The 55,574-nt window shown below is 71.3% G+C and carries 63 protein-coding genes and 1 pseudogene (1 of these 64 running past the window's edge); 15 read left to right on the forward strand and 49 right to left on the reverse strand.

All coding sequences use genetic code 11. The features are described 5' to 3' along the window. Positions 1 to 462 precede the first annotated feature (462 nt). The 3 genes from H504_RS37720 to H504_RS0129955 are packed head-to-tail and all read left to right on the forward strand — an operon-like array spanning position 463 to position 3,250. Positions 463 to 1,578, forward strand: a complete 1,116-nt coding sequence (locus tag H504_RS37720; RefSeq protein WP_035306846.1) for an FAD-dependent monooxygenase — start codon at positions 463 to 465, stop codon at positions 1,576 to 1,578. A gap of 12 nt (positions 1,579 to 1,590) precedes the next feature. Beyond that, on the forward strand, positions 1,591 to 2,331 hold the full coding sequence (locus H504_RS0129950; RefSeq protein ID WP_026425803.1) for a hypothetical protein: 741 nt from the start codon (positions 1,591 to 1,593) through the stop codon (positions 2,329 to 2,331). 46 nt (positions 2,332 to 2,377) lie between these two features. After that, positions 2,378 to 3,250: a 1,4-dihydroxy-2-naphthoate polyprenyltransferase gene (locus H504_RS0129955; protein ID WP_026425804.1), complete on the forward strand. Its 873-nt coding sequence runs from the start codon at positions 2,378 to 2,380 to the stop codon at positions 3,248 to 3,250. Here H504_RS0129955 and cds1 read toward each other — a convergent pair. From cds1 to H504_RS0129970, 3 genes are read right to left on the reverse strand one after another with little or no spacing between them, the layout of a single operon-like run. Continuing rightward, positions 3,247 to 4,338 carry an L-cysteine desulfhydrase Cds1 gene (cds1, locus tag H504_RS0129960; protein WP_026425805.1) on the reverse strand — a complete coding sequence of 364 codons (1,092 nt, stop codon included), beginning with the start codon at positions 4,336 to 4,338 and terminating at the stop codon, positions 3,247 to 3,249. The two genes, H504_RS0129955 and cds1, sit on opposite strands and share 4 nt — an antisense overlap. A 49-nt stretch (positions 4,339 to 4,387) precedes the next feature. Beyond that, entirely contained in the window at positions 4,388 to 4,690 is a 303-nt protein-coding gene (locus H504_RS0129965; RefSeq protein WP_026425806.1) for a DUF4229 domain-containing protein, read from the reverse strand. Between the two features lie 9 nt (positions 4,691 to 4,699). Next, positions 4,700 to 5,161 carry an Lrp/AsnC family transcriptional regulator gene (locus H504_RS0129970; RefSeq protein ID WP_026425807.1) on the reverse strand — a complete coding sequence of 154 codons (462 nt, stop codon included), beginning with the start codon at positions 5,159 to 5,161 and terminating at the stop codon, positions 4,700 to 4,702. Positions 5,162 to 5,318: 157 nt separating this feature from the next. Between H504_RS0129970 and H504_RS0129975 the strand changes: the two genes are divergently transcribed. Together H504_RS0129975 and H504_RS0129980 are read left to right on the forward strand one after the other, a co-directional pair. Further along, a complete protein-coding gene (locus H504_RS0129975) occupies positions 5,319 to 5,525 on the forward strand; it encodes a BldC family transcriptional regulator (protein ID WP_026425808.1) in 207 nt (68 codons plus the stop codon). A gap of 189 nt (positions 5,526 to 5,714) precedes the next feature. Beyond that, positions 5,715 to 5,906 (forward strand): hypothetical protein, encoded by a 192-nt coding sequence (locus tag H504_RS0129980; RefSeq protein ID WP_026425809.1) that lies wholly within the window; start codon positions 5,715 to 5,717, stop codon positions 5,904 to 5,906. A gap of 50 nt (positions 5,907 to 5,956) precedes the next feature. Here H504_RS0129980 and H504_RS37725 read toward each other — a convergent pair whose 3' ends face one another. From H504_RS37725 to H504_RS37745, 22 genes and pseudogenes are all read right to left on the reverse strand, one after another. After that, positions 5,957 to 7,330 carry a MinD/ParA family ATP-binding protein gene (locus H504_RS37725; RefSeq protein ID WP_425394092.1) on the reverse strand — a complete coding sequence of 458 codons (1,374 nt, stop codon included), beginning with the start codon at positions 7,328 to 7,330 and terminating at the stop codon, positions 5,957 to 5,959. A 355-nt stretch (positions 7,331 to 7,685) separates the two neighbouring features. Continuing rightward, the gene (gene ccsB / locus H504_RS0129995; protein WP_026425810.1) at positions 7,686 to 8,648 is read right to left on the reverse strand and encodes a c-type cytochrome biogenesis protein CcsB; all 963 of its coding nucleotides are present in this window, start codon (positions 8,646 to 8,648) and stop codon (positions 7,686 to 7,688) included. Beyond that, positions 8,649 to 10,142, reverse strand: a complete 1,494-nt coding sequence (gene resB, locus H504_RS0130000) for a cytochrome c biogenesis protein ResB (RefSeq protein ID WP_084468411.1) — start codon at positions 10,140 to 10,142, stop codon at positions 8,649 to 8,651. Positions 10,143 to 10,189: 47 nt separating this feature from the next. Further along, a complete protein-coding gene (locus tag H504_RS0130005) occupies positions 10,190 to 10,960 on the reverse strand; it encodes a cytochrome c biogenesis CcdA family protein (protein ID WP_026425812.1) in 771 nt (256 codons plus the stop codon). 81 nt (positions 10,961 to 11,041) lie between these two features. Next, complete coding sequence (locus H504_RS0130010; RefSeq protein WP_026425813.1) at positions 11,042 to 11,611, reverse strand: TlpA family protein disulfide reductase; 570 nt, start codon at positions 11,609 to 11,611, stop codon at positions 11,042 to 11,044. Further along, positions 11,608 to 12,237 carry a histidine phosphatase family protein gene (locus H504_RS0130015; protein ID WP_026425814.1) on the reverse strand — a complete coding sequence of 210 codons (630 nt, stop codon included), beginning with the start codon at positions 12,235 to 12,237 and terminating at the stop codon, positions 11,608 to 11,610. The genes H504_RS0130010 and H504_RS0130015 overlap by 4 nt, the downstream gene beginning before the upstream one ends. After that, a complete protein-coding gene (gene hemL / locus H504_RS0130020) occupies positions 12,234 to 13,541 on the reverse strand; it encodes a glutamate-1-semialdehyde 2,1-aminomutase (protein WP_035306856.1) in 1,308 nt (435 codons plus the stop codon). Before hemL ends, H504_RS0130015 begins: the two co-directional genes overlap by 4 nt. Positions 13,542 to 13,587: 46 nt before the next feature. After that, complete coding sequence (locus H504_RS37730; RefSeq protein ID WP_026425816.1) at positions 13,588 to 13,965, reverse strand: hypothetical protein; 378 nt, start codon at positions 13,963 to 13,965, stop codon at positions 13,588 to 13,590. A gap of 12 nt (positions 13,966 to 13,977) precedes the next feature. Next, a complete protein-coding gene (locus H504_RS0130030) occupies positions 13,978 to 14,373 on the reverse strand; it encodes a hypothetical protein (RefSeq protein WP_157440722.1) in 396 nt (131 codons plus the stop codon). Between the two features lie 85 nt (positions 14,374 to 14,458). Next, positions 14,459 to 14,992 (reverse strand): hypothetical protein, encoded by a 534-nt coding sequence (locus H504_RS0130035; protein ID WP_026425818.1) that lies wholly within the window; start codon positions 14,990 to 14,992, stop codon positions 14,459 to 14,461. 129 nt (positions 14,993 to 15,121) lie between these two features. Next, positions 15,122 to 15,655, reverse strand: coding sequence for a hypothetical protein (locus H504_RS37735; protein ID WP_157440723.1), 534 nt, complete (start codon positions 15,653 to 15,655; stop codon positions 15,122 to 15,124). A 9-nt stretch (positions 15,656 to 15,664) separates the two neighbouring features. Further along, the gene (locus tag H504_RS37740) at positions 15,665 to 16,144 is read right to left on the reverse strand and encodes a hypothetical protein (protein WP_051386404.1); all 480 of its coding nucleotides are present in this window, start codon (positions 16,142 to 16,144) and stop codon (positions 15,665 to 15,667) included. Continuing rightward, positions 16,141 to 16,629, reverse strand: coding sequence for a hypothetical protein (locus H504_RS0130050; RefSeq protein ID WP_157440724.1), 489 nt, complete (start codon positions 16,627 to 16,629; stop codon positions 16,141 to 16,143). Before H504_RS0130050 ends, H504_RS37740 begins: the two co-directional genes overlap by 4 nt. A 25-nt stretch (positions 16,630 to 16,654) precedes the next feature. Then, a complete protein-coding gene (gene hemB / locus H504_RS0130055) occupies positions 16,655 to 17,632 on the reverse strand; it encodes a porphobilinogen synthase (RefSeq protein WP_026425820.1) in 978 nt (325 codons plus the stop codon). 57 nt (positions 17,633 to 17,689) lie between these two features. Further along, a complete protein-coding gene (locus tag H504_RS0130060; RefSeq protein WP_026425821.1) occupies positions 17,690 to 19,222 on the reverse strand; it encodes a bifunctional uroporphyrinogen-III C-methyltransferase/uroporphyrinogen-III synthase in 1,533 nt (510 codons plus the stop codon). 20 nt (positions 19,223 to 19,242) lie between these two features. After that, complete coding sequence (gene hemC / locus H504_RS0130065; RefSeq protein ID WP_026425822.1) at positions 19,243 to 20,199, reverse strand: hydroxymethylbilane synthase; 957 nt, start codon at positions 20,197 to 20,199, stop codon at positions 19,243 to 19,245. Next, the gene (locus tag H504_RS0130070; protein WP_084468389.1) at positions 20,187 to 21,533 is read right to left on the reverse strand and encodes a glutamyl-tRNA reductase; all 1,347 of its coding nucleotides are present in this window, start codon (positions 21,531 to 21,533) and stop codon (positions 20,187 to 20,189) included. The genes hemC and H504_RS0130070 overlap by 13 nt, the downstream gene beginning before the upstream one ends. Continuing rightward, entirely contained in the window at positions 21,530 to 22,339 is an 810-nt protein-coding gene (locus H504_RS0130075) for a redox-sensing transcriptional repressor Rex (RefSeq protein WP_026425824.1), read from the reverse strand. Before H504_RS0130075 ends, H504_RS0130070 begins: the two co-directional genes overlap by 4 nt. A gap of 192 nt (positions 22,340 to 22,531) precedes the next feature. Further along, positions 22,532 to 23,200: a fasciclin domain-containing protein gene (locus tag H504_RS0130080; RefSeq protein WP_026425825.1), complete on the reverse strand. Its 669-nt coding sequence runs from the start codon at positions 23,198 to 23,200 to the stop codon at positions 22,532 to 22,534. Positions 23,201 to 23,305: 105 nt separating this feature from the next. Next, complete coding sequence (locus tag H504_RS0130085; protein WP_084468392.1) at positions 23,306 to 24,859, reverse strand: molybdopterin-dependent oxidoreductase; 1,554 nt, start codon at positions 24,857 to 24,859, stop codon at positions 23,306 to 23,308. Positions 24,860 to 24,902: 43 nt separating this feature from the next. After that, positions 24,903 to 25,151, reverse strand: a complete 249-nt coding sequence (locus H504_RS0130090; RefSeq protein ID WP_026425827.1) for a glutaredoxin family protein — start codon at positions 25,149 to 25,151, stop codon at positions 24,903 to 24,905. Then, positions 25,148 to 26,688, reverse strand: a pseudogene (locus tag H504_RS37745) (class I adenylate-forming enzyme family protein). The gene H504_RS0130090 and the pseudogene H504_RS37745 overlap by 4 nt, the downstream one beginning before the upstream one ends. 210 nt (positions 26,689 to 26,898) lie before the next feature. Between H504_RS37745 and H504_RS0130105 the strand changes: the two are divergent. The 3 genes from H504_RS0130105 to H504_RS0130115 all read left to right on the forward strand — a co-directional run bounded on the left by H504_RS0130105 (position 26,899) and on the right by H504_RS0130115 (position 30,037). After that, positions 26,899 to 27,543 (forward strand): sigma-70 family RNA polymerase sigma factor, encoded by a 645-nt coding sequence (locus H504_RS0130105; RefSeq protein WP_026425830.1) that lies wholly within the window; start codon positions 26,899 to 26,901, stop codon positions 27,541 to 27,543. Between the two features lie 148 nt (positions 27,544 to 27,691). Next, positions 27,692 to 29,071: a DUF5667 domain-containing protein gene (locus H504_RS37750; protein ID WP_157440725.1), complete on the forward strand. Its 1,380-nt coding sequence runs from the start codon at positions 27,692 to 27,694 to the stop codon at positions 29,069 to 29,071. A gap of 162 nt (positions 29,072 to 29,233) precedes the next feature. Further along, positions 29,234 to 30,037 carry an HAD family hydrolase gene (locus tag H504_RS0130115; RefSeq protein WP_342668814.1) on the forward strand — a complete coding sequence of 268 codons (804 nt, stop codon included), beginning with the start codon at positions 29,234 to 29,236 and terminating at the stop codon, positions 30,035 to 30,037. Between the two features lie 148 nt (positions 30,038 to 30,185). On the opposite strand, the gene H504_RS40630 is transcribed toward H504_RS0130115, so the two are convergent. The 16 genes from H504_RS40630 to H504_RS0130195 all read right to left on the reverse strand — a co-directional run bounded on the left by H504_RS40630 (position 30,186) and on the right by H504_RS0130195 (position 45,190). Then, positions 30,186 to 30,287 carry a 30S ribosomal protein bS22 gene (locus tag H504_RS40630; RefSeq protein WP_018684825.1) on the reverse strand — a complete coding sequence of 34 codons (102 nt, stop codon included), beginning with the start codon at positions 30,285 to 30,287 and terminating at the stop codon, positions 30,186 to 30,188. A 137-nt stretch (positions 30,288 to 30,424) separates the two neighbouring features. After that, entirely contained in the window at positions 30,425 to 30,643 is a 219-nt protein-coding gene (locus H504_RS0130125; protein ID WP_026425832.1) for a helix-turn-helix domain-containing protein, read from the reverse strand. A gap of 120 nt (positions 30,644 to 30,763) precedes the next feature. Beyond that, positions 30,764 to 31,594: a pyrroline-5-carboxylate reductase gene (gene proC / locus H504_RS0130130; RefSeq protein WP_026425833.1), complete on the reverse strand. Its 831-nt coding sequence runs from the start codon at positions 31,592 to 31,594 to the stop codon at positions 30,764 to 30,766. A 63-nt stretch (positions 31,595 to 31,657) separates the two neighbouring features. Continuing rightward, complete coding sequence (locus tag H504_RS37755; protein ID WP_051386406.1) at positions 31,658 to 32,503, reverse strand: thioesterase family protein; 846 nt, start codon at positions 32,501 to 32,503, stop codon at positions 31,658 to 31,660. A 61-nt stretch (positions 32,504 to 32,564) separates the two neighbouring features. Beyond that, entirely contained in the window at positions 32,565 to 33,491 is a 927-nt protein-coding gene (locus H504_RS0130140) for a proline dehydrogenase family protein (protein ID WP_026425834.1), read from the reverse strand. Between the two features lie 73 nt (positions 33,492 to 33,564). Continuing rightward, positions 33,565 to 34,344 (reverse strand): sugar phosphate isomerase/epimerase family protein, encoded by a 780-nt coding sequence (locus H504_RS0130145; protein ID WP_026425835.1) that lies wholly within the window; start codon positions 34,342 to 34,344, stop codon positions 33,565 to 33,567. Then, positions 34,341 to 35,741 carry a GlsB/YeaQ/YmgE family stress response membrane protein gene (locus tag H504_RS41725; RefSeq protein ID WP_051386407.1) on the reverse strand — a complete coding sequence of 467 codons (1,401 nt, stop codon included), beginning with the start codon at positions 35,739 to 35,741 and terminating at the stop codon, positions 34,341 to 34,343. The genes H504_RS0130145 and H504_RS41725 overlap by 4 nt, the downstream gene beginning before the upstream one ends. Positions 35,742 to 35,837: 96 nt before the next feature. Continuing rightward, complete coding sequence (locus H504_RS0130155; RefSeq protein WP_026425836.1) at positions 35,838 to 36,791, reverse strand: Ppx/GppA family phosphatase; 954 nt, start codon at positions 36,789 to 36,791, stop codon at positions 35,838 to 35,840. 24 nt (positions 36,792 to 36,815) lie between these two features. Then, positions 36,816 to 37,505, reverse strand: coding sequence for a response regulator transcription factor (locus H504_RS0130160; RefSeq protein WP_026425837.1), 690 nt, complete (start codon positions 37,503 to 37,505; stop codon positions 36,816 to 36,818). After that, a complete protein-coding gene (locus H504_RS0130165; protein WP_026425838.1) occupies positions 37,502 to 38,725 on the reverse strand; it encodes a sensor histidine kinase in 1,224 nt (407 codons plus the stop codon). Before H504_RS0130165 ends, H504_RS0130160 begins: the two co-directional genes overlap by 4 nt. 335 nt (positions 38,726 to 39,060) lie before the next feature. Beyond that, positions 39,061 to 39,807 carry a phosphoglyceromutase gene (locus H504_RS0130170; RefSeq protein WP_026425839.1) on the reverse strand — a complete coding sequence of 249 codons (747 nt, stop codon included), beginning with the start codon at positions 39,805 to 39,807 and terminating at the stop codon, positions 39,061 to 39,063. Between the two features lie 458 nt (positions 39,808 to 40,265). Beyond that, the gene (locus tag H504_RS37765; protein ID WP_051386408.1) at positions 40,266 to 41,204 is read right to left on the reverse strand and encodes a DUF4349 domain-containing protein; all 939 of its coding nucleotides are present in this window, start codon (positions 41,202 to 41,204) and stop codon (positions 40,266 to 40,268) included. Positions 41,205 to 41,291: 87 nt separating this feature from the next. Further along, positions 41,292 to 41,822 carry a type III secretion system chaperone family protein gene (locus H504_RS0130180; protein ID WP_026425840.1) on the reverse strand — a complete coding sequence of 177 codons (531 nt, stop codon included), beginning with the start codon at positions 41,820 to 41,822 and terminating at the stop codon, positions 41,292 to 41,294. Then, the gene (gene mshA / locus H504_RS0130185) at positions 41,819 to 43,111 is read right to left on the reverse strand and encodes a D-inositol-3-phosphate glycosyltransferase (protein WP_035306865.1); all 1,293 of its coding nucleotides are present in this window, start codon (positions 43,109 to 43,111) and stop codon (positions 41,819 to 41,821) included. The genes H504_RS0130180 and mshA overlap by 4 nt, the downstream gene beginning before the upstream one ends. A 6-nt stretch (positions 43,112 to 43,117) precedes the next feature. Further along, on the reverse strand, positions 43,118 to 43,942 hold the full coding sequence (locus H504_RS0130190; RefSeq protein WP_035306868.1) for an alpha/beta fold hydrolase: 825 nt from the start codon (positions 43,940 to 43,942) through the stop codon (positions 43,118 to 43,120). Between the two features lie 36 nt (positions 43,943 to 43,978). Beyond that, positions 43,979 to 45,190: a L,D-transpeptidase gene (locus tag H504_RS0130195; RefSeq protein ID WP_026425843.1), complete on the reverse strand. Its 1,212-nt coding sequence runs from the start codon at positions 45,188 to 45,190 to the stop codon at positions 43,979 to 43,981. Positions 45,191 to 45,328: 138 nt separating this feature from the next. Between H504_RS0130195 and H504_RS0130200 the strand changes: the two genes are divergently transcribed. After that, entirely contained in the window at positions 45,329 to 46,063 is a 735-nt protein-coding gene (locus tag H504_RS0130200) for an SDR family NAD(P)-dependent oxidoreductase (RefSeq protein WP_026425844.1), read from the forward strand. Between the two features lie 20 nt (positions 46,064 to 46,083). On the opposite strand, the gene H504_RS0130205 is transcribed toward H504_RS0130200, so the two are convergent. Beyond that, positions 46,084 to 47,172, reverse strand: coding sequence for a UDP-N-acetylmuramate dehydrogenase (locus tag H504_RS0130205; RefSeq protein WP_026425845.1), 1,089 nt, complete (start codon positions 47,170 to 47,172; stop codon positions 46,084 to 46,086). Between the two features lie 25 nt (positions 47,173 to 47,197). Between H504_RS0130205 and H504_RS0130210 the strand changes: the two genes are divergently transcribed. The 4 genes from H504_RS0130210 to H504_RS41730 all read left to right on the forward strand — a co-directional run bounded on the left by H504_RS0130210 (position 47,198) and on the right by H504_RS41730 (position 50,521). Then, positions 47,198 to 47,692, forward strand: a complete 495-nt coding sequence (locus H504_RS0130210; RefSeq protein WP_026425846.1) for a DUF2505 domain-containing protein — start codon at positions 47,198 to 47,200, stop codon at positions 47,690 to 47,692. Then, a complete protein-coding gene (locus tag H504_RS0130215; RefSeq protein WP_026425847.1) occupies positions 47,692 to 48,510 on the forward strand; it encodes a methylase in 819 nt (272 codons plus the stop codon). The genes H504_RS0130210 and H504_RS0130215 overlap by 1 nt, the downstream gene beginning before the upstream one ends. A gap of 778 nt (positions 48,511 to 49,288) precedes the next feature. After that, complete coding sequence (gene purU / locus H504_RS0130220) at positions 49,289 to 50,161, forward strand: formyltetrahydrofolate deformylase (RefSeq protein ID WP_425394091.1); 873 nt, start codon at positions 49,289 to 49,291, stop codon at positions 50,159 to 50,161. Between the two features lie 192 nt (positions 50,162 to 50,353). Continuing rightward, the gene (locus tag H504_RS41730; RefSeq protein ID WP_157440726.1) at positions 50,354 to 50,521 is read left to right on the forward strand and encodes a hypothetical protein; all 168 of its coding nucleotides are present in this window, start codon (positions 50,354 to 50,356) and stop codon (positions 50,519 to 50,521) included. A 158-nt stretch (positions 50,522 to 50,679) separates the two neighbouring features. On the opposite strand, the gene H504_RS0130235 is transcribed toward H504_RS41730, so the two are convergent. Then, positions 50,680 to 51,120: an SRPBCC family protein gene (locus H504_RS0130235; protein ID WP_026425849.1), complete on the reverse strand. Its 441-nt coding sequence runs from the start codon at positions 51,118 to 51,120 to the stop codon at positions 50,680 to 50,682. A gap of 44 nt (positions 51,121 to 51,164) precedes the next feature. On the opposite strand from H504_RS0130235, the gene H504_RS0130240 reads away from it, so the two are divergent. Continuing rightward, positions 51,165 to 52,286 (forward strand): LOG family protein, encoded by a 1,122-nt coding sequence (locus tag H504_RS0130240; RefSeq protein WP_026425850.1) that lies wholly within the window; start codon positions 51,165 to 51,167, stop codon positions 52,284 to 52,286. 63 nt (positions 52,287 to 52,349) lie between these two features. On the opposite strand, the gene H504_RS0130245 is transcribed toward H504_RS0130240, so the two are convergent. The 3 genes from H504_RS0130245 to H504_RS43430 all read right to left on the reverse strand — a co-directional run bounded on the left by H504_RS0130245 (position 52,350) and on the right by H504_RS43430 (position 53,831). Further along, positions 52,350 to 53,042, reverse strand: coding sequence for a response regulator (locus H504_RS0130245; RefSeq protein WP_245614508.1), 693 nt, complete (start codon positions 53,040 to 53,042; stop codon positions 52,350 to 52,352). Positions 53,043 to 53,154: 112 nt separating this feature from the next. Continuing rightward, positions 53,155 to 53,694 carry a YbaK/EbsC family protein gene (locus H504_RS0130250; protein WP_026425852.1) on the reverse strand — a complete coding sequence of 180 codons (540 nt, stop codon included), beginning with the start codon at positions 53,692 to 53,694 and terminating at the stop codon, positions 53,155 to 53,157. Beyond that, on the reverse strand, positions 53,691 to 53,831 hold the full coding sequence (locus H504_RS43430) for a hypothetical protein (protein WP_245614509.1): 141 nt from the start codon (positions 53,829 to 53,831) through the stop codon (positions 53,691 to 53,693). The genes H504_RS0130250 and H504_RS43430 overlap by 4 nt, the downstream gene beginning before the upstream one ends. A gap of 3 nt (positions 53,832 to 53,834) precedes the next feature. Between H504_RS43430 and H504_RS43745 the strand changes: the two genes are divergently transcribed. After that, positions 53,835 to 53,957 (forward strand): hypothetical protein, encoded by a 123-nt coding sequence (locus H504_RS43745; protein WP_281173679.1) that lies wholly within the window; start codon positions 53,835 to 53,837, stop codon positions 53,955 to 53,957. A 464-nt stretch (positions 53,958 to 54,421) separates the two neighbouring features. Here the strand turns inward: H504_RS43745 and H504_RS0130265 are convergent, their stop codons facing one another. The 3 genes from H504_RS0130265 to H504_RS0130275 all read right to left on the reverse strand — a co-directional run. Further along, the gene (locus H504_RS0130265) at positions 54,422 to 54,718 is read right to left on the reverse strand and encodes a DUF2516 family protein (RefSeq protein WP_026425853.1); all 297 of its coding nucleotides are present in this window, start codon (positions 54,716 to 54,718) and stop codon (positions 54,422 to 54,424) included. Positions 54,719 to 54,806: 88 nt separating this feature from the next. Then, complete coding sequence (locus H504_RS37775; RefSeq protein ID WP_035306875.1) at positions 54,807 to 55,385, reverse strand: hypothetical protein; 579 nt, start codon at positions 55,383 to 55,385, stop codon at positions 54,807 to 54,809. Next, positions 55,363 to 55,574, reverse strand: partial view of a helix-turn-helix domain-containing protein gene (locus H504_RS0130275; protein ID WP_051386418.1) — the end only. Its footprint extends 214 nt past the window's final position; the window shows 212 of its 426 coding nt (coding positions 215-426); the start codon falls outside the window, past its right edge — the gene reads right to left on this strand; its stop codon occupies positions 55,363 to 55,365. Before H504_RS0130275 ends, H504_RS37775 begins: the two co-directional genes overlap by 23 nt.

Consider the following 55,574-nt stretch of genomic DNA (forward strand, 5'->3'; position numbering starts at 1 on the left):
GGCTAAAAGGCGGGGCCACTGGAAAGCGTGGCCTTACCCGCCGGCCGGCTTAGGCCACCGCTCCCCCCAAACAAAACAACTTCACCACAACGGGCGGTTGGGATCGGCGGGTTTCGAGGCGCGTGGGGTGGGCTGGCGGCCTTCGTCGATAAGGCGTTGGGTTTGAGGGGTGCGGTGCAGGAGTGGCGCTTCGTCGATGAGGGGTGAGTTCTGTTTTTTTTGGGGGGGCGCTGTGTGAGTTGGTCGTGGTGGGTGTTCTCGTGTGGGTGGGGGTGATGTGAGGGGAGGTGACCCCGGGGTGGAGGAGGTCGTCGCGGGCGAGGGGGCTGACAGGGGTGGCGTTGGGGGTGGGGATCGGGGGAGAAGTCAACCGGGGTCCGGATCTTGCCCTTGCCACGGGGCGGGCGGCGCGCTACGTTGGCGTTACTGCGTAGGGGATAAACAGAGCAGGGGGAGTATCTGATGCGGTCCGTTTTGATCTCGGGGGCCAGTGTCGCGGGGCCTGCGTTGGCGTACTGGTTGGGGAGGCACGGGTTTGCGGTGACCGTCGTCGAGCGGGCGGAGGGGCCTCGGCGGGGTGGGCAGGCGATTGATGTGCGGGGGGCGGCGCTGAGTGTCGTCGAGTGGATGGGGGTGCGGGACGCGGTCGCGGCGCGGAGTACCGACATGCGGGGGATGTCCTTTGTCGACAGTGAGGGCACCGAGCTGCACCGCTCGACCGAGGAGACGTTGACCGGGGGGCGGATCGACAGCCCGGACATCGAGATCCTGCGCGACGACCTGGCCGAGATCCTGCTGGGCATCGCGCCCGCCGAGTACGTCTACGGCGACACGATCACCGCCATCGAAGACCGCGGGGACGACGTGCTGGTCACCTTCGAAAACGCGGAGCCGCGCGGGTTCGACCTGGTGGTGGGGGCCGATGGGCTGCACTCCCGGGTGCGGGCGCTGGCCTTCGGCGACGAGGGCGACTACATCCACCACCTCGGGGTCTACCTGGCCGTGTTCACCATGGACAACATCCTCGGTCTGGACCACTGGCAGACCTACTACCGGACCGAGACCGTGATGGCGGGCATCTACAGCGCCCGCGCCAACACCGAGGCGCGCGGTCTGCTCGGGTTCGAGGGGACCGACCTCGGCATCGACCACCGCGACCTGCGGGCCCAGCGGGACGAGCTGACCAAGCGGTTCGACGGGGCGGGGTGGAAGGTCCAGGAGATGCTCGACGCGATGCTGGTCGCGCCGGACTTCTACTTCGACTCGATGGCGCAGATCAAGATGGACCGGTGGTCGTCCGGTCGGGTCGCGCTGGTCGGGGACGCGGGCTACTGCGGGTCGCCGATGTCCGGGCAGGGCACGAGCATGGCACTGGTCGGGGCGTACGTGCTGGCGGGTGAGCTGTCCCGCACCGACGACCACGCGGCCGCGTTCGCCGCGTACGAGGCCAAGATGCGCCCGTTCGTGGAGTTGAATCAGACCCTCGTCGAGCGGATGTCGGAGCAGGAGCCCAACCACGAGGCGCTCCAGGAGGCGGCGAACGGAATCTCGCTGGAGCGCTACCCGACGACCCGCTAACGTCCGACAACCATGGACCTCGCCATCACGACGCTCGCGCGGCGGCCGGACCTGGAGTCCAAGCTCGACGACTTCGACGGTGGCTGGCCGGAGTTCATGAAGCACGACCCGGTGGCCGGGGTGTACTTCTGGCTCGCCCCGCTGCACTACCCGGAGTACGTCCTGCTCGCCTACGACCGCGACCACCCGGACGAGTTGGTCGCGAAGGGGTTCAGCGTGCCGTTCCACTGGACCGGGGACGCGCTGCCGGTCGACGGGTGGGACTGGGTGCTGCGGCGGTCGGCCATCGGGCGCGCGTTGGGCGAGGAACCGAACCTGGTGTCCGCCGTGGAGATCAACGTGCGGACGGACCTGCGTGGGGCGGGTTTGTCGTCGGTCATGCTGGCCGCGCTGCGGGACAACACCCGCGCGCTCGGGTTCGACGCGCTGGTCGCCCCGGTCCGGCCGAACGGCAAACCCGACCACCCCGGGGTCCCGATGGCCGACTACGTGACGTGGACCCGCGACGACGGGTTGCCGGTCGACCCGTGGCTGCGGGTCCACGTGCGCGCGGGCGGGGTGGTCGAGTCGGTCGCCACCCGGTCGATGGCGATCGCGGGGACGCTCGCCGAGTGGCGGGAGTGGACCGGGCTGCCGTTCGACCGGACCGGATCCGTGCTGGTCCCCGGGGCCTTGGTGCCGGTGCACTGCGACGTCGAGCACGACCACGCCGTCTACGTGGAGCCGAACGTGTGGATTCGCCACAAGACGTGACGATCCCCTCACCGCCCGCCCGGTCCGGATCGGTGAAGATGGACCGATGGCGACAGTCGCGGAGTGGATCGAGGGCGCCCGGGTGCGCACCCTGCCGAACTCGGTGGCCCCGGTGTTGGTCGGCGCGGGCACGGCCGCCGCGGTCGGCGCGTTCTCCTGGGTCCGCTCGCTGCTCGCCCTGGTGGTGTCGCTGGCCCTGCAGGTCGGGGTGAACTACGCCAACGACTACTCCGACGGGGTGCGCGGCACCGACGCCGTCCGGGTCGGACCGTTGCGGCTGGTCGGTTCCGGCGCCGCCGCTCCGGGCACGGTGAAGGCGGCCGCGTTCGCCTGCTTCGGTCTCGGCGCGGTGGCCGGGCTGCTGCTGGTGTCGCTGTCCGGGCACTGGTGGCTGGTGGCGATCGGCGCGGCCTGCATCGCGGGCGCCTGGTTCTACACCGGCGGCGAACGCCCCTACGGCTACTCGGGGTGGGGCGAGGCGGCCGTGTTCCTGTTCTTCGGCCTCGTCGCCGTGCTCGGCACCGAGTACGTGCAGGCCGACAAGGTCACCTGGCTGGGTGTCGCGGGCGCTGTCGCGATGGGGTCGTTCTCGGCGGCCGTGCTCGTGGCGAACAACCTGCGCGACGTGCCGACCGACCGGGTCGCGGGCAAGAACACGATGGCGGTGCGGCTCGGCGAGGCCCGAACCCGTGTCCTGTACCAGGTTCTGGTGTCCGTCCCCTTCGTCGTGACGGTGGTCGCCGCCGTGCACACGCCGGTCGCGCTGGTCGGTCTGCTCGCCGCCGTCTTCATCGGCCCGTCGTCGCGGCGGGTGGCGCGCGGTGACGTGGGCCTGGCGTTGATCCCCGTGCTGAAGGAAACCGGCCTGGCGATGCTGACCTGGGCCGTGGCCACCGCCGTCGCGGTCGGGCTCGGCTAGCCGTTCCAAGTACCGGTGGCCAGGAACTCGTCCAGCACCGCGTGGTATGGGGTCGTATCGATCCCTTGCGCGGCAAGCCATTCGTCGTCGTAGTAGGTGTGCGAGTACCGCTCGCCACCGTCGCACAGCAGCGTGACGACGCTACCGGTGGTCCCGGCCGCCTTCAGCTCCGCGACGATCTCGAAGGCGCCCCACAGGTTCGTCCCGGTCGACCCGCCGACCCGGCGGCCGAGCACCCGCTCCACCCGGCGGATCACCGCGATCGACGCCGCGTCCGGCACCTTGATCATCCGATCGATGACCTGGCCGAGGAACGACGGCTCCACCCGCGGCCGCCCGATGCCCTCGATCCGCGACCCGCGGCACCCGGTCAACCCGGGTTCGGTGTCCCGCCAGGCGTCGAAGAACACCGAGTTCTCCGGGTCGACCACGGCCAGCCGGGTGGTCAGCCTGCGGTACCGGGTGTAGCGGCCGATGGTCGCGCTCGTCCCGCCGGTGCCCGCGCCGACCACCACCCACGCCGGTTCCGGGTCCGGTTCGAGCGCCATCTGGTCGAAGATCGACTGGGCGATGTTGTTGTTGCCCCGCCAGTCGGTGGCCCGCTCGGCGTGGGTGAACTGGTCGATGAAGTGCCCGCCCAACTCGGCCGCCAGGTCCCGGGACGCCGCGTAGATCCGGGTGGGCTCGTCCACGAAGTGACATCGGCCACCCTGCCGCTCGATCAGGGCGATCTTCTCCGGGCTGGTGGTGCGCGGCATGACGGCGATAAAAGGCAGACCCAACATCCGGGCGAAGTACGCCTCGGACACGGCCGTCGACCCGGACGACGCCTCGATCACCGGGGTGCCTTCCACGATCCAGCCGTTGCACAACGCGTACAGGAACAGCGACCTGGCCAACCGGTGCTTGAGCGAGCCAGTGGGGTGGGTTGACTCGTCCTTGAGGTAGAGCCGCACGCCCCACTCGGCGGGAAGCGGGAACGGGAGCAGGTGGGTGTCGGCGCTGCGGTTCGCGTCGGCCTCGATCACGCGCACGGCCTCGCACACCCACGCCCGGGTCTTGTCGCTGCACCGATCCACGGCAGTCATGTACCAACATTAACGCCGAGCTGCGACTACGCCACCCGTCGATCGGGTGCTACAGCTCACCGCGCAACTGCGCGCGCAACCGGTCGCGCTCGGCATTGCGGGTCGCGTGCCGGGCGGCCAATCCGGCGGTGATCCGGCTGTTCAGGCCGCGGAACAGCAACACCCCCAGCGGGAACCCGGCCACCAGGCCGACGGCCACCGCGACCAGCAGCGGGATGTCGAACAGCACCAGCACCCAGGCCACCGCCGCCACCAGAACCACCCGCAGCGCGGTGTAGAGCGCCAGGTCACGGCCGAGGTGACCGTCCGGGCGCCGCTCGGTCTCCGCCTCGGGAAGGGCTGCCTCGTCCACGCCCCGAGGTTACCCCTCGTCCTCCTCGGTCACCGGGTTCGGCCTGCCCTCGAACCGGGTGGACAACACGACCGTCGACCGGGTCCGCGCCACCCCCTTGATCCGGCGCAACCGGCCGAGCGCGCGCTCCAGGTCGTCCACTGTGGCCACCCGCACCTTGACCACGAACGCCTCGTCACCGGCCACCCGGTAGCACGACTCGACCTCGGCCAACTCCCCCAGCGCGTCGGCCACCTCCTCGTCGTCCGCGGTGTCCGTGGGGTGGATGCTGACCAGGGCGGTGACCCCGAGACCAACCGCCCTCGGGTCGACCTGGGCGTGGTAGCCGGTGATCACCCCGGAGGACTCCAACTTGCCGACGCGCTCGTGCACGGCCGAGGCGGAGAGACCGACCTGGCGACCGAGATCGGCGTAGGTGACCCGGCCGTTGGTGCGCAGCGCGGCGATGATGCGGCGATCGACAGTGTCCACGGGGGGCAAGCGTACGGCGTGCGCAAACCCTGTCCGAACCGGCCGTTTTGTCCCTTACTACCTCTTTACCATCAGCCAACCGTTCGAGTACCCGATGGTCGAAGTGCCACGATGCTCCTGTTTCACCCCTGATCGACCGGACCCCAAGGAGGCCGCGATGACCGTCGCGCACGTCGGAGAACGGCTGTTGACCCCGGGCGAGGTCGCCGCCCTGTTCCGGGTCGACCCCAAGACGGTGACCCGCTGGGCCACCGCCGGTCGGATCGGCTCCATCCGCACCCCGGGCGGACACCGCCGCTTCCGCGAGTCCGAGGTGAAGACCCTGCTCGCCGAGTTGACCACCGAGGCGACCGAGTCCAACTGAGTCGACTTCTCCCGCCACCCGCCCCCACTTCCCCACCCGGCATCGTTCCCGGCTTGGCAGGGCACGTTCCGGCGCCGTCCCCGGCCTGGCGGGTCCGGGGCTTCGGTTGTCGGGTACGCCTCCCGGGTCCCCGGAAGGCGGCTAACCTCGATGGCTCGGACACGGGTCCGGGTTCGGAGGGTGGCACCCATGCTCTACCTGCTCGCCGCGGTCGGTGCGATCACCGTGGCCGTCCTGCTCTGGCGGGCGTTCGGCCCGCGCACCGCCGGTGTGGCGCAGCGCCGCGGGCCGGTGGTGGCCCCGGACGACGACCCGGAGTTCCTCCGCGGTCTGGAGAAGTTCCGCCGCCGGGACGACGGTGACGACCCGCCGCCGAAGTAGCACCGGGCGCACGCCCAGCTCAGCCGGGAGTCGGCCGAGCTGGGCCGGGCTCAGCGGGGGCGCGGGCCGCCCGCGAAGTCGTCGGCCACGGTGGCGGCCATCTCCAGCAGCGCCAACCTGGTCTCCGCGGCCAACCGCTCCAGTTCGATCTCCGCGCCCTCTTCCAGGTGCGGGTCGAACGGGATGCGGCACACCGCGCGGCAGCGGGCGCCGAAGTGCTGGGCCAGCTTGTCCAGGTCGACCGAGCCCGACTTCGGCCGCACCGAGTTGATCACCGCGACCGAACGGGACACCAGCGCGCGGTAGCCGTGCGCGTCCAACCAGTCCAGCGTCGCCGACGCGCTGCGGGCGCCGTCGACCGAACCGGACGACACGATCACCAGCGAGTCGGCCAAGTCGAGCACGCCCTTCATCGCCGAGTGCATCAAACCGGTGCCGCAGTCGGTGAGCACGATGTTGTAGAAGTGCTCCAGCAGCGACACCGTGCGCCGGTAGTCGTCCTCGCTGAACGCCTCCGACACGGCCGGGTCCTGCTCGCTGGCCAACACCTCCAGCCTGCTCGGGCCCTGCGAGGTGTACGCCCGGATGTCGCTGTACCGGCGGATCCGGCCCGCGTCGCGCAGCAGGTGCCGGACGGTGGCGGTGGTCTCCAACGGGATCTTCTGGCTCAGCGTGCCGCGGTCCGGGTTGGCGTCGACCGCGATGACCCGGTCGCCGCGCAGCGACGAGAAGGTCGAGCCGAGGGTGGTGGTCGTGGTGGTCTTGCCCACCCCGCCCTTCAGGCTCAACATGGCGATCTTGTAGCACCCGCGCAGCGGCTGGTTGACCCGGGCGATCAGCTCCCGCCTGCGGATCTCCGCCGGGCTCTCGCCGACGTTGATCAGCCGACCGCTGGCCACGTACACCGCCTTGCGCCAGCCCGACTGCGGCGTCCGCCTGGTCTGCTTGAGCAACCGCGCCGACGACAGCTCCTCGCCGTGCTGGCTGCCCGGGTCGGCGTAGTAGCCGACCTGGTGCGGGCCGGTGCTGGCGGGGTTGGGCGCGTACGGGTTCTGCGGCGGCACCGGCCCCGGCGGCGGGAACTGCTGCATCGGCGGCGGGTACTGGTGCCCCGGCGGACCACCCACCGGCCTGCCCGCGTGCGCCTGAGCGGGATGCGGCTGACCCGCGTACTGCTGACCGGGGTGTTGCTGGGCCGGGTGCTGTTGGGGCGAGTGCTGTTGGGCCGGGTGCTGCTGGACAGCCTGGTGGACGGGGTGCGGCTGGTTCGCCTGCGGCTGGTTGGGGATGAGCTGGTGCGGGCCGGACTGCGCCGGGTGCGGCGCCCGCGCGTGCGGCGGCGCTCCGGGTACTCCAGGCGCTCCCTGCGGCCCGCCCGCCTGCCCGTGCTGACCCGGGTGCCCGTGCTGACCCGGCTGGTGCACCGGCGGCCTGCCGTGCTGCGGCGGCTCGGGGGCGGGCGGCGCGTACAGGTCGGTCTGGTCCGGCGACTGCTCGGCGGGCGCGGACTCGGCGGAGTCGGTGCCCGCCTCCTCGGCCAGGTGCGACTCGGCCAGCTCCGGCGCCGGACCGAAGTCGGGGGTCGGTTGCCCGGTGGGCTCGGGCACCACCGGCGGCCGCCAGGCCGCCTCGGACTCGTCATGGCGTCCAGTCACCCGTGCGACCCTCCCGCGAACTCGCGACCCTGTGATGGCGACGGTAGTCGCTCACCGCGTCCCCCACCGAAACGGGGTGACGCGGTGTGCACGGGCAAGAGCAGGTGAGAGGGCCTGCGGGTGACTACTTGGCGTACGAGTGCAGGCCCGCGATCACCAGGTTGATGAAGAACAGGTTGAACACGATCAGCCCGAAGGCCACCGAGTTGATGACCGCGGCCCGACTGCCCCGCCACCCGGCGGTCGCCCGGGAGTGCAGGTACCCGGCGTAGACGACCCAGGCCACGAAGGCCACCGTCTCCTTCGGGTCCCAGCCCCAGAACCGGCCCCAGGCCGACTCGGCCCAGATCGCGCCGCAGATGATCCCGAACGTGTAGATCGGGAAGGCGAAGATCGTGGTGCGGTAGGCGAGCCGGTCCAGCGAGTCGGCCTCGGGCAGCCGCGGGCCGAGCTTGGCGAACCGGGCCGGGTCGCCGTCGTGCGCGACCCGCACCAGGTAGAGCAGGCTGACCACGCCGGGCACCAGCAGCAGGCCGCTGGACAGGATCGCCGCCGACACGTGGATGACCAGCCAGTACGACTGCAGCGCGGGCTGGACCGGGGCGGCGGCGGTGTAGAGCGCGGTGCCGCCGAGGAACATCAGGATCACGACCGGGGTCAGCACGAACGCGCCGAGTCTGCGCACGTCGAACTTGCGCAGCAGCACCAGCCAGGTCACGACGGCCACAAGCATCGCCGAGGCGCCGTACTCGTACATGTTGCCCCAGGGCGCCCGGTGCGTCGCGACCCCGCGCAGCGCCACCGACGACAGGTGCAGCAGCGCGCCGAGGACGGTCAGCGCGACCGCCATCCGCCCGAACCGCTCGGGCCGGTCCGGTGCGCTGGGCTTGTCGATGCGGCCGATCTTGGGCGTCGGGTCGACCGGGGCGCCCGCCCCGACCAGTTCCCGCGCGACCCCCTCGGACTTCTTCGCGCGGCGGGTGAACGCCTGCTCGAAGGTGTACAGGACCATGGCGAACACGTAGACGAGCGCGGCGGCGCCGTAGAGCCAGTCGCTGTAGTTGGCCAGCGTCTCGTTGACCGGCATCTAGCCATCCCTCCTGGGACCGAGCAGCTTGGCTGCAAGCCTGTGGAACTCCTCGCCGTAACCCGCCTGGTCGGTGCGGGCGAGACCACCGACGGCCACCACGGTACGACCCTCACCGTCCGGGGTCGCGCGGACCCACAGCCTGCGCCTGCGGATCCGCAGCGACACGCCGAGGCCGAGCACCATGCCGACCGCGAAGCAGAGCACCCACACCTGGGTCGGGTCGTGCGAGACCTGCAGCGACACCCAGGGCACCACCCCGTCGAAACTGATCTTGGTGCCGTCGTCCAGGGTGATCACGCCGCCCGGTTTCAGGTTCTCCCTGGCCACCCTGGTCAGTCGGCCGCTGTCCACCAGGGACTGGTCGATCTGGAAGATGGACTGGCCGCGGCCGGAGTCGATGCCCAGGTCGCCGCGCATCACGTCGACCGCGACCGCCGGGTCCGAGAGCGACGGGTGGCTGGAGGTGAGGATCTTGTCCTGGATCAGCGCGGTCGGCGCGAACAGGCCGGTGATCGCGATCTGCTTCTTCCGCCGCTCCTCGGCGTCGGTCACCCCGGGCGGGTCGAACTTGGTGGCGCCCTCGGAGAGCAGCGTCAGGTTGTCCACCGGGCGCCACTGGATGGTCTGGGTGCGCTTCTGGCCGTCCGGGAAGGTGACCGTGAACGTCGGCGCGTAGCCGTGGCCCAGCAGGTAGACCCGGTCGCCGACGGTGCGCAGCGGGTCGTTGACGCGCAGGTCGTAGGGGCGCCAGGTGTTGGTGTCGAGGTCGCCGCCCGCCTGGTAGTCGACCTTGGCGGCGAACTGCTCGGCCTGGCCGTTGGGCAGGTACGTCGCGTCGAAGCTGTTCACCCGCACGCAGAACGGGTCCAGGTTCGTGCCGTCCACCCGCAGGCCGGGCCGGAACGAGTCGTAGCCCAGGGTCCCGGAGTTGCAGAACTGGTCACCGTCGGCGATCACGATGACCTGGCCCTCGTAGTTGAACATCTTCCCGAGGGCCAGGGCGACGATCAGGCCCAGCATGGCGAAGTGGAAGACCAGGTTGCCCGCTTCGCGCAGGTAGCCCTTCTCGGCGCTGACGCTGCGGGCGCCGTCGTCCTCCTCGCGCTCGACCAGCCGCCACCCCTTGAGGGCCTTGCCCGCGTCGGCCATGACCTGCTGGGGCGTGGCGTCCAGGTCGGCGGTCTCGTGGTGCGGCAGGCGCTTCAGGTTCCTCGGCGTCAGGACCGGCTTGGCGCGCAACGCCTTGGCGTAGTCGACCGTGCGCGGCAGCAGGCAGCCGACGAGCGAGATGAACAGCAGCAGGTAGACCGCGGAGAACCAGACGCTGGCGTAGACGTCGAAGAACTGCAGTTTGTCGAGCAGCCGCCCCCACCAACCGTGCGCGTCGATGTAGTCCAACGCCCTCGGCAGGTTCAACGACCGCTGCGGCAGCAACGCGCCCGGCATCGCCGCCAGCGCCAGCAGGAAAAGCAGGATCAACGCGGTCCGCATCGAGGTGAGGCCGCGCCACGTGTTGCGCAGGAACGCGCCGAGCCGCCTCACAGGGGCAGCTTGAAATCGGAGACGAGAGCGTTCTGCACCCAGGACACGATGTCACCCCACAAACCGGTCACCAGCAGAACCCCGACCACGAACAGCAACCCGCCGCCGAACAACTGGATCCCCCGCGCGTGCGTCCGCAGCCACGCCGTCGCCCGCACCGCCCACCGCGCCCCCAACGCGATCACCAGGAACGGGATCCCCAAGCCCAGGCAGTACACGAAAACCAGCAGGTACCCGCGCGCCGCCGCCGACCCGGTCGACGCCGCGATCGACATCACCCCGGACAGGGTCGGACCGAGGCACGGCGTCCACCCCAGGGCGAAGATGCCGCCCAGGACGGGCGCGCCCGCCAAACCGAACCGCGGTACCCGGTGAAACCGGATGTCCCGCTGCATACCGGGAATGAGCCCGATGAACACCAACGACATCGCGATGGTCAACACACCGCCGAGCCGCTGGAACAGGTCCTGGTTGACCAGGAGCGCGTCCGCCAGCCAGACCAGGCTGCCGATCGTCAGCGCGAACACGACGGTGAACCCGAGGACGAAGAGGCCGACCGCGCCGAGAACCCGGTAGCGACCCTTCTTCTTCCCCTCGTCGTCGTTCACCGCGGGCGCGTCGGCGCCCACCAAAGCAGCCAGGTAGGCGAGATAACCGGGTACCAGGGGGACGACGCACGGCGACGCGAACGAGATGAACCCGGCCACCAGCGAGACCCCGGCCGCCAGGATCAGCGGGCCGGAGGCGGCCAGTTGGGTGGGATCCACCCGGTCAGCGTAGGGAAGCGAATCTGAGGGTCGGCCGGGGGTGCGGCCCGGGTGGTGCTGGGTCACACTCCGACGGGGCGGTCACTCGGCGGTGAGCCGGTCGATCAGCGGGATGAGGTCGGTGGCGAGCAGGTCGCGCATGAAGGCGGCGGCCACCCGGCCCTGCTTGTCCAGGACGAAGGTCGCGGGGACGACCGCGCGCGGGTAACCCTTCAGCGCGAGCAGGGTTTTGCCGGGAGGGTCGTATATGGACGGATACGTGATGCTCCGGTCGCGGAGGAAGTCCTGGGGGGCCTGGCGCTCGTTGTCGCGGACATCGATGCCGATGATCTGCGTGGACGCGGCGTACTTGTCCTGGACCTTCTGCAGTTCGGGGGTTTCCAGCCTGCACGGTCCACACCACTGGCCCCAGATGTTGAGGACGACGACCTTGCCCCGGTACGCGGCCACCGAGATCTGCGCGTCGTCCGACAGGGACGGACCGGTGAGGTTGGGCATGGGTTTGCGGTCGGCGCCGTCGTAGGTGATGTCGGTCTTGCCGCCGGGCGAGACGAAGACGAAGTCGGTGCCCGCTTCGACGGCGTCCTTCGACGTGGAGCAGGCGGACACGAGCAGCAAGGCGCCCAGCACAGCGGCGGCGAGGCGCATCAGGCCCCCGTGTTCTTGGGGTCGCTGGTGCCCGCGGGCTCGGCGTAGCTGATCCGGACCAGGCGTTCGTCGTCGAAGTGCAGACTGGTCAGGGAGGCGAGGGAACACTGGCGGTTGCGGGGGTCGTGCCACAGGCGCTTCCCCTCCAGGTACCGCCGTAACGTCCACACGGGAAGCTGGTGCGACACGCACACGGCCTCGTGGCCGACGGCGGCGGCGCGGGCGCGGTGGGCGGCGGCGAGCATCCGGTGCGCGATCTGCAGGTACGGCTCGCCCCAGGACGGGGTGAACGGGTCGCGCAGGTACGGCCAGTTGCGCGGGTCGCGCAGCGCGCCGTCGCCGACCGAGACGCGCTTGCCCTCGAACACGTTCGCCGACTCGATGAGCCGGTCGTCGGTCGCCAACTCCAGGCGGTGCGACCCGGCGATGGGGCCCGCGGTCTCCTGGGCGCGCTGCAGCGGGGACGCGACGACGTGGGTGATGTCGTGGTCGGCGAGGTACTCGGCGACGGTCAGCGCCTGGCGCTTGCCGGTCTCGGACAGCCGGAACCCGGGCAGCCTGCCGTAGAGGACGCCGGTCGGGTTGTGCACCTCGCCGTGGCGGAGCAGGTGGACGATGGTCTTGGTCACGCGGGCTCCTCGGCGGCAGCGGCGGCGGACGCGGCGTGCGGCAACGCCGCGGCGATCTGCTCGAAAGCGGCGTCATCCAGGGCGGCGCTGACGAACCACGCCTCGAACGCGCTCGGCGGCGCGTACACGCCATGGTCGAGCATGGCGTGGAAGAACGCCGGGAACCGCCAGGTGGCGGCCGCCTTCGCGGACGCGTAGTCGATCACCGGGTCCTCGGTGAAGAACACGCTGAGCAGGTTGCCCGCGTACTGGACCCGGTGCGGCACACCGGCCGCCGACAGCGCGCCGGTGATCAGCCCGCCGAGCCGCTCCGCGTTGTCGTCCAGCGCCTGGTAGACCGAGGCGTCCGCGGCGGTCAGCGTGGCCAGCCCCGCGGCGACCGCGACGGGGTTACCGGACAGCGTGCCCGCCTGGTAGACCGGACCGACCGGGGCGAGGTGGGCCATGATGTCGGCGCGACCGCCGAAGGCCGCCGCCGGGAGACCGCCGGACATGACCTTGCCGAAGGTGTAGAGGTCGCCGTCGACCCCGTCGATGCCGTGCCACCCGGCCGCCGAGACGCGGAAGCCGGTCATCACCTCGTCCATGATCAGCAGCGCGCCGTGCTCGCGGGTGACCTCGCGCAGGCAGGCGTTGAACCCGTCGACCGGGGCGACCGCGCCCATGTTTCCCGCCGCGGCCTCGGTGATCACCGCGGCGATGGTCGGGCCGTGCTCGGCGAACGCGGCCCGCACGGCGGCCAAGTCGTTGTACGGCAACACGAGCGTGTCCTCGGCCTGCGCCCCGGTGACGCCCGGGGTCGTCGGCAGGCCGAGGGTCGCCACCCCGGAGCCCGCCTCGGCGAGCAGCGCGTCCACGTGGCCGTGGTAGCAGCCCGCGAACTTCACCACCCGCTTGCGGCCGGTGAACCCGCGGGCCAGCCGGATCGCGCTCATCGTGGCCTCGGTGCCGGAGTTGACCAGCCGCACCTGGGCGACCGGCGCCACCCGGCGGATGAGCTCCTCGGCGAGGTCGATCTCACCCGGGGTCGGGGTGCCGAAGGACAGCCCGGCGGCCGCGGCCGACCGGACCGCGTCGACCACCGCGGGGTGCGCGTGGCCGAGGATCATCGGCCCCCAGGAGGCGACCAGGTCGACGTAGCGGTTGTCGTCGGCGTCCCACAGGTAGCAGCCCAGGCCGTTGACCATGAACCGCGGCGTCCCGCCGACGGCGTTGAAGGCGCGCACCGGCGAGTTGACCCCGCCCGGGATCACCGCCTTGGCCCGGTCGAACAGGGCGGCCGAGCCGCGCACGTGTGCCTGCACGTCTGTCACCGGTCCAGTCTCGCAAACCCGGGCCGGGTGGCCGCGCTCACGCCCTGGTGCGCACCGCGAGGGCCAGTTGGCGGCCCGCGTCGAGCAGCAGCAACCCGGCGACGGTGGCCGCGCCGACGGCGGCGCCCAGCCAGTTGCCCGCGAAGTGCTCGAAGTCCAGGTCGGGGCGCTCGGCGACCTTCGCCAGCGGCTGGGTGCCCTGGTCGAACAGCCGGAACGTGACCCACACCAGCACCGCGACCAGCACGACCTCCAGCCCGGCGACGACGGCCCGGCGCGGTTGGTTGAGCCCGACCGCCCGGTCGGGTTCCGGCCAGTCCAGCCCAGCGGTCCCGGTGACTTCGGTCTCGGTGACTTCGGGCCTGCTGACTTCAGGCCCAGTGACGTCGGGCTCGGTGGGCGGCTGCGTGGTCACCCGGTCAGCTTCTCATGCCCCGCCGACGGGCAACTCGGCGAAGTAGGCGCGCGCGTCCACCCGCAACAGCAGCGTGACCACGGCGACCCAAACCGCCACCACGAACAGGAACAGGTAGAACGCCATCGGCGAGGTGTGCGCGTTGGCCGCGTCCGGGGTGCAGAGCGCGGCGACCAGGGCGACCAGCATCAGCACCAGCCGCGCCCACTGCCTGCCCGAGTGGACCGGCCAGGCGAGCACCAGGGCGGCGACGGCGGACGCGCCCGCCCCGTAACCGAGGTAGCCCAGCGGCCGGTCGGCGGTGGCCACCACCGCCCCGGTGAGCACCGCGCAGAGCACGGCCCCCCAGACGGCGATGGTCACCGCGAGGGGTCTACCGGGACTGTGGTCCGGGGTGGGCTCGGTCACGCGAGTTATGTAGCCCCGGGACCGCCCCGTGTTACGAGGCGATCGCCACGTCGGTGGCGGCGTCCCGAATCGGTTCACCCGCCCTCTACGAGGGGTGTCCCGTCCGCCTGCCCGCCTCGAAGTAGTCCTTGGCATCCTTCGTGTACAGGAAGTACACGACCGTGCCGAGCAGCAGGAGCTGCAGCGCGTTGAACACCAGGGTGAGGCCCGAGCCGCCGGAGACCAGGTTCAACCCGAGCAGCACCACGTGCACGACGGCCACGATCGACACGACGTTGCGCGCCCAGTTGCGGCCCGACCGCAGCGGGAACCCGAACAGGCCGTAGACGACGCACGGGACGAGGGCGAGCACGAGGGCGGTGGTGAAGCTGGAGGTCATCAGTGAGTCGACGTTGGCCGCGGTGACCGGTTTGCCGCTGTCCCGCACGACCTGCTCGGAGACGGCGCGGAAGCCGTCGCGGCCGACGGAGACCACCAGGACCAGGATGACCAGGTTCAGCGTGGCCTCCAGCACCAGCAGCGCGAACGCGGCGGTCACCGCCCTGGGCCGGGCGGCGCGCGGCGCGGACGCGGTCTGGACTGGCGGCGGGGCGTCGTACTCGGGTCCACCGGTGGTCATGGCGCGACGCTATTGCCTCCGGACATCGACCGCATTCCGGTCAGGCCGTCCCATACGAACCGCGCAGGGCGGCGGCCACGCGGCCACCGCCCTGTCGAGGTCGTGCGTCTGGGGACCCGGAGCCGAGAGCTACCGGCGGCGGTTGGTCTCGAAGTAGGCCTTGCTGTCCGCGGTGAACATGTAGTAGACCGCGCCACCGATGAGCAGGATCTGCACGACGCTGACCACGATGGCCAGCGGCGCGGTGCCCTCGGTGGTGAGGCTGAGCACGCTGAGCAGGATCGCCAGGATGCCGAGGATGGCCAGGGTCATCCGCGCCCAGTTGCGGCCCGCGCGCATCTTGAACGCGAACAGGAAGTACAGCGCGAACAGGATGACCGCGACGACGGCCGCGAACACCAGGCTGGCGGTCAGTGCCTTGTCCAAGTCGGCGTCGCTGGCGAACTTCCCGGAGGCGCGCAGGCTGTCGCGCACCGTGTCCTTGCTGACGGTGAAGCTGATGATCGAGCCGACCAGGCCGATGACCGCGTTCACCACGAACAGCAGGAACGCCGTGTCGACCGACTTCGGCCGCACGGCGGTGACCGGCTGTTCGTTGAGCGGCGGCGCCGACGGCATCGGCTCGTACGGGTTGTTCTGGGGACCAGGGCCACTAGATGTCATGGGGAGAAGTTATTGCTTCCTGAGAGTTTCCGCGCCCCCGTTCTCGGGGTGTTCACCGGTGACCAACGGCCGCAGGGCGGCGACCAGCGCCGCCGGGTCGCGCGCCCAGCCCAGGACCACGCTGCCGTCGTCGAGTTCGACCGGCACCTCGGTGGTCTTCTTCGGCACGGTCCACCCGCCGCCCAGTGGCCTGGCCCCGACCGGGGCGCCGACGTCGGTGACCGCCCTGATGTCCTTGACCGGCAGCGATTCCCGGCCCTGGCGCAGCGTGGCGGGGGTCAACACGACCCGGCAGATCTTGCGCCGGGCGCTGACCCACGCCGCCGTCATGCCGAACAGGACCAGACCAACGACCACCCACGCGAGCCCGTGCACCGGACCGGTGAGCGCCTCGACGACGGCGCCCGCCACGCAGAACACGGGTCCCCAGAGCACCGGCCACCACGTCGACCCGGGCTCGGCGTAGAGCACGGGACCGTAGTCGGTCACCGGTCGACCGCGAAGTACCGGCGGGCCCCCCGCCCGTAGAGCAACCCGACGGCGATCAGGATCAGCAGCGCGCTGAGCAACCCGTAGATCGTCACCCGGCCCACGGAGTACTGGAACAGCACCCCGAAGACGGCCAGCACGAGCAGCAACGCCCGCGCCTTCCGCACCCCCCGCCGCGCCTGGTAGGCCAGCAGCAGGAAGAACCCCAGGAAGACGATCGACCCGAGCAGCAACCACCAGGACAGGCCCTTGGCGGTCTGCAGGACGTCGAACGCGCTCATGTCCTGCCCGGCCTGCCGCGCCCGCTCCGCCTCCCGCCGCGCCCAGTCCTCCCGCAACGCGAAGAACAGCGCGGCGCCCAGGACGCCGACCGCGCCCGCGACCACCCAGAGCCAGAACGAGACCCGCACCGACCGCGGCGGGTCCGTCCGCCCCTCCGCCTCGTCGGCGGTGGGCATGACCGGGGGTTCTTCTGGCACCGTCACCCGCGCGAAGATACCCGCTCCGGGATCAGTGCTCGGACAGCCAGCCCGCGACCTCGGTGGCCCAGTAGGTGAGGATGACGTCCGCGCCTGCCCGCCGGATCGAGGTGAGCGATTCCATGATCGTGCGGCGGCGGTCGAGCCAGCCGTTCGCGGCGGCGGCCTCGACCATCGAGTACTCGCCGGAGACCTGGTAGGCGGCGACCGGCACGTCGGCCAGCTCGCGGACCGCCCGGATCACGTCGAGGTAGGCCAGGGCGGGCTTCACCATGACCAGGTCCGCGCCCTCGTTGAGATCCAGGGTGGTCTCGCGCAGGGCCTCCCTGGCGTTGCCCGGGTCCTGTTGGTAGCTCATCCGGTCACCGACCAGTTGCGACTCGACGGCGTCGCGGAAGGGGCCGAAGAACGCCGACGCGAACTTGGCGGAGTAGGCGAGGATGCCGGTGTCGATGTGGCCCGCGGTGTCCAGGGCCTCCCGGACGACGCCGACCTGGCCGTCCATCATGCCGCTGGGGCCGAGGTAGTGGGCGCCCGCGTCGGCCTGGGCGAGGGCCATGTCGGCGTAGACCGCGAGGGTGGCGTCGTTGTCGACGTCGCCCTTGTCGTCCAGGACGCCGCAGTGGCCGTGGTCGGTGAACTCGTCGAGGCACAGGTCGGACATGAGGACCGTGTCGTCGCCGAGCTCGGCGCGCAGATCACGCAGGGCGACGTTGAGCACGCCGTCCGGGTCGATCCCGCCGGAGCCGGTGGCGTCCCGGGTGAGCGGCACGCCGAACAGCATGATCCCGCCGACTCCCGCCTGCACGGCCTCGACGGCGGCCTTGCGCAGCGAGTCGCGGGTGTGCTGGACGACGCCGGGCATGCTCGCGATCGGGACGGGCTCAGTGGCACCTTCCTTGACGAACATGGGGAGGACCAACTGCCGGGGCCGCACCTCGGTCTCGCTGACCAGGCGGCGCAGCGCGGGGGTCCGGCGGAGCCTGCGCGGGCGGTGGTTGGGGAACATCGGGAGCCTCTCGAAGCGCACGGGCGGCGTGCCGGGGCACACCGCCCGTTGTCGGTCCTAGCGCCGCGCGCGCTTGGTCTTGCGCGGCGGGGGCAGCGCCCCCTCGGCCCGCAACCGGGCCGCGTGTTCGGCGAGCGCGTCCACCAGGGCGGGCACGGTCGCGTGCTCGGGTTGCACGTCCACCCGCAGGCCGAACTCGCGGGCGGTCTCGGCGGTCTTCGGGCCGATGCAGGCCACCAGGGTCCGCGCGTGCGGCTTGCCCGCGATGCCGACCAGGTTCCGCACGGTGGACGACGAGGTGAAGCACACCGCGTCGAACCCGCCGGTCTTGATCATCTCGCGGGTCTCGGCCGGTGGCGGCGCGGCGCGCACGGTGCGGTACGCGGTCACGTCGTCGATCTCCCAGCCGCGGTCGCGCAGACCGGCGGCCAGTGTCTCGGTGGCGATGTCCGCGCGCGGCAGCAGCACCCGCTCGACCGGGTCGAGGATGTCGTCGTACGGCGGGAAGTCGGCGAGCAGGCCCTCGCTGGACTGCTCGCCGGAGGGCACCAGTTCGGGGTTGATGCCGAACGAGCGCACCTTGGCCGCGGTGGCCTCGCCGACGCAGGCGATCTTGACGCCGGAGAAGGCGCGGGCGTCCAGGCCGAACTCGGCGAACTTCTCCCACACCGCGCGGACCGCGTTGGTCGAGGTGAAGATGACCCATTGGTAGCGGCCGTCGACCAAGCCCTTGACCGAGCGCTCCATCTGCGCGGGGCTGCGCGGCGGCTCGACCGAGATGGTCGGGACCTCGCTGGGGATGGCGCCGTGCAGGTGCAGCCGCTCGCTCATCTCGCCCGCCTGGTCCTTGGTGCGCGGCACCAGGACCCGCCAGCCGTAGAGCGCGCGCGACTCCCACCAGGACAGCTTCGACCGCTGCGCGACGACCTGCCCGACGGTGACCACCAGGTGCCCGGACATCTCGCCCGCGTCGGCGGCCAGCGAGGCGAGCGTGGTGTCGATGGTGCGCTGGCTCGTGTTGGTGCCCTCGGCGGTCACCGCGACCGGGGTCTGCGCGGCCAGGCCGTGCTCGACCAGCGACGACGCGGCCTCGGCCAGGTGGCTGGCGCCCGCGTGCAACACCAGCGGACCGGGCACACCGGCCAGCCCCGCCCAGTCGATGTCACCGCGGACGTCGACCTCGGTGTGCGTGGAGCCCAGCGCGATGCCCGCGTACGCCGGGACGGCGGTGGCGGCGGACACGCCGGGGATGACGTCGAACACCGCGCTGGTGCGGGCCACGGCCTGCGCCTCGGCCACCACCGCGGAGTGGGTCAGCGGGTCGCCCGCGACCAGGCGGACCACGACCCGGCCCGCCTTGGCCTCGGCGGCCAGGTCCTTGGCGACGTCGGCGGGTTGGCCGACGGCGGGCCGCACCTCCGCGCCGGGTCGGGCCAACGCCAACACGCCGGAGGGAACATCGGGGTCGGTCACCACTAGCTCCGCGCGCTCCAGCAGTTCTTTCGCGCGGACGGTGAGCAGTCCCGCGTCGCCGGGGCCGGAGCCGACGAAGGCGACGCGTCCGGGGGACTTTCGTGCACGGGTGGTCATGTCAGGCCACTTCCCATCAACTACGCCTCGGGACCGGAGAGCACCCCGGCCCCGAGTTCCAGCAGCTCGGCGGCCAGCGCCCGGCCGAGCTGCGCTCCTGCGGTCAGGTCACCGGTGGCCGAGGCGCGCATGACGTCGACCGCCCCGGCCGGGTCGGTCGGGTCGTACGCGGCGGCGACCCCGCGCAGCGACAGGCGGTACACCACCTTGTCGTCGGCGTCGAGGTCTTCCACCACCTCGGCCAGTGCGCCAACCGGCGCGCTGCAGCCTGCCTCGAGCGCGGCGAGCATCGCGCGTTCGGCGGCCACCGCGGCGCGGGTGGCTTCATCGTCCACTGTGGACTGGAGCAGGTGCTCGACGTCGACGTCGTCGACGCGGCACTCGACAGCCAACGCCCCTTGTGCGGGCGCGGGCAGCATCTGGATCGGGTCGAGGGTCTCGGTGATCTCGGCGAGCCTGCCGAGCCGGGCCAGGCCGGCTCGGGCGAGGACGACGCCGTCCAGCTCACCGTTGGCGACCATCGCGATCCGGGTGTCCACGTTGCCGCGGATCGGCACGATCTCGTGCCCGAGGCCCAGCGCGCGCAACTGCGCGGCGCGGCGGGGCGAGCCGGTGCCGATCCGCGCGCCGGGGGGCAGCTCACCCAGGGTGAGGCCGTCCCGGGCGACCAGCGCGTCCCGCGGGTCCTCGCGGAGCGGGACCGCGGCGAGCGAGAGCCGGGGGTCCGGCGCGGTGGGCAGGTCCTTGTACGAGTGCACGGCCACGTCGACGGTGCCGTCGGCGAGGGCGTCGCGCAGCGCGGAGGTGAACACGCCGACGCCGATCTCGGCGATCGGCGCGCTGGAGCGGTCACCCGGGGTGGACACCGTGATGATCTCCACCCGGGCGCCCGCGCGGGTCAGCGCGTCGGCGACGGTGCCGGTCTGGGTCAGGGCGAGCGCGCTGCCGCGCGTGCCGATCCGGATCACTCGGTCCACGGGGCACCACCGTCCACAAGAGACTGAACTGGCAAGGCGGCCGCGTCGTCCGGCGCGGCGACGGACGCGGGCTTCTGCGGGTCCAACTGGAACAGTTCGCGCAGCGCCTCGGCGTACCCGGTCCCACGCGGTCCGGAGGCGAGTTCCTTCACCCGGACCGTGGGGGTGTGCAGCAGCTTGTCGACCACCCGGCGGACCGTGCGGGCCAACTCGTCGCGGACCGGGGCGTCCAGGTCGGGCAGCCGCGCGTCCAAGCGCAGCAACTCGGCGTCGACGACCTCGGCGGCGCGGCGGCGCAACGCGGTGACGGTCGGGGTGACCTCGGCCGAGCGCTGCGCGGCGAGGTAGCCGCGCACCTCCTCGGCGACGATCTCGGTGGCCCGCCTCGTGTCGGCGCCGCTGGGGGCGTCGGCCAGCCTGCGCTGCAGGCTCGCCAGGTCGACGACGTGGACGCCGTTGAGGTCGGCCACGCCGTCCGCGACGTCGCGGGGCAGGCCCAGGTCGCAGATGACCAGCGGCTTGACCCTCGGGTCGAGGTGGTCCTCGGTGATGACCGCGCCGACCGCGCCGGTGCAGGACACCACCAGGTCGGCCGCGGCGATGGCGGCGGTGAGCCCGGTGAGCCCGGTCGCGCGGGCCGGAACGCCCTGCTCGCGCAGGGACGCGGCCAGCCGGGTGCCGTTGGCGTCGGAGCGGTTGGCGATGACGACCTCGCCGATGCCCGCGCGGCGCAGCGCGGCGGCGGCCAGGCCGCCCATCGAGCCCGCGCCGACGATCAACGCGCGCCGACCGGCGAGCCCGCCGAGCGCGGTGTCGGCGTCGGCCAGCGCCTCGGACACCACCGAGCCGCCGACCTGGTCCAGGCCGGTGTCGGTGTGCACCCGCTTGCCGATCCGCAGCGCCTGCTGGACCAGTTCGTGCAGGGTGCGCCCGACCGTGCCCGCCGACTTGGCGGCGCCGTAGGCCGTGCGGACCTGGCCGAGGATCTGCGACTCGCCGACGACCATCGAGTCCAGGCCCGCGGCGACGGTGAACAGGTGCTGCACCGCGGCGGCGGCGTAGTGCACGTACAGGTGTTCGTAGAGGTCTGCGGCGTCGGTGCCCGCGTGGCGGGACAGCACGCCCGCGATGTCGGCGAGCCCGGCGTGGAAGGCGTCGACGACGGCGTAGACCTCGACCCGGTTGCAGGTGGAGACCAGGACCGCCTCGGACACGTTCGGGCAGGCCAGCAGCTCGCCGAGGACCTTGGGCACGTCGGTGGCGGCGACGGTGACCCGCTCCAGCAGCCGCACCTCGGCGGAGCGGTGCGACATGCCGACGGCGATGACGCTCACGAGACCACCACCCCCGGCACGTGCCCGTTGGCCCCACCGTTCGCCTCGGCGAACGCGATCGCGTTGTCCGCGCGGCGGGCGACGTGGAAGGACAGCACCTGCAGCTCGACCGCGAGGTCGACCTTGCGGACCTCGACGTGGTCGGGCACCTGCAGCACGACCGGGGCGAAGTTCAGGATGCACTGGACCCCGGCCGAGACCAGCCGGTCGCAGACGGTCTGCGCGGCGGGCGGCGGGGTGGCGATGACGCCGATGGAGACCTCGCGCTCGGCGCACACCCGCGGGATGTCGTCGATGTGGTCGACCGGCAGCCCGCCGACGGGCACACCGACCAGGTCCGGGTCGACGTCGAACAGTGCGGTCACGGGAAAACCTCGTCCTGGGAATCCCCCATAGTTTGCCAGGGCGTGTCCCAGGTTACCGATTCCGACGACCGCGACGCTGTGTTTCCTGGTGAGTCCCAGGATTCGCTCGATCTCCTCGATCAGCACGGCCACCTCGTAGCCGACGCCGCGGGTGCCGTAGGAGCCGATGTAGGAGAGGTCCTTGCGCAGCTTCGCCGAGTTGACCCCGGCGGCGGCGGCGAGCTCCTCGCTGGACACGGTGCCCGCGCCCTGCTCCTGCATGCCGGAGAGCACCCGCAGGTAGACGGCGAGCCTGGCGACGGCGGCCTCGGGGATGGCACGGGCCCGGTCGCGGGCGGCGGGGACCTCGGTGACCCTCGGGATGGGGGTGGTGATCTCCGCGGCGGTGGGGGCGGGCGGGGTGACGCCGACCCCGTTCCGCTGGCCTCGCTGTGCCGCCACGTGAGAGCTCCTCGAGGGGTTTCCGACTCCGGGTCGCCATTACGGTACCGCTTGTGAACGTGTGCACAAAGTCGGTGGCCAGGGCCTTGGAGCTACGTCATAGGTGACCCTCGCCTCCCCCTTCCGGTGGGTGCGCGAACGGGTGGACGGCCGCGACCCGTCCACCCGTGTTGATCAACCGGCCGCGCCGGATCAGGCCTTCGGGGTCAGCACCTTGTCGATCACGAAGACGGTGGCGTTGCGGGTGGGGATGTTCCCGCACAGCACCTTGGCGCCGTCGACGGTGATGTCGTCGCCGGTGCCCGCGATGGTGATGTCGCCGCCCGCGGTGTCCAGCGACTGGACCTTCCCGGCCTTGACCAGGCCGTCGCGGTCGTAGCGCTTGGGCAGCACGTGGTACTGCAGGACCGGCGCCAACTCCTTCGGGTTGGCGGCCAACTCCTTGAACTTCGCGTCGCCGAGGGCGGTGAAGGCCGCGTCGGCGGGCGCGAACACGGTGAGGTTGTCGGTGGTGTTCAGCGTGTCGGCCAGGCCGGGGATCGCCGTGATCGCGGCAACGAGCTTGGTCAGCAGCGGGTTGGTGCTCGCGGCGGTGGCCACCGGCTGGGTGCCCATCGCGGTCAGGCCACCCGCCGTGTCGCCCTGCGGCAGGTCCTTGCAGTTGGGCCCGAACACCTCCGACGCGGTGGTCACCCCCATGCCCGACGCGTTCATCCCCGCCATGGTCGCCGGAGCTGTCGATGCCGCCGGGGCTGTCGTGGTCGTGGGGGCGCCGGAATCCTTGCTGCCACACGCGGTCACGGCCACCGCGACGACAGCGACGGCGGCGGCGACACCGAGGACCGGCTTGAACTTGCTCACCAGGATCTCCTTACAACGGGGACTGTCGCCGGGGATTCGACCGCACCCGACCCCTGGTTTGGCTTGGTTGAGCCGATTTTCCGCTCGATAGGGTGAAAGATCGGCTCAGGACACCGAGAAGAGCACCGAGTGCCAACCGGTCGCGCCGTCCGGGATGGGCGGCACCCTGGTCTCGGTCTGCGCCACGCCCGTGCGGTCGGTGGCGCGCACCTCGGCCCGGTGGTCGCCCGGCCCGAGGGTGAACGCGGTCCGCCACAGCCGCCAGGTCTGGTCGTTCACCTCGGTGGCCAGGTCGGCCTCCTGCCAGTCGCCGCCGTCCACCCGCACCTCGACCTTGGCGACGCCCACCGTCTGCGCCCAGGCGATCCCGGCGACGGTCACCCGCCCGGCGGGCTGCGAGCTGAACCCGCGCGGCACGTCGATGCGCGACTCGGTCTTGATCGGCGCCCGCTCGGCCCAGCCGCGGTCCTCCCAGTAGAAGGTCTTCTGGCCGAACTTGGTGACCTCCATGTCCACCACCCACTTCGTGGCGGACACGTACCCGTACAGGCCGGGCACCACCATCCGGGCGGGGAAGCCGTGCGCGACGGGCAGCGGCTCGCCGTTCATCCCGATCGCCAGCAGCGCGCCCCGCTTCGGGTCGAGCACGGCGTCCAACGGGGTGCCGCAGGTCCAACCGTCCACACTGGACGAATACAGCTCGTCGGCGCCGTCGAGCACACCGGCCTCGGCGAGCAGGTCGCGCAGCGGCACGCCGATGAACTTGGCGGTCGAGATGTACGGCCCGCCGACCTCGTTGGACACGCAGGTCAAGGTGATCGCGCGCTCGACCAGCGGGCGGTTGCGGATGTCGGCGTAGCTCAGGTTGAGCTCCTTGTCGACCATGCCGTGCACCCGCAGGTGCCACTCCTCGGCGCGGATCCGCGGCACGGTCAACGCGGTGTCCACCCGGTAGAAGTCGGTGTTGCCGGTGATGAAGCCCGGCGTGCCGATGTTGCTGAAGTCGGCACCCGCCGGGATGGGGGGCGCCGGGGTGGTCGGCTTGAGCGGACCGACCGCGGCGCGCGAACCCTCCACATCGACCCGACCGGCCAGGAACTGCCCAACAGCGCCGAAAACGCCCGCGCCGACCACCGCGCCCGCCGACAGGCGCAGGAAACGCCGCCGCGACTCGTCGTCCACCCCGGCCACCGCCGCGCCGTGCAGGAACCGGAACACCGCCACACCGACCACCAGCGACACGATCGGCGCGAGCACCGCGATCGACCCGAGGTCCGGCCGGTGCAGCACGGCGAAAACCCCCAGCAAACCGACCAGCGCGGCCAGGACAGTCCCGGGTACCGCCGACCGGCGCGACAGGACGCCTGCCAGGACCGCCAGCACCAGGACGGTGACCGCCATCCCGGACAGCAGCACCTGCTTGTCGTGGCTGCCGAAGTTCTCGACCGCGAAGTCCTTCAGCCACGACGGGGTCAGGTCGATCGCCGTGTTGCCGACGGCGAGGAAGGGTGAGGCGTTCGGGCCGACGAACCCGGCCACCAGGTGCCCGGCGGCCAGCGCCGCGGCCACCGACAGGACGCCGATCAGCGCGGCGACCCAGAATCCCAGGCGCCCGGCCGGGGCCGTCGTCTCTTCTGTTGTTCCCGTGGCAGTGTCCACGTCTGTCCTTCGGAACAGCGGCCGTCCCGGATCGGATCCCCGATCAGGCGAGGGCGACGCGCAACCGGTCTTCCTCCACCCGCCAGTACCCGTGTTCGGCGCCGTCCACCAGGATCACCGGCACCCGGTCGCCGTACTCGGCCCGCAGTTCCCCGTCGGAGTCGACGTCCACGGTGGACCACCGCGCCCCGACCTCGGCGCAGATCCTGGCCACCTCGACCTCGGCCACCTCACAGGCGTGGCAGCCCACCCGGGTCACCACCGTCACCTCACGGCCAACCGCTTCACTCACACGTCGACGCTACTCCGCAGACCGGCCCGGCGAATCTTCCCGGTTGCCGAGTGGGGGACCGATTCGACGAAAACCACCGAAGCGGGCACCTTGAACCGGGCCAGGTTCGCCCGGCAGTGCGCCAGCACCCCGTCCTCGGTCAGGTCGGCGCCCGCGACCGCCACCACGACCGCCCTCACCCGCTCGCCCGCGCGGTCGTCGGGCACGCCGATCGCCGCGACCTCGGCAACGCCGGGCAGTTCCGCGATGACCTGCTCGACCTCGTGCGGGTAGACGTTGAAACCGTTGACGATGATCAGGTCGCCTGCCCGGTCGACCAGGCGGAGGTCGCCGTCGGCGTCGAGGTGGCCGACGTCGGTGGTGCGGAACCAGCCGTCCGCGTCGGGGCCGCCGTCACCGTCCGGCCAGTAGCCGCTGAACAGGTTCGGGCCACGGGCGGAGACGATGCCGGTATCGGATTCCTCGCCGAACGAGGCAACCACGTCATCTCCGGCATCCCCGTCGTCCCCGCTCGCGACCGGCAGTCCGTCGGCGTCGACCAGGCGCAGGTCGACCCCGGGGATCGCGCGGCCGACCGAACCGGGTTGGCGCCGCCGACCAGGGTCGAGGTGAGCACCGGGCCGGTCTCGGTGAGGCCGTAGCCCTCGAAGATCGGCAGCCCGGTCGCGGCCTGGAACGCGGCGTGCGTGCGCGGGTCGAGCGGGGCGGCGCCGGAGGTGAGCATTCGGACCCGGGACAGCGCGTCGCCGAGCCGGTCGCGGCCCGCCGTGGCCATGGCCCGGTACATCGCCGGTACGCCGACGACCGTCGACACCCGGTGTTCGCGGCAGGCGTCGAGGGCAGCGTCCACGGTGAACCTGCCGATCAGCACACCTGTTGCCCCGGTTAGCGCTACCTGCCACAAGCCGGACAGTCCGTAAGCGTGCGCGAGTGGCACTCCCAACAAGACCCGGTCGTTAGCGACAACGGGCGCGGGACGCAAGGCAGCACATTGACCGACATTCGCCAGCAGCGCTCGGTGCGACAGCATCACGCCGCGTGGACTGCCCGCCGTGCCGGAGGTGTAGCAGAGCAGGGCGAGGTCCTCGCCGCCGCCAATGGCGGAAAACCGCTCACTCGGCGCATCCTCAATCACCGGATCGGGGAGGGCGGTGCCGACTCTTCCAGCGCGATCGGTAACCCTGGGTATGCCAAATGCGAAACACACACCGCTGTGGTCCAGAACCCGGTCGATCTCCCTGGGCACGGCGTCCACCCCCAGCGGCACTCCGACCGCCCCGACCCGGAGTACCGCGAACAGCACCACACAGGCCTGGAGACCGTTGGACACCACGACCGCGACCCGGTCCCCCCGAGCGACCCCGCGCTCGGCGAGGACGTGCGCATACCGGTCGACGGCGGCGTCGACCCGCTGCCAGGTGAGTGAACGGCCACCGGGGACGTCGACCAGGCCGGGACGGCCGGGTACCTTCTCGCTCGCCCCGGTCACCAGGTCGGCGACGTTGCCGGTGGGCACGTCCACGGGTGGGTCGACCATCGGTGGCGCCTCTCCGTCGTCCGGTCACCATCAGGGAGCAGCGAGCAGCGCAGTGTGGCACGGATCACCCACGTCACGGTTAACTACTCACTTCATCCCCATCCTGGCCCACCCACCGTTACCTACTGAAAAGTAACAATCCGTAAGCTGCTCGAGCGATCCCCCGGCGGTGGCGCGACCGCCGGGACCGAGGGAGTGTGCGGCCGTCCGATGACCCGCCAGACGCGATCCGACCCCACCGACCGGGGCGTGCCGTCGGCACGGTCGGGCACCGACGGCCAGACCGGGTCCGCGGTGCCGGACGTGGCGCACAGCGAGTCTTGGGCGCTGGTGCACGCCGCCCAGCAGGGCGACACGGTGGCCTTCGGTCAGCTCTACGACCGCTACGTCGACGTCGTCTACCGGTACGTCCTCTTCCGGGTCGGGGACCGCGAGCTCGCCGAGGACGTCACCAGCGAGACGTTCTTACGGGCCTTACGCCGGATCACCTCCGTCACCTACCAGGGCCGCGACGTCGGCGCCTGGTTCGTCACGATCGCCAGGAACCTGGTGCTCGACCACGTGAAGTCCAGCCGCTTCCGGCTCGAGGTCACCACCGGCGAGATCCGCGACTCCGAGCGGCTCGAGGCCGGTCCGGAGCAGCAGGTCATGTCCAAGGTCACCCGTGAGGCGCTGCTCGGCTGCGTCGACCAGCTCGGCGACGACCAGCGGGAGTGCATCGTGCTGCGGTTCCTGCAGGGCTTGTCCGTCGCCGAGACGGCGGAGATCATGAACCGGAACGAGGGCGCGGTCAAGGCGCTGCAGCACCGCGCGGTGCGCAGGCTGGCGCAACTGCTGCCGACCGAGCTGCGTTGATGGAGGTGGCGGGCTCCGGACTCGTGGCCCGCATACGAGTTTGAGTTGACCCGATGGGGTCAATCGATATGTGCCACGTGGCCGGGCCGTAACCCGGAGACAGAGGAATCGTTTCATCCACAGCGAGACCCACAGGAGTCGGAGCGGGATGGTGGAAAGCGGAGCCGGGACGCACGGGGAGCGCGCGGACAGACCGCGCGCGGGCCGCGCGCATCCCGGCGTGGTCGACGAACTGGGTCCCGAGTTCACCGAGACCGACCACACCGTCGTCGAACTGCTCACCGGGCTCGGTCCGCTCACCACGCCGGACGGCTCGGCCAGGGACCGGATGCGGGCCAGGATCACCGCCAGCCTGATGGCCGACCCGCTCCGCCAGGACTCCGGCGACCACGCCGGCGACCAGACCGGCAACCACACCGCGGGCCAGACCGGCACCAGCCAGGACCGGCACGACCCGGCGGGCTCGACCACCGTCGCGCCGGAGCGGCGGCCCGAACCCAGACCCGGCCGACCGCCGCGGGCGGGCCGCGCCCCGCGTGGGCGGCGCGACCCGGACTCCGCGCCACCTGGCCGCCTGCCGTCACCGGGTCCGCGCGGGTCGACCCGCGCCCGGTTCGCCGTGGCCGCCGTCGCCGCGCTGGCGCTGGTGTTCTCGCTGACCGGGATGAGCCTGCTGCTGGCCAGGGACGCGCTGCCCGGCGACGCGCTGTACGGGGTGAAGCGCACCGGGGAGGCCGCCGCGCTCGGGTTGACCTTCGGCACCGAGGAGAAGGCGTTCAAGCACCTGGAGTTCGCCACCTCGCGGGTCACCGAGATCGAGACGCTGGCCGCCCGGTTCGCCGACCCCGCCGACGCGCCGACCGACGGCTACCTCGCCGCGCTCGGCGACTTCGACAACGACACGACCGCGGGCGCGCGCGGCCTCACCGCCGTGGCCACCTCCGGTGACGGCAGCCAGTTGACCGCGCTGCGGGACTGGGCCGACCAGCAGGGCGCCCGGCTGGCCGCGCTGCGCGCGAAGTTGCCGTCGGCGACCGACAGCCGCGTCTCGGCGTCGCTGGGCCTGCTGGACCGGATCTCCAGCCGCGCGGCGGGTCTGCTCGCCAGGGTGCCCTGCTACCAGGTGACCTCCGGCGACCTCGACGACATCGGCGCGCTGCCCGCGACCGGCACCTGCCAGGTCCGCCCGGACGCGCCCAGGGTGCTGGTGACCCCACCCAGCTCGCAGGCCGACACCGCGCCGGGGATCGGGGTGCCCCAGGTGACCACCACCCCGGCGGCGCCGACCGTGCCGACCGGTCAGCCACCGGCGAGCGAGCCGACCAGGACGAGCGCGCCGCCGCCACCGCGGACCACGACTGCACCGCCGTTGGTGAACCTGCCGCCGATCATCGGCGCCCCGACCCAGACGGCCCCCGGCACCAGCACCCCGGCAGCGCCCGGCGTGACGGTGCCGCTTCCGTTGCCGCTGCCCACGATCGCGCTGCCGCCGCTGCTGCCCGGTCTCGGTGCGATCCAGATCGGTTGAGGTCGGCACCGAACCGGGCGGTGGATCGCTACGCTGGTGGCGACCGGTGATGACCAGCGGGGAGGACGTGCGGTGTCCGTGCGGCGTGGGGCGGAGAACCCCGAACTCGAACGCCTGGCCGCGCTCGCGGGCGAGGCGAGCGCCGAGGCGGCCTCCGCCGCGATGGAACGCGGCGCGGGCGCGCCCACCGAGATCGACCTGACCGCCGCCGCCTTCTTCGACGTGGACAACACGATCATGATGGGCGCGTCGATCTTCCACTTCGCCCGCGGCCTGGCCGCGCGCAAGTTCTTCTCCAACTCGGACCTGGCCAAGTTCGCCCTGCAGCAGGTGATGTTCCGGGTCGGCGGCCGGGAGACGGCGGACGGCATCCGGAGCAGCCGGGAGCAGGCACTGTCCTTTGTGGCCGGTCACACGGTGGCCGAGCTGACCACGCTCGGCGAGGAGATCTACGACGAGCTGATGGCGGACAAGATCTGGCCGGGCACCCGGGCGCTGGCCCAGATGCACCTGGACGCCGGCCAGCGGGTCTGGCTGGTCACCGCGACCCCGGTGGAGCTGGCCACCATCATCGCCCGCCGCCTCGGGCTGACCGGGGCGCTGGGCACGGTCGCCGAGAGCGTCGACGGGGTGTTCACCGGCAAGCTGGTCGGCGAGATGCTGCACGGCCCGGCGAAGGCGCACGCGGTGCGCTCGCTGGCCGCCAAGGAGGGGCTGGACCTGCGCCGGTGCACGGCGTACTCGGACTCGTCCAACGACGTCCCGATGCTGTCGGTGGTGGGCACCGCGGTGGCGGTGAACCCGGACAGCGGTTTGCGCGAGCTGGCTCGCAAGCGGGGCTGGGAGATCCGCGACTTCCGCACCGGGCGCAAGGCCGCCAAGATCGGCGTGCCCTCGGTGCTCGGCGCGGGCGCGGTGGCCGGGGCCGTGGCGGCGGGGCTGGCCTACCGCAAGCGCGCGGTCTGAGACCGGCAGCCAATCGGCCAAGGCGGCAGGCCACTCAAGCGCACTGAACCACTCGAATGGGTGACGACCTCCCGCGTGACAGAGCCACGCAGGAGGTCACACGGGGTGCACCAGCGGCGCCCGCCATCGCGGACGCCGCGGTCGGCCACTACTTCTTGAGCTTGCGGCGCTGCACGCGGGTCTTGCGAAGCAGCTTGCGGTGCTTCTTCTTCGACATGCGCTTGCGACGCTTCTTGATGACCGAGCCCATGTGTGTCCTTACGTGTTCGTTCCAGGTGTCCGGCGCTCCGGTGCGGCGACGTCGAGGACGCGCCAAGACACCAGGCACAACGGCTGACCAGAGTACCCGCCCGCCGCCGCGCCCCCGCCGCCGGCCCACCGCCCGCGTCAGCCCGCGTCGAAGTAGGCGTTCTGCAGGTAGTCGTGCACGGCCTTCTCCGGCACCCGGAACGACTTGCCCACCCGCACCGCGGGCAGCTCACCGCCGTGCACCAGCCGGTACACCGTCATCTTCGAGACCCGCATGAGGGCCGCCACCTCGGCCACCGTCAGGAATTGCACCTGCGGGAGGCCGGGCGGATCCAAGTCGCGCTTGCTCGCAGGCATGATCCACCGCGTCCTTAACCACGCGTCGCGCCATCGGCTTCCCCACCGACGGATTCGACACGCACGTGTACCGATCGAGAGTAGCGGGACACGTGTGACAAGTGCGACGTCACTTCGGGTTCAATCTGCCTCGTGCGCGCTGCCCAGCTCCCGTGACCGGTCCCTGGCCGCCTCGATGGCGGCCAACAACGCGGCGCGCACCCCGTGCCGCTCCAACTCCCGGATGGCCATGATCGTGGTCCCGGCGGGCGAGGTGACCGCCTCGCGCAGGTTCACCGGGTGCTCCCCGGTCTCCTGCAGCATGGCCGCCGCGCCCACCGCCGACTGGATGATCAGCTTCTCGGCCACCGCGCGCGGCAGGCCGAGCAGGATGCCCGCGTCGATCATGGCCTCGACCAGGAAGAAGAAGTACGCCGGACCCGAGCCGGAGAGCGCGGTCACCGCGTCCTGCTGCGACTCCGGCACCCGGACGACCTTGCCGACCACGGACAGGATCTCCTCGACCACGGCCAGGTGCGCCGAGGTGGCGTGCTTGCCCGGCGAGATCGCGCTCATCGCCTTGCCGACCAGCATCGGCGTGTTCGGCATGACCCGGACGACGGGCACCCCGGCGGGCAGCCTGCGCTCGAACAGCGACGTTGGCAGGCCCGCGCACAGCGACACGATCAGGGTCTGCGCGGGCACCGCGGCGGCGAGGTCGTCGAGCAGCGGGTCGATGTCCTGCGGCTTGACCGCGACCACCAGCACGTCGGCCGTCTTGGCCGCCGTCGGCACGTCGACCGCGTCGATGCCGTAGGTGTCGGTGAGCTGCGCCGCCCGACCGGCCGAGCGCTCGGTGAACAGCAGTTCGTCGGCCTGCCTGCCGCCGTGCAGCAACCCGGACAGCAGCGCCTCGCCGATCTTGCCCGCGCCGAGCACGGCGATCACCGGACGCGCGTTCGCCTCAGTCATGGCGATCAGGCTAACCGGCTGTTACCGATCTTCCCGGACTACCCCGCGGCCCCGGGCACGGGATCAGCCGATGGCCGAGAGCGCCAGTTGCCGCGCCTGGCACACCAGGCGACCGGTGGAGTCCACCACGGTCGCGTCCGAGTCGAACCAGACGCCGTGCACCGCCTTGGACTCCACCTGGATGCGCAGCCACCCCGGCGCGGGCCGGGACCGCAGGTGCGCGGTCAACTGGACCGTCGGCGACCAGCCCAGCCTGCCCAGGTTGAACGTCACCGGCATCGAGATGTCCCCGGCCACCAAGGCGAACAGCGGGTCGGCGTGCTCACCGCGCGGGCGCGCCCACAGCCGCAGCCGCAGCGGGTCGCCGATGTGGCCGTGCAGGAACCCCGCGCCGTTGGGGTCCAGCCGCACGTCGCACACCTCGCTCAGCTTGAACACCGAGGCCGACGACACCGTGGACAGGTCGATCGCGTTGCCCGGCGGCTCAGCCGACTGGTTCGGCAGGTCCGTCCAGGCCGCGCGCTCCCTCGGTAACCGCCCGGTGGTGACCACGCCCTCGACGCAACTGCGCCCGCTCTGCTCGAGGTGCACCGCCACGACCGTGGTACGCCTGCCCGACTTGCGGATGTCGGTGCGCAGCAGGACCGGCCCGACCCCCGGTGGCCGCAGGAACTGCGCGCTCACCGCGAGCGGGTCGACCAGCGGCGCACCGGCTCCGCTGTGCGTGGCCACCGCCGCCTTGGCCAGCAACGCCATCAGGAACCCCCCGTGCGGGCGCCCGCCGACCGTCCAGGCGCCCGGGAGGTCGGCGGTGAACGTGCCGTCCCCCAGTGGGCGCACCCGGACGGCGGCGGCGAACGCCCCGCCCGCGCCCGCCCGGACGTCGCCGTGCCCTGCAGCACTACTCATGGGCGATAGCCTGCCACGCCCGGCCGCGCGATTTTGCGCTGTGCCACGGATCGCCAGACAATCAGCTCCGGGTGGCCAGCGCGCGGAGGAAGAAGGCCACGTTCGCGGGTCGCTCGGCCATCCTGCGCATCAGGTAGCCGTACCACTCCCCGCCGTAAGGCACGTACACCCGCACGGTGTGGCCTAGCTGCGCCAAGCGGAGCTGTTCGTCCGGTCGGATCCCGTAGAGCATCTGGTACTCGAAGCTGCCGGGTTTGCGGCCGTGCGCCTCGGCGCGTTCGCCGATGATGGGCACCAGCCGGGGGTCGTGGGTGGCGAACATCGGGAAGCCGTCCCCCGCGAGCAGCGCGTTCACGCAGCGGATGTAGCTCTTGTCGACGTCGATCTTGTCCTGGTACGCGACGCCGTCGGGCTCCTTGTAGGCGCCCTTGCAGAGCCGGACCCTGGAGTCCGCGGCGGCCAGCGCGACCGAGTCGTCGTAAGTGCGGCGCAGGTAGGACTGGATGACCGCGCCGACCCACGGCCACGTCTGCCGCAGCTCGGCGAGCAGGCGCAGCGTGGAGTCCGTGGTGGTGTGGTCCTCCATGTCCAGTGTGACCGTCGTGCCTGCGGCCTCGGCGGCGGCGCAGATCCGCCGGGCGTTGGCCAGGGCGAGGTCCTCGTCGAACATCTGCCCCACCGCGGACAGCTTGACGCTGACCTCGGCCCGGTCGGCCAGGCCCTGGGCGTGCAACTGGTCGAGCAGGTCAAGGTAGGCCTGGACGGTCTGCTCGGCCTGGGCCTTGTCGGTCGTGTCCTCACCGAGGTGGTCGAGGGTGACGGTGAGACCGGAGTCGACCAGTCGCCGGGTCACGGCGACCGCCTCCGCGGTGGTCTCGCCCGCCACGAAGCGGCGCACCACGTCCCGGCTCACGGGAGCGGTCGCCACCAGACGGCGGATGGTGCCGTTTCGCGCGGCAGCCAGAATCAACGAACGCAACGGGTTCACCCCGCGAACTGTACGGCCAGCGTCCTCTCAAGCCATACAGCCATCCGGTCGTCCTACCTTTGCTCCGAACTGTCTACTGTTGACCCAGGTGGATCCGGGCGAACCGCAGCGCCTCGGCCAGATCGTCCACACGCTCCGCGGACGCGCGCGCCCGCCGGGTGCTCACCTCGACCACCACTTGGCCCGCGAAACCGTTGCGCGCCAACGATTGGCACACCTCCGCGCACGGCTGATCACCCCGGCCGGGCACCAGGTGCTCGTCCTTGGGGAGGCCGGTTCCGTCTGCCAAGTGGACGTGCCGCAGCCGATCGCCCATCCGCGCCGCCAACCCGCGAGCGTCCACCTTGGCCGCCGCCGTGTGCGAAAGGTCCAGGGTGTAGCTGCCGTGGCCGACGTCGGTCGGGTCGATCGACGGCCGGAAACCGCTCACGACCACCCCACCCCGGCGCATCGGGAACATGTTCTCCACCGCGACCGCGACCCCGCCGTCCCGCTCCAACCCGGCCACCAGGTCGGCGAACCCGTCGGCGTAGCGGCGCTGCCAGCGAAACGGCGGGTGCACCACCACCGTCGTCGCCCCCAGGTCCTGCGCCGCCTCGACCGCCCGCCGCAACCGGACCTCGGGGTCGGCCGACCACACCCGCTGCGTGACCAGCAGGCACGGCGCGTGCACGGCCAGCACCGGCACCCCGCTGCGGCGCGACTGCCGGGCCAGCGCGGGCACGTCCTGGCTGAGCGGGTCCGCCCACACCATGACCTCGACCCCGTCGTACCCCAGCTCAGCGGCCAGGGTGAACGCGGTCGACGCCGTCCTCGGCCACACCGAGGCGGTGGACAGACCTACCGGGATCAACGATCCAGCAGGAGCAACGCCGCCGGGGACACCGTGGCCAACAGGCCGACCAGGACGGCGAGCACGGTGGTCTGCAGGTCCTCCGCGCGCCGCACCTTCCGCACGATCAGCACCAACCCGACGATCACCGCCAGCGCGCCGATCAGCGCCGCCGCGGGCAGCACCCGCCACAGCCAGTTGAACAGCAGCCACACCACGGCACCGCCGACCACGGCCAGCCCGAGCTGGCCGATCATGATCAGCCACTCGCGGCCCGCCGAGCGCGGCTCGCGCTCGGCCGCGTCCTCGTCGTACTCGTCCTCGTCGGCCAACCCGGCGACCCGGTCCTCGACCGGGCCGTCGTAGTCGTCGTCGGCGTCCAGGTGCTCGTCGTCGACGGTGTCGGCGAAGTTGTCGTGCGCCTCGTACTCGGTGAACCGGGTCGCGGCCTTGTCGTCGAAGCCCTCGTACTCGTCGTGGAACTCCGGCGGCGGGCCGTTCGGGTCGACCGCGGTCTCCGACGAGTCGCCGGGGAACTCGCCACCGGGGAACCCGGGGCGACGCGGCGGCACCGGCAGCGGCTGCGAGGGCTGCGGCGGTCCGGGGGGGACCGGCAGCGGCTGGGAGGGCTGCGGCCCCTGCTGGCCCGGCTGGGGGCCCGGCCGACGCCCGGGGACCGGCGCCCGACGGGGCAGCAACGGTGCCCGGTTCGGGCTCATGGCCTGCGCCGCGGGCGGCTCGGCCTGCTCCGGGGCGTCCTCGGCGGGGACCCGGGGCAACTGCTCGGTGTGCGGCTCCACGGCCTCCGGGCGCGGCCGGGCGACCGGCGGGCGCTGCTCGGTGGCCGGACCCTGCGGCGGCCGTGCGGCGACCGGCGCCTGCTCCGGGGGGAACGGCTGCGGGGCCGGGTCGACCGGCCGGTTCGGGAACGGCTCGACGGGCCTGCCCTGCCGGGGCGGCTCGGGCTGCCTCGGCGGCTCGGCGCGGCGTGGGGGCTCGGGCCGGGTCATCGGCGGCGCGACCGGCGGGTGCTGCTCTGTCAGCGGCTGCTGGTCGACCGGGGGGCGCCTGCGCGGCTCGACGGGCTCCGGCCGGGCCCGTCTACCCGGCAGCGGCACCTGCTGGGACGGCTGCGGCGCCTGCGGGGGCTGGTGCGGCTGCGGGGCGGCGGGCCGGTCGGCCTGCCTGCCCTGCCGGTGCGAGGTGCGCTCGGGCTGGTCCTGGTCGTCGCGGATCGGCAGCATCGTGCCGCTGTCGGACATGACCCGGTCGATGATCGCCTGCGGCGCGGTGTCCGAGGCGTCGTCCGGCTTGCGCCTGCGCCGCCGCGGCGCGCCCTCACCGGCCGCGCCGCCGTACTTGGCCAGCAACTCGGCCACGGTGCGCTGGGTGCGCTCCGAACCACCTTCTTGACTCATCCACTCCACCGTGCCCCGTGCGGGCGAATCCGTCCAGTGCCCACCCGCTCAGCGGGCGGCACCGGCCCCGCGGGGTCGGCGGCCACCCGGATCATGTCAATCCGAGAGAACAGTGTGGTCCTCGCCATTCGTCTGGTCCAGCCGCCGGAGGATGACCCCCTCGCGCAGCGCCCACGGCCCGATTTCCAACTCGGGCAGTGACAACGCTCGCATAGTGGCCTGCGCCACCAGCGCACCGGCCACCAGTTGGTGGGCCCGGCTCGCGCTGACCCCCTCCAACTCGGCGAGGTCGGCGGCGGACATCCGGGAGATGAACGCGATGAGCTGGCTCAGCCCGGTCGCGGTGAGCACCCGGCGCACCCGGGGGCCCGCCGAGCTCGGTGCCGCCCCGGTGAGCCGGGCCAGCGTGCGGAACGTCTTGGAGGTGGCGACCGCCCGGTCCGGGCTGCCGTACTTGGCCAGCCGCCGGGCGACCGGGGCCAACTGGTCGTCCAGCCAGGCCGCGGTGCGCTGCACCTGGTCGCGGGCGGGCGGGTCGGTGCTGAACCGGGTCCGGGTCAGCCTGCCCGCGCCCAGCGGCAGCGACCAGGCGAAGTCCGGGTCCTCGTCGATGCCGACGGCGAGCTCCAGCGAGCCGCCGCCGATGTCGAGGACCAGCAGGTTGCCCGCCGACCAGCCGTACCAGCGGCGGGCGGCGAGGAAGGTGAGCCTGGCCTCGTCCTCGCCGGAGAGCACCTTCAGCTCGACGCCGGTCTCCTTGTGCACCCGGCGCAGGACCGCCGCCGAGTTGCCCGCCTCGCGCACCGCGGAGGTGGCGAAGGCCATCAGGTCGGCGCAGCCCAACCGGACCGACGACTCACGGGCGGCGGCGACGGTGCGGACCAGTTCGTCCGCGCCCACCTTGGACAACTGGCCGGACGGGGTGATCCGCTCGGCCAGCCGCAGCACGGTCTTCTCCGACCGGGCCGGGGTCGGGTGGGCACCACGACGAGCGTCCACCACGAGCAGGTGGACGGTGTTGGACCCGACGTCGAGCACACCTAGGCGCACGGGGGCACCGTACCGGGGAGACGATCAGGACTCGAACTTGTAACCAAGACCGCGCACCGTCACCAGGTGGCGCGGCGACGCCGGGTCCGGTTCGATCTTCGAGCGCAGCCGCTTGACGTGCACGTCCAGCGTCTTCGTGTCGCCGACGTAGTCGGCGCCCCAGACCCGGTCGATCAACTGGCCGCGGGTGAGCACCCGGCCGACGTTGCGCAGCAGGTACTCCAGCAGGTCGAACTCCTTGAGCGGCAACGGGACGTCGGTGCCGTCCACTGTGACCACGTGCCGCTCGACGTCCATCCGGACCGGTCCGGCCGCGAGCACCTGGGGCAGCAGCTCGCCGTCGCCGCCCGCCTCGCCGCCGCGGCGCAGGACCGCGCGCACCCTGGCGATCAGCTCGCGCGCCGAGTAGGGCTTGGTCACGTAGTCGTCGGCGCCGAGCTCAAGGCCGACCACCTTGTCGATCTCGCTGTCCCGGGCGGTGACCATGATCACGGGGACCGCGGAGCGCTGCCGCAGCGCCTTGCACACGTCGGTGCCGCTCATCCCGGGCAGCATCAGGTCGAGCAGGACGATGTCGGCGCCGTTGCGGTCGAACTCCTCCAGCGCCTGCTGGCCGGTCACGGCCACCGCGGCGGTGAAGCCCTCCTTGCGCAGCAGGAAGGCAAGCGGGTCCGCGAAGGATTCCTCGTCCTCCACGATCAGCACTCTCGTCATGCCATTCCTCCGTGATCGGTAGCGGCGCCGTCGGATTTCGACGGAGCGGTCGTCGCGCGGCCGCCCACCAGGGTGGGTTCCGCACCGTTCGTGGCGACCTCCGCGGCCGCGAGGTGGGCCGGGATGCGCAGGGTGAACGTCGAACCGAGGCCGGGCTTGCTCCACAGCCGGACCTCGCCGCCGTGGTTGGCCGCCACGTGCTTGACGATGGCCAGCCCCAGCCCGGTGCCGCCGGTGGCCCGGGAGCGGGCGCGGTCGACCCGGTAGAACCGTTCGAAGACGCGCTGCTGCTCCTCCTCGGCGATGCCGATGCCGCGGTCGGTGACGGCGATCTCCACGAAGCCCTTGTCGACCGAGCGGCTGACCGACACCGGACTGCCCGCCGAGGAGTAGGCGAGGGCGTTCTCCAGCAGGTTGGACAGCGCGGTGACCAGCAGCGTGCGGTCGCCCTCGACCAGCAGGCCGCTGTCGTCGTCGGTGGCGACCTCGATGCCGGTGGACTCCATGACCAGCCGGGCGCGACCCATCGCCTCGCGGACCACGGCGTCGACCTCGACGGTGTTCATCTCCGGCAGCCGCTCGGCGCCCTGCAGCCGGGACAGCGCGATCAGCTCGGTGACCAGGGTGCCCAGCCGGTTGCCCTCGTGCAGGATCTTGGTGGTGAACCGGCGCACCTCGACCGGGTCGTCGGCGGCGTCGAGCACGGCCTCGGCGAGCAGCGCCATGGCGCCGACCGGGGTCTTGAGCTCGTGGCTGACGTTGGCGACGAAGTCGCGCCGGGTGGCCTCCAGCCGGACCGCGTCGGACTGGTCGTCGGCGTCGACCGCGGTGAACCCGTCACCGAGCGGGCGGACCTCGCCGAGCACGGCCTCGGGGGTGCGGCCGCCGCGGGACTCCAGCGGCGACAGGTCGATCTCCACCGGGTCACCGGTCTCGACGACCAGTTCGGCGGCCTTGCGGGCGCGGTCGTCGACCCGGTTGTTGCGGACCAGGCCGAGCTCCTCCGCGCGCGGGTTGTGGATCACCACATCGCCGAACCGGTTGAGCACGACCACCCCCGTGTGGGTGGACTGGATGATCCGTTGGACCAGGTCGGCGACGGTGGGGCCGGTCGGTGCCCGTCCGGTGCCGCTCGACCGCGAACGGCCGAACAGGAAGCCGACGAACAGGCCGATCAGCAGTGTGCCGAACGACAGCGCGAGATAGACCGGGGCGGCCACACCGAGGATCGTAAGCAGGGGGCGGGGCGGTTTGACCAGCCCGGACAGCGCATTGGTGACCGTGCCGACACCGTTGTGCCTGCTTGTTCCCCACCGCGTCAAATCGCGTTCACTCGATCGTGTCCTACTAGCGAGTAACTGTCAGTTTTTGTCCACCGGGTTGCCCACCGCCCCCGGCCGTCATCCTTCGTTAGGGGGATCACACCCGCACCGATGGCTGCTCGTTGTGTCGCACCCCCGGACCGACCGAAGTGGACACTCCAAGACTCACTTGGGTGTCCACTTCGCCCGATCCCTCAGTCCACTGAGGTCAGTGGATCAGCCTGACAGTCGGGCTATCGCCCTTGGTTCGCCACAGCGGTGATCGCGGCGGCGGCAGCGTCCGGATCGAGATAAGTGCCGCCCGCCTTGATCGGGTTGAGCGACTCGTCGAGGTCGTAGCGCAGTGGGATACCGGTCGGGATGTTGATCGCGGCGATATCGGCGTCGGAGATCCCGTCCAGGTGCTTGACCAACGCGCGCAGCGAGTTGCCGTGCGCGGCCACCAGAACCGTCTTGCCCGCGCGCAGGTCCGGCACGATCTCGGTGTCCCAGTAAGGCAGCAGTCGGGCCACCACGTCCTTGAGGCACTCGGTGCGCGGGGCGCTGTCGCCGAGGTCGGCGTAGCGCGGGTCGCCGTGCTGGCTGTACTCGCCGTCCGGCTCGATGGGCGGCGGCGGGGTGTCGTAAGAGCGGCGCCAGAGCATGAACTGCTCCTCGCCGAACTCCGCCAGGGTCTGCTTCTTGTCCTTGCCCTGCAGCGCGCCGTAGTGCCGCTCGTTGAGCCGCCAGTCGCGCTTGACCGGGATCCAGTGCCGGTCGGCGGCGTCCAAGGCGAGGTTGGCGGTGGTGATCGCCCGGCGGAGCAGCGAGGTGTGCACGACGTCCGGGTGGATCCCGGCCGCGGCGAGCAGTTCGCCGCCGCGGCTCGCCTCGGCGACGCCCTTGGCGGAGAGCGGGACGTCGACCCAGCCGGTGAACAGGTTCAGCGCGTTCCAGTCGCTCTCGCCGTGGCGGAGCAGCACCAGGGTTCCGATGGCCATGGCGAAAGACTGCCAGACCGGGGCGGCGGGTCGACCCGGCGGACGGGCCCCGCGCAGCGGCGTGGGCCGAACGGTCGCCATCACTGGACTACTCGACATTTCACGTGATCGCGTGACACCCGTTAGGGCCAGCTTGTACCCCCAAACGCCCCCAAAAGGCACAGCTAGTTGTCCAAGCACCCACTTCCGTGACCAAATAGTTACTAACGGTCTGCGACATCCACGAATGGCGTAGTTGTCGGCCTTGTGTAGCTGTCCAGCATCTGCCAAGTTGACCTATAGGCGCCACGGGTCGGCTCCCACGCACTCCCCGACCCGGGCGGCGCCCCGCGCGGCTCGACTCCCCTGCCGAGCCGCCGCCCCGCGAGGCTCCCGGGTGCCCCCCGCCACGGGACGCAGCGGGCTGGCGCGGGGCGGTTCGGGAATGCGACTCCCCCTCGCTCGAACCGCCCCGCGACTCACACCCCCTCGGTAGCCGGTTCCGCCGCGAGTTCTTCCGGCTGCTCGGTGTCCGGTTCCTTCGACCGCGTGGGCCGCACGAGCCAGCGGTAGAGGTAGATGAGCAGGCCCAGGGCGACCGCGAACGGCAGCACCATGCCGATCAGGCGCAGCACGAACCCGCCTGTGGCGATGAACGCGTGCCATCCGGTCGACAAGGCACCCAGCACGGACTCGCCGTCGTCACCGGCCGGTGGCGGCGCGGCACCGTCGAGGCTGATCCGCACGGTGATGGTCGAGAGCGCGACGCTGCCCGCGAGAGCCTGCTGCCGCTTCAGCAGCGACTCCAGGTCGGCCTCGCGGCGGGTGACCTCGCCCTCCAGTTCGACGATCTCGGAGATACCGGTCGCCCGGTCCAGCAACGCCCGCACCCGGGCGAGGCTGGCCCGCTGCGTCTGCACCCGGCTGTCGACGTCCACGACCTCCTCGGTGACGTCCTGCGCCGCCTGCGTCCGGTTCTTGACCTTGCCCGCAGCGGCGATGCGGTCGAGCGCGGCGTCGAGCTTGTCCGACGGCACGAACACGGTCAGCCCGGCGGACTCATCGGAAATCTGCTCTTGGCCCGAGTAACCACCCAGCCCCACGGCCGCCCGCCGGACCGTGTCGGCGGCATCGGAGATCTTGCCCGCGGTCAGGTCGACGCTCGCGGTGCGCACCAGCTTGCGGTCCACCCCCGGCTGGCTGATCTGCGGCTGCGGCTGCCCGGCGGGCTGGTTCGGCGCGGGCGGGGTGTACTGCGCCTTGGCGCCCGCGCTGTCGCCCATCCCGCCACCGGCGTTCGCGGGCGCGGGCGCGACAGCGGCGGATTCGGCGGAATCAGACGCGGACGACGTGCAGCCGCCGACGAACGCCCCCGCCACCAGTAACAGCCCGGCCAGGCGGGCTCTCCGGAACACCATCTCGGTCCCCTCTCCGACAAGACCCGAGGGTCTGCCTGTCTGGCGAAGGGACGAACCGGGGGGCTCAGCGCGTTGCGGCGCGGGTGATCACGAGTCGGCGTCATCCGGGACACGGTGCCGTTGCCCGGACGGTTCGAGCAGGTGGGCGAACGCCTGGAGGTTGGCCAGCGACTCGCCGCGCGCGGTCCGCCAGTCCCACTCCCGTCGGATGGCGGTGCTGAAACCGATCTCCAGCAGGGTGTTGAAGTCGCCGTCGGCGGCCTCGAGCACCTGCCCGAGCAGCCGGTCCAGCTCGTCGGCCGTGACCGCGGCGTGACTGACCCGGCCCACCAGGTAGATGTCCCCCAACCGGTCGAGCGTGTAGTGCACACCGTAGAGCCGAGCGTTGCGCTGGAGCAGGAACCGGTAGACCGCCTCGTGCGCCTCGTCCGGCTGGCGGCAGACGAACGCCTCCACCGTCAACGCGTGTTTGCCCAGGACAAGGCGGCAATTGGTGCGCTGCTTGCGGATACCGGGGAGCGTGACGTCGAACTGGCCCTGCCCGCGCCGCTGGTAGCTCAGCTCCCGCTCGTCGAGGGCGTCGGCGATGACCTGGTCGAGTGAATGCGCGTCCGTCACACCGCAACCTCAGCACGCCGCAGCCAGTACCGCAGCATGTGGTCGGCCTCGCCGTACGCCGCGATGAGGGCGTCGGTGGTGCGGTCCCAGGAGAACGCCCGCGCGTGCCGGTGAGCGCCCTCGCCCAGTTCCGCGCGCAGCCGGGGCGCGGTCATGAGGTGGCCGAGGGCGTTGGCCCAGTCGACCGTGGCGTGCCCGTTGACCAAGAGGCCGGAAACACCATCGGCAACAGCGACCGGCAGCCCTCCCACGGCAGCGGCGACGACGGGCGTACCGCACGCCTGCGCCTCTAGGGCGACCAGTCCAAAACTCTCGTTGTGGCTTGGTACGGCAACAACATCGGCCGCGCGATAGACGGTGGCGAGAGCGTCACCTGCCTGCGGCGGCAAGAACCGAACGACATCGGTTATACCGAGCGCGACAGCCAAGTCCTGCAACGCGGCCGGTTGGTCCAGACCGCTGCCGGAAGGCCCACCCGCCACCAGGACAACGAGCTTCTCACGCGCGACGACACCCCGGTCGACCATCTCGGCGGCGGCCCGCAACAGCACGTCCGGCGCCTTCAACGGCTGGATGCGACCGACGAACGCGACAACCAAGGCGTCCTGCGGAAGCCGCAACTCGGCGCGCGCGGCGGCCCGGTCACCCGGGCGGAACCGGTCGAGGTCCACCCCGGGCGCGATGGCCCGGACCTTCTCGGGCGGGGCGTCGTACAGGTCGATCAGTTGCGCGGCCTCGACATCGGTGTTGGCGATCAGTTGGTCGGCCTCGTCCACCACCTGCTGCTCGCCGAGCACCCGCGCCAGCGGCTCCGGAGCGTCACCCTCCGCGAGCGCCGCGTTCTTCACCTTGGCCAGCGTGTGAGCGGTGTGCACAAGCGGCACCCCCCAGCGCATCCTGGCCAACCACCCCACCTGGCCGGACAGCCAGTAGTGCGAGTGCACCAGGTCGTAGTGGCCCGGCTCGTGCCGCGCCTCAGCCCGCAGCACCCCCGCGGTGAACGAGCACAGTTGGTCCGGCAGCTCCGCGCGCTGCAGTCCCTCGAACGGGCCCGCCGAGACGTGCCGCACGAGCACACCCGGCGCGAGCTCGGCCACGGGCGGCAGATCGGACGCGGTCGCCCGCGTGAACACCTCGACGGCGATCCCCCGCTGCGCCATCCGGGTGGACGTCTCGGTGATGTAGACGTTCATGCCGCCCGCGTCACCCGTGCCGGGCTGCTCCAACGGCGACGTGTGCACCGACAGGACCGCGACCCGGCGCGGCCTGCGCAACTGCGTGGGACTCACCCCGGCTCACCCCTTCCCACCCTCCGCCGCCGCAGCGCGGAGTACGCCGTTGAACTCGTCGACCCGTTCGGCGAAGGGCGCGTGCCCAACCCGTGGGAACCAACGCACGTTCGCACCGGGAATCTTCCCGGCGGCGTACTCGGCGGCGGCAGGATCGACGACGGCGTCCTCGGTGCCGTGGACGATGAGGGTGGGCACGGAGACCGCCGACAGCACGTCCGCGCTGCCGACATCGCGCCTGAACAGGGCCCTGCGCACGGCGGGCGACACCCGCAGCGTCTGACCCGCCCAGGCCTGCGCGAGCGGACCCGGAACGGGCTCCGCCGTGGTGCGGAGTGTGAGCGACACGACAGCGGGAACGGCGACGGCCGGGTCGTCGGACAGCGCGTCGGGCAGTGCCTCGACCATCGCCCGAGCGGTCTTCCCACCCGGGCGGCCCGGCCCGATCTCGGTGATCGCGCCGACCAGGACGATCGCGGTGAGGCTCGCGCAACCATGCGTACGCAGGTAATCGGTGATCACCAGACCGCCGTAGGACCAGCCGACCACGGTCGCCGGTCGGCCCGCGTACGCCAGCACGGCGGCCAGGTCGGCGGCCCAGGTCACGGAATCGCCATAGCCGTCGGCGGGGGCATCGGACTCGCCGTGGCCCCGCAGGTCGAAAGCGATCAGGTGGTGCTCTGTGGTCAGCACCGGGTCGGCGAACTGGGCGGCCCAACTGAGGCTCGACTGCGCCCAACCGTGCACGAACACGATCGGCGGCCGGGCCGGGTCACCGGCGGTGCGGACGGCCAACCTGGCGCCGCCCGCACCCACCACGCTGTCGATCACGAGGGACTGTCGATCACGAGGAGTTGTCGACCACGGTCAGTGCAGCGCGGACATCGACTGCCACTGGCTCCACGGGATCAACCAGTCGAACACGTCCGAGGTGGTCGGCATGTTCGCCTTGGAGCCGGTGATCTCCACCGGGTCGCCGATCAGCGCGCTGTCGAAGTACGCCTTCGCGTCCGCCTCCAACAGGTTCACGCAGCCGTGCGAGGTGTTGTTCTTGCCGATGTTGGCCCGGTTGTCGTTGTTCTCGTGGATGAACTCGCCGTGGTTGGAGATCCGCACGGCCCACTTCTTCATCACGTTGGTGTAGCCGTACTTCGGGTTGGAGAAGTCGCCGATCGGGTCCTTCTCCATCACGATCACCGTGCCGTTGGGCGTGTTGCGGTCCGGGTTGGCGTCGTCGCCGTTGCTGGACGGGTAGCTGGCGAACAGGGCCCCGTCGCGGTACACGTTCATCTTGTGGTCCGGGGTGTTGACCTTGACCACCTGGTTGCGGCCGACGGTGAACGTGGTGGTCAGGTCCGACTTGCCGTACGCGCCGCCGCCGTAGGCCAGGCCGTAGAGCTTCGCGGTCACGGTGACCTTGGTGTTCTCCGGCCAGTACGCCTTGGGCCGCCAGTCGACCTGCTGGTCGTTGAGCCACGCCCAGGAGCCGTCGACCGGCACCGACGCGTCGACCTTGAGCACCTTCTCCACGGCCGCCTTGTCGGTGACCTTGCCCTCGGGGAACTTCACGCTGATCGGCATGCCGACGCCCACGGTCGCGTTGTCCGCCGGGTTGATCGTGGCGCGCGGCGTCTTCGCGGGTTTGAGGGTGCTGAAGGTGCCCTTCAGCTCGGTCTTCTTGCCGTCGGCGCCGGTGGCCTGCGCGGTGTAGGAGTACGTCTTCGCGTAGCCGAACACCTCGGTCGACAACCAGGACAGCTTGTCGGTGGACACCGTGCCCTTGACCGCTTTGCCGTCGGGGTTCTGCACGTCGACCGTGTCGATGGCGCCGTCCGACACGCTGATCTTGAGCGGGTCGCCGGGTGCGACGTCGGTGGCGTTGGCGGCGACGCTGGCGGTGAGCTTCGCCGACGACACGTCCGACTGCTGTTGCTGTTGACCGGATCCGCCGCCGCTGTTGTTCCCACCTCCGCTGTTGGCGGTGCCGGACTGCTCCGAGGTGCAGCCCGCGAGCAACGCGAGGGCCAGGAACGAGGCGCCGACGAGTCCGGTGGTCCTCCGCGAAGCGGGTCGTCTCACCGTGGAACCTCCAGTGTCGAATCTTTCCCCACCGATGAAGGACGCCTGGGCGGCGATGGGGTGCGCCGCCGCGGGTGTGACTGTGCTCATAATCCCGTGTCCGGCTCGGCGGGCCGCGACCGGGCAGGATCGGGACCCGTGAACAAGCCAATCGCAGTTGTCACCGGGGCGAGCGCGGGTATCGGCGCGGCCACCGCCGGTCACTTGGCCGCGGCCGGTTTCCACGTCGTGCTCGGCGCCCGACGGCTGGACCGGCTCGCTGAGGTCGCCACCGCGGTCGGCGGCGAGGCGGTCGAGCTGGACGTGACCGACCCCGCCTCGGTCGACGCGTTCGCCGACCGGGTCCCAGAGTGCCACGTGCTGGTGAACAACGCCGGTGGCGCCCGCGGCCTGGACCGCGTCGACGCCGCCGATGAGTCCCAGTGGCGCTGGATGTACGAGACGAATGTGCTCGGCACGCTGCGGGTTACCAAGGCCCTGCTGCCGAAGCTGGTCGCCTCCGGCAACGGCCACGTGGTCACCGTCACCTCCGTCGCCGCCATCGAGGTCTACGACGGCGGCGCCGGTTACACGGCTGCGAAGCACGCCCAATCCGCCCTGCACCGCACCCTCCGCGGCGAATTCCTCGGCCAGCCGATCCGCTTCACCGAGATCCTCCCCGGCATGGTCGAGACCGAGTTCTCCCTCACCCGCTTCAACGGCGACGAGTCCCGCGCCACCGCTGTCTACGACGGCCTGACCCCGCTCACCGCCGACGACGTCGCCGACGTGATCACCTTCGCCGTGACGAGGCCGCCACACGTGAACCTGGACCAGATCGTCCTCAAACCGCGCGCCCAGGCCTCCGCCACCCGCGCCCACCGCACCACCTGACCGACGGGGCGGGTCGGGCGTCAGTTGAGGGCGCAGTTGATCAGGACGGGTTCGGGGTGCAGGTCGACGCCGAAGGAGGCGCGGACGCCGTCGCGGACGGTTTGGGCGAGGGCGAGGATGTCGGCGGTGGTGGCGGTGCCGCGGTTGGTGAGGGCCAGGGTGTGCTTGCCGGACAATGCGGCTCGACCGTGCTGGTAGCCCTTGCCGAACCCGGCGCGTTCGATGAGCCAGGCGGCGGAGAGCTTGGCCGTGCCGGGCCCCGCCGGGTAGCTGGGCACGGTGACATCAGCCCCCACCACGGCGGCGATCCGGCCGATCACGTCGTCGAGGGCGGTGACCGGGATGATCGGGTTGGTGAAGAACGACCCGGCGCTCCACGTGTCGTGGTCGGCGGGGTCGAGCACCATTCCCTTGCCACGCCGCAGTTCCAGCACCGCCGCCCGCGCGTCGGCGACCGGCACGCGTTCTTCCTGCCGCACCCCGAGCGCGCGCGCCAGTTCCGTGTACCGGATGGGCGCGGACAGCCCGTCGTCGGTGAGCGCGAAGCGCGCCCGGAGGACAACGGCCCGATCGGTGCCTTTCAGGACGCTGGTGCGGTAGTCGAGCCCGAGTTCGTCGGCACGCAACGTCCGGATCTCGCCAGTCCCCCGGTCGAGCAGGTCGACGGAGACGAGCACCTGCGACACCTCGACCCCGTAGGCACCCACGTTCTGCACGGGCGTGGCGCCGACCAGACCGGGGATGCCGGACAGGCATTCCAGCCCCCCCAACCCGGCTTCGACGGTGCCCGCGACAACGGTGTCCCAGTCCTCGCCCGCCTCGACGGTGAGCTGCACCCGCCCCGGCTCAGTGCAGTCGATCTTGCTCCCGCGGTTGGCGACGAGGACCACGGTCCCGTCGAACCCGAGGTCGCCGATGACCAGGTTGGACCCGCCGCCGAGGACCAGCAGCGGCCCCGCGCTCCGGTCGACCGCTTTGACGGCGTCGACGACCTCCCCGGCGGTGGTGGCGGTCACGAATCTGGCCGCGGGCCCACCCAGCCGCAGGGTGGTGTAGCCGGAGAGCGGTACACCGGAGCGGACGTCGGCACCGAGGGGGAGGCTGGTCACGGGCACCAACGGTAACCTCCCGCTCATGACCAGCCGTATCGAGCACCGCGCGGAGTTCTCCGCCCCCGCCGCGACCGTGCACGCCCGCCTGGTCGACCGCGCCTTCCTCGAGTCCCGCCTGCACGCCGTCGGCGGCAAGGAGGCGACCCTGGTGGACCACCAGGTCACCCCGGACGGCACCGTGCGCTACCGCCTGCGCCAGACCATCTCCGCCACCGATCTCCCCTCCGCCGTCCGCAGCCTGATCAAGGGCGACCTGGTCGTCGACCGCACCGAGTCCTGGCAGCCGGACGGCCCGGCTTTCGCAGGCACCACCCGCGCCACCGTCTCCGGTATCCCCGGCGAGGTCACCGGCCGCTACGCCCTGACCGACAGCCCGTCCGGCAGCCACCTGCGCACGACCGCCGAGGTGAAGGTCCGCATCCCGCTCATCGGCGGCAAGATCGAGTCCGTGATCGCCGAGCGCGTCCACGCCCTCCTCACCACCGAGGCCACCTTCGCCGAGTCCCAGCCACGGTGATGGCCAAGGTCCCGCGACTGGCGGCCGGTCGAGCTCGGGCATTGGGAGTCCCCACGCGGGGAACCACCAACCCGAACCGCCTGCGTCGAGTGGACCGCTGGCTGGTCGGCACCCCATCTGTTCAGTCTGTTTTGGACAGTCCTACCCCCTTGGTCGTCGATCTCGGTTATGGGGCCACCCCGGTGACGACCGTCGAGTTGGCCGCCAGACTGCGCACCGTCCGCCCCGATGTGCACGTCCTCGGTGTGGAGATCGACCCGGAGCGGGTGGCCGCCGCCAAGCCGTTCGAGGACCCGCCGTTGCTGGAGTTCCGCCGCGGCGGTTTCGAGTTGGCCGGTGCCCGCCCTGTTCTCTTGCGCGCGTTCAACGTGCTCCGCCAGTACACCGAGCCCGAGGCGTGGCAGTCCTGGTCGACGATGATCTCCCGACTCGCCCCCGGTGGCCTCCTGGTCGAGGGCACCTGCGACGAGATCGGCCGCCGCTGCACCTGGGTATTGCTGGACGCCGACGGCCCACGCACCTTCACCCTGGCCAGTCTCCCCGCAACCATCGAACGCCCCTCCGACCTCGCCGAACGCCTGCCGAAGACCCTCATCCACCGGAACATCCCCGGCGAACCCGTGTACGACCTGCTACGCGCCCTGGACGCCCGCTGGGCGACCGCCGCCCCATTCGTCCCGTTCGGCCCACGCGCCCGCTGGGTCGAGACCGTGCGGCTACTGGCCGCCGACGGATGGCCGGTGCTGGACACCCGCCGTCGCTGGCGACTCGGCGAGATCACCCTCCCTTGGTCGTCAGTGGCGCCCGCAGGCACTTGACCTCAAGCCCCCAACCGCCCCCATCCCCGAACCTCCGTCGGACCCCACCCCTGGACCGTGCCACCAGACCCGCACCACCTGCCCCCCTGCCGCCACACCCGCACCGCTGAACCCACACTGCTGAACCCATGCCGCCAGACCCACATCACGGAACCCGTTCCGCCGACCCATGGCGCCAGCCCCGTACCACCGGACCCACACCGCAGAACCCGTGCCACCCGACCTATGCCGCCACACCCGCACCACTTGAACCCGCGCCGCCAGACCCACACCGGGGAACCCGCGCCGCCAGCCCCATGCCACCAGACCCGCACCGCCAGACCCACACCAGGGAACCCGCGCCGCCGACCCGTGCCACCTGCCCCATGCACCTGGCCCATGCCGTCACACCCGCACCACTGAACTCGTGCCGCCAGACCCACACTGCGGAGTGCCGCCAGCCTCATGGCGCTAGGCCCACACCGCAGAACCCCTGCCGCTGGACCCACACCGCGGAACCCGCGCCGCCGACCCCATGCCGCCAGATCCATGCCGCCGGACCCGCGCCGCAGAACCCGTCCGCCGACCCCGTGCCGCCGGACCTGTGCCGCCAGACTCATGCCGCCGGACCACATGGCGGAACCCGTCCCGCTGGCCCATGCCGCAGATCCCGCGCCGCCAGCCCCATGCCGCGGGACCCGCGCCTCGGCACCCGCACCGCCTACCCAAGCAGCCGAGCACCGCTGGTCAGGGGGTGTGCGAACGCTGCCAAGTGGACATGGGCTGCGAGGATTGGCCGGTGCCGAATGAGCGTCGTTATGTGATCAGGTTGGGGTGTCCGGACCGCACGGGCATCGTCGCGCGGATCTCCGGGTTCCTGGCGGATGCCGGGGGGTGGATCGTGGAGGCGGCCTACCACACGGACCCGGAGACGAACTGGTTCTTCACCAGGCAGGTGGTGCGGGCGGACTCGCTGCCGTTCGAGGTGGACGAGCTGCGGGAGCGGTTCGGCCGGGTGGCGCGGGAGCTGAGCCCGGCGGCGGACTGGAGCGTGACCGACATGGGGGTGCGCCGCCGGGTGGTGATCCTCGTGTCGAAGGAGGGACACTGCCTGTACGACCTGCTGGGCCGGGTGCACAGCGGCGAGTTGGACGTGGACGTGCGGGCGGTGGTGGGCAACCACGCCGACCTGGCCTCGATCACCCGGGCGCACGGCATCCCGTTCCACCACGTGGCGTTCCCGGCCGCCGATCCGGAGGGGAAGGCGGCGGCGTTCGCCCAGTTGCGGCAACTGGTGGACGCGAGCACCCCGGACGCGATCGTGTTGGCCCGGTTCATGCAGGTGCTGCCCGCCGAGCTCTGCGCGGACTGGACGGGGCGGGCGATCAACATCCACCACAGCTTCCTGCCGTCGTTCGTGGGGGCTCGCCCGTACCACCAGGCGCACAAGCGCGGGGTGAAGCTGATCGGGGCGACCTCGCACTACGTGACGGCGGAGCTGGACCAGGGTCCGATCATCGAGCAGGACGTGATCCGGGTCGGGCACGCGGACTCGGTGGCGGACATGGTGCGCAAGGGCCGGGACATCGAGAAGGTGGTGCTGGCGCGGGGGTTGCGGGCGCACTTGGAGGGCCGGATCTTGGTGCACGGCAACAAGACTGTTGTTCTGTGAGCGGCAAGTGTGTTGGTACACAACGGGTTCCTTCGGGGACCGAATTGGCTTGACGACTCCAGATTAGGCCGGGTGGCGGTCGGCGTCATTCACTCGATGGCATGGGGATAGCCGTTTGACGAACATCCGGATCGGCGCTATGAGCGACTAATTCGGTTGCCGCACAACGCAAACGCGCGGGACCATCTCCTTGTGACAACTGGGGATATTCGCAACCTGACCCTGAGACCGCTGTCCACTACCGACCTGTCCGCTTGCCTCACCCTGGCCGCTGATCGCGAGTGGCCGCACGAGGACACCAAGTGGGCGTACCTGCTCGATGTCGAGCAGGTCTGTGGGATCGTCAACCTAGCCCGGTAACCCGGTGGCCACCAGCATGGTGCTGGTGGCCACCGGGTACGCGCGGCGCGGGCCGGGTGCCCGCGTCGTGCGGCACGCCGCGGCCCAGACAGTGTTCGGTGTGGACTGATTCAACGTCCTGTCCGGACTCTTTACGCGCCGTTCATCCAAGCGGCGGGTTAGACCTTGACCTCGCCCGCGAGATTGGCCAAGAGCTCGTCGTGGATGCGCTTGAGCCCCGCGGGGGCGAAGAGGCGCTCGAAGAACCCCCCGATGCCGTTCGCACCTTCCCAGGTGGTGGCAATGCGAACGGTGGAGGTGGTGCCGTTCCCGTCAACCGTCCAGGTGGTGACCAACGTGGAGTTGCGGTCCGCTTCGACCAGCGTGCCCGGCTTGGGCTCGGTGACGTCGAACAGGCAGTCCCGGACGCGCTTGCTGGTGGCCTGCAGCCGCCAGTGCACCACGGTCCCGCCACCGGTGCCGCCTTCACGGACTTCGTAGTCGCTGTAGTGCCCGGTGAGGATCCGGGCACGCGCCCCGCGGTAGTCGGCGACGGCTGCGCGGACGCGGTCGACGGGGGCGGCGATCGTGCGCTCGGCGAGCGCCTGCACCTGGTTCATCATTCTCCGTACGTAGGCAACCGGGCCTTCCGTAGGCTACCGGGGTGCGGATCGAGATCACCGATTTGCCAGGCCTGCGCGAGCATCGTGCGAACGGCTTGGACCTGCGTCGTGCTGTCCTGATCGGGTTGGACCTGATGGACTCGGACGTTGACGCGCTGTTGCGGACGTCGCTGGACGGCGCCTTGTTCCTGGGCTGCGCGGTCCGCCCGAAGACCCAGCGGCGCGCGAACGCCGCGGGCGCCCTGTTGTTCCCCGCGGTCCCGGGCGTGCCGTACGAGGTGTACCGGTCGCGCCTCTATACGCCCGCGGAGTTGTTCGCTGGATTTGATCCGGCGCACCCGGAGTCGTACGCGGATACGCCCGACGCGCGGATCTATCGGCACACCCAAGAGTTGCAGTACCCGCCGGACCCCTTGCACGCGTTGGCAGCACGTCTGCACGACCACGGCATCAGCGAAGCGCTCAACGAGGCTCTTACCGACATGCCGGTGGCCGTCATGGGCGGCCACGCTCTTACCCGCGACTCCGAGGGCTACCGAGACGCGGTAGAGCTAGGTGTTCGCTTGGGAAAAGCTGGTTTCACGGTTCTTACCGGCGGCGGCCCCGGTGCGATGGAGGCCATCCCGCTCGGCGCGCGCCTCGCCGATAAGTCTGGTGTGGACGATGCACTTGCCGCACTGTCGACCGCGCCCAAGTTCGGCAGTGGTCGAGCCGTTGACCCCGCCGAGATCGGGCGCTGGTTGGCCGCTGGTTTGTCGGTAGACCTACCGGTGAACGAAAACCCTAAAACCATCGGAATCCCGACCTGGTTTTACGGGCATGAACCACCTAATCCGTTCTGCGAGTTGCACGCCAAGTACTTCGAGAACTCGGTGCGCGAAGAGGGCCTGCTCACGGTGGCCACGGGCGGCATCATCTATACGCCCGGTAGCGCGGGCACGGTCCAAGAGGTGTTCCAGGATTACACACAGAACCACTACGGCTCCGTTGGCCCTGCCGCACCCATGATTTTCTTGGGTAAGAGGTTCTGGACCGAAGATGTCCCCGCCGCACCTCTAGTGAGCAATCTGGCCAAGGGTCGCCCGGCCGAGAAGTGGATCCTGGTCACCGACGACGCCGACGAAGCCGTGGCGTTCCTGCAGTCGTACACGGTGGCGCGGTAGCCCAGCCGCGACCGACCTGTCGCTCAACGCGGACGTAAGAGCGCAGGTCAGTCGGACATGTGGTTAGTCGAGCAGTCCAGCGCGTTGGGCGAGGACGGCGGCGGTGACGCGGTTGGCGCAGCCGGTGGCGGCCAGGATCTCGGAGACGTAGCCGCGCACGGTGGAGTCGGACAGCCGCAGTTCCTCGGCGATCTCGCCGTTGCTGCGACCCATGCCGACCAGCCGGAGCACGTCGCGCAACCGTGCGGACAGCCGGGCGACCTCGGCGGCAGCGCCGATCCGGTCGAGGTGGTGGGTGGCCAGGTGGCCCATCAGGTCGTTGGTCAGCGTGGGGTCGAGCACGGCACCACCGTTGGCGGCGACCCGCACGGCGCGCACGAGTTCGGCGGGCTCGATGTGCTTGAGCAGAAACCCCTTCGCACCCAGGCGCAGCGCGGTGGCGACGGCCTGGTCGGCGTGGAACGTGGTGAGCACCACGACGGCGGGCACTCTCGGTTGTCTGCGCAGTTCGCGCAGGGTGTCCAGGCCGTCCATCCGCGGCATGCGCAGGTCGAGCAAGAGGACGTCCAGTTCGGTGGTGCGCACCAGTTCCAGTGCGTCGGCTCCGTCAGCACCTTCGGCGACGACGGCGACGTCCGCCGCGGCACCCAGGATCTTGGTCACGAATGAGCGGGCCATCGGCTCGTCGTCGACGACCCCGACCCGGATGGTCGCTCGTTCGACAACAGTCCCGTCGACCTCGGTTTGCGTAGTCACGTGATTGCCCCTCTCCTGCTCACGGGCCGTATGCAAGCACACCGAAAGCGTGGTGGAACAGGGAATGTGGCCTCATCCCGACGATCGTCGGGGTTAACGCCGCTCGTTCGGTCTATCGCGCTAGCCCATCGACTACTTCAACGCCGGGTAGCCGGGCGACCAAGTCACCCGTTACGAGCAGCTTGCTGCCGCGGATACCGCTGCCGATGACCAGCTCGGGCGCGGCGGCCACAGCGGCATCTATGAAGAGCGGCCAGTCGTGCGGCAATCCGATGGGGGTGATGCCGCCGTAGGCCATGCCGCTCTCCGCGACGGCCCGGTCCATCGGCGCGAAGGAGGCCTTACGCACGTCCAGACGCCTGCGGAGGACTCCGTTCACGTCCGCACGGGTGGTTGCCAACACCAGGCAGGCGGCCATGCGCTCCTCGCTGCCGCGCTTGCCGAGTACCACCACGCAGTTGGCCGAGGCGGCAAGCGGTGAGCCGTAGTGCTCGCAGAAGGCGGCCGTGTCGGCGAGGTCGGGGTCGATCTCGGCCACCCCGGCCTGGTCCGTGTCGAGACCGGCGAGTGCCTTGGCGACGGGTTCAGCGAGCAGTTCGGGGTGTTCGGCCACGGGGAGAACGGTGAGGCTTCCGGCGATTGTCCAGATCACCCGCGTGAGGTTACGCCGAGGAAGTCGGTGAGCAGCGCCCGCAGTTCGCGACGGTGGGTGACCATGGGCGCGGGTGAGTCGAACCTGACCAAGGTGGCCTTGGGGAACGCGTTCGCCGCCTCTTCCGCTGTCTCCATCGGGTGAAGGAGGTCGCCAGTGGCGGCGACTACCAAGACTTCGGCGGTGACAGCGGTAAGAGCGCCGGAATCCGGTACCGGGACCTGGTCGGCGACGGCGCTAAGAGCGGGACCAAGCCGCAGTAGGGCGTCGGTGCGTTCATCGACGTAGGTATCGAGACCGTTGGGTGCATCAGCGGCGACTAAAGCGCGAAGACGTGCCCTGTCACCACTTACCGCCGCGGTGGACATCTCCCGCACGTGTTGCGCGGATGCAGGGGGTCTCGGGTTCGTAAGAGCCGCAGGAAGCATCAGCACAAGCCGGTCCAGTGAGTCCGGCGAGGTGGAGACGAGGTTGCACAGCGCGGCAGCCCCGAGTGATACGCCTATCGCCTGCCGAACTCCGGTAAGCGCACCGGCGACGTCAGCCGCGATCGTCGGGTACCGCCAGTAGTCCACGGGGGCGTCAGGCGCGTCAGCGTGCGAAGGCAACGTCAGCACCACGCGGGTACCTGGCAACCCAGACGCCGGAATGCGGGCCTCACCAGCCGTCGCACCCAAACCGGGGACCACTGCCGTACGCGGGTCACCCGAGCCGTACGAGCGGGTGATCACCACCGCTGGCCGCCGCGCTGCACCTCGATCAACTTCGGTCGCACGTCGACGATGTACACCAGCGCCGCGACGAGCCCGGCCATCCAGATGATGTAACCCGGACTGGCGAACTTGAACAGCAACAGGGCGAGCGTGGCGCCCGCGGTGATGCCGACCCAGGCGGGCTTGGTGAGCCGCTCGGCCGCCGTGTACGCGTCGGGGCGCTGCATCAGCGCGTGGATGAACGCGAAAGCCGCGACGGGGACGGCTGCCCAGTCGATGACCTCGAGGATCCAGTACGCGGCTATCGGCACCGCATCAGCCTACGTGCGTTCTGGCCCGGTCCACCACAAGACCCCGGGCGCTCACCCGGCAGGGGGTCGCGCCCGGGGCCCGGTCGGCTCACTGCTCGGTGGGCTTGGCGGCGGGCTTGCGGGCGTTGGTGGCCCGGCGGGCCTCGCTCGCGACCTCGTCACCGGCGTCCAGCACGACCTCGGCGACGTCGGCGGCCACCGTCTCGGCGGTTTCCGCCGTCTTCTCGCCCGCGGCGCGCGCCTTGCCGGTCACCTTGGCCAGCACGTCCTCGGCCAGCGTGCGCGCGTCGCCGACGGCGACCCCGGCCCGGGTCTGCGCGGCCTCGATGGCCTCTTCCAGCTTCTTGACCTGCGGTTGCGCCCGCAGCTTGCCCAGCGCGTCCTCGCCGTGCTCGGCCAGGCCCTGGTATAGGCGGAACGCGGCGGAGGTGTACTCCTCGACGAGCTTGCGCAGCTCGGCGGGGTCGAACTTGCCGCGCAACTCGTTGGGGGTGGCCTCGGCGCGGGCCTTGGCCTTGGTCACCGCTTCCAGCACGGCTTTGGCGGCGAGGTCACCCGCGCCGAGGGCGGCCATCAGCGGGGTGCGGGCCTGCTCCAGGGCGGTGTTGACGGCGGCGACCGCCTGGCCGCCTGCCTTGCGGGCGTCATCGGTCTTCGGCGAAGTCATCGTCACTCCTCGGTTCGACTTCCGGTTGGGTTTCCCCAGGGTTCGCGCTGTCGGCGCGCGCGGCGTTCTCACGGCGGAAGGACTCGTAGACGTCCAACAGCACTTGCTTCTGCCGCTCGGTCAGGTCGCGGTCGGCGCGCACGGCGTCGGCCACCGGACCCCCGGCCGGGCGGTCGAGGATCCCGGCCT

This window comes from Actinokineospora inagensis DSM 44258 (assembly GCF_000482865.1).
Lineage (GTDB): Bacteria > Actinomycetota > Actinomycetes > Mycobacteriales > Pseudonocardiaceae > Actinokineospora > Actinokineospora inagensis.

What these genes read in the sequence shown, in the direction of transcription:
- H504_RS37720 (WP_035306846.1), top strand. Translation starts at nt 463, where the DNA reads ATGCGGTCCGTTTTGATCTCGGGGGCCAGTGTCGCGGGGCCTGCGTTG.
- H504_RS0129950 (WP_026425803.1), top strand. Translation starts at nt 1,591, where the DNA reads ATGGACCTCGCCATCACGACGCTCGCGCGGCGGCCGGACCTGGAGTCC.
- H504_RS0129955 (WP_026425804.1), top strand. Translation starts at nt 2,378, where the DNA reads ATGGCGACAGTCGCGGAGTGGATCGAGGGCGCCCGGGTGCGCACCCTG.
- cds1 (WP_026425805.1), bottom strand. Translation starts at nt 4,338, where the DNA reads ATGACTGCCGTGGATCGGTGCAGCGACAAGACCCGGGCGTGGGTGTGC.
- H504_RS0129975 (WP_026425808.1), top strand. Translation starts at nt 5,319, where the DNA reads ATGACCGTCGCGCACGTCGGAGAACGGCTGTTGACCCCGGGCGAGGTC.
- H504_RS0129980 (WP_026425809.1), top strand. Translation starts at nt 5,715, where the DNA reads ATGCTCTACCTGCTCGCCGCGGTCGGTGCGATCACCGTGGCCGTCCTG.
- ccsB (WP_026425810.1), bottom strand. Translation starts at nt 8,648, where the DNA reads ATGCCGGTCAACGAGACGCTGGCCAACTACAGCGACTGGCTCTACGGC.
- resB (WP_084468411.1), bottom strand. Translation starts at nt 10,142, where the DNA reads ATGCGGACCGCGTTGATCCTGCTTTTCCTGCTGGCGCTGGCGGCGATG.
- H504_RS0130035 (WP_026425818.1), bottom strand. Translation starts at nt 14,992, where the DNA reads ATGACCACCGGTGGACCCGAGTACGACGCCCCGCCGCCAGTCCAGACC.
- H504_RS37735 (WP_157440723.1), bottom strand. Translation starts at nt 15,655, where the DNA reads ATGACATCTAGTGGCCCTGGTCCCCAGAACAACCCGTACGAGCCGATG.
- hemB (WP_026425820.1), bottom strand. Translation starts at nt 17,632, where the DNA reads ATGTTCCCCAACCACCGCCCGCGCAGGCTCCGCCGGACCCCCGCGCTG.
- H504_RS0130060 (WP_026425821.1), bottom strand. Translation starts at nt 19,222, where the DNA reads ATGACCACCCGTGCACGAAAGTCCCCCGGACGCGTCGCCTTCGTCGGC.
- H504_RS0130105 (WP_026425830.1), top strand. Translation starts at nt 26,899, where the DNA reads ATGACCCGCCAGACGCGATCCGACCCCACCGACCGGGGCGTGCCGTCG.
- H504_RS37750 (WP_157440725.1), top strand. Translation starts at nt 27,692, where the DNA reads ATGGTGGAAAGCGGAGCCGGGACGCACGGGGAGCGCGCGGACAGACCG.
- H504_RS0130115 (WP_342668814.1), top strand. Translation starts at nt 29,234, where the DNA reads ATGGAACGCGGCGCGGGCGCGCCCACCGAGATCGACCTGACCGCCGCC.
- H504_RS40630 (WP_018684825.1), bottom strand. Translation starts at nt 30,287, where the DNA reads ATGGGCTCGGTCATCAAGAAGCGTCGCAAGCGCATGTCGAAGAAGAAG.
- H504_RS0130125 (WP_026425832.1), bottom strand. Translation starts at nt 30,643, where the DNA reads ATGCCTGCGAGCAAGCGCGACTTGGATCCGCCCGGCCTCCCGCAGGTG.
- proC (WP_026425833.1), bottom strand. Translation starts at nt 31,594, where the DNA reads ATGACTGAGGCGAACGCGCGTCCGGTGATCGCCGTGCTCGGCGCGGGC.
- H504_RS37755 (WP_051386406.1), bottom strand. Translation starts at nt 32,503, where the DNA reads ATGAGTAGTGCTGCAGGGCACGGCGACGTCCGGGCGGGCGCGGGCGGG.
- H504_RS41725 (WP_051386407.1), bottom strand. Translation starts at nt 35,741, where the DNA reads ATGAGTCAAGAAGGTGGTTCGGAGCGCACCCAGCGCACCGTGGCCGAG.
- H504_RS0130160 (WP_026425837.1), bottom strand. Translation starts at nt 37,505, where the DNA reads ATGACGAGAGTGCTGATCGTGGAGGACGAGGAATCCTTCGCGGACCCG.
- H504_RS0130170 (WP_026425839.1), bottom strand. Translation starts at nt 39,807, where the DNA reads ATGGCCATCGGAACCCTGGTGCTGCTCCGCCACGGCGAGAGCGACTGG.
- H504_RS37765 (WP_051386408.1), bottom strand. Translation starts at nt 41,204, where the DNA reads ATGGTGTTCCGGAGAGCCCGCCTGGCCGGGCTGTTACTGGTGGCGGGG.
- H504_RS0130210 (WP_026425846.1), top strand. Translation starts at nt 47,198, where the DNA reads ATGACCAGCCGTATCGAGCACCGCGCGGAGTTCTCCGCCCCCGCCGCG.
- H504_RS0130215 (WP_026425847.1), top strand. Translation starts at nt 47,692, where the DNA reads ATGGCCAAGGTCCCGCGACTGGCGGCCGGTCGAGCTCGGGCATTGGGA.
- H504_RS0130235 (WP_026425849.1), bottom strand. Translation starts at nt 51,120, where the DNA reads ATGAACCAGGTGCAGGCGCTCGCCGAGCGCACGATCGCCGCCCCCGTC.
- H504_RS43430 (WP_245614509.1), bottom strand. Translation starts at nt 53,831, where the DNA reads ATGGAGACAGCGGAAGAGGCGGCGAACGCGTTCCCCAAGGCCACCTTG.
- H504_RS37775 (WP_035306875.1), bottom strand. Translation starts at nt 55,385, where the DNA reads ATGACTTCGCCGAAGACCGATGACGCCCGCAAGGCAGGCGGCCAGGCG.